This is a genomic window from Haloarcula halobia, assembly GCF_029338255.1.
GTDB classification, from domain to species: domain Archaea; phylum Halobacteriota; class Halobacteria; order Halobacteriales; family Haloarculaceae; genus Haloarcula; species Haloarcula halobia.
Window position 1 is genome coordinate 3,310,539 of the sequence record NZ_CP119787.1, and the last position, 44,116, is coordinate 3,354,654.

38 protein-coding genes and 13 pseudogenes (1 of these 51 running past the window's edge) are annotated in these 44,116 nt (G+C 67.2%); 27 read left to right on the forward strand and 24 right to left on the reverse strand.

Annotated elements, in window-relative coordinates; translation table 11 throughout:
• The 9 genes and pseudogenes from P1K88_RS17385 to tgtA all read left to right on the forward strand — a co-directional run.
• Positions 1-1,102, forward strand: a pseudogene (locus tag P1K88_RS17385) (NAD-dependent epimerase/dehydratase family protein); its annotated part reaches 14 nt to the left of the window's first position; the annotation flags it as partial.
• Entirely contained in the window at positions 1,096-2,211 is a 1,116-nt protein-coding gene (locus tag P1K88_RS17390; RefSeq protein ID WP_276411531.1) for a Gfo/Idh/MocA family protein, read from the forward strand. The pseudogene P1K88_RS17385 and the gene P1K88_RS17390, both read left to right, overlap by 7 nt.
• Before the next feature lie 128 nt (positions 2,212-2,339).
• On the forward strand, positions 2,340-2,936 hold the full coding sequence (gene trmY, locus P1K88_RS17395) for a tRNA (pseudouridine(54)-N(1))-methyltransferase TrmY (RefSeq protein ID WP_276411533.1): 597 nt from the start codon (positions 2,340-2,342) through the stop codon (positions 2,934-2,936).
• Positions 2,937-3,022: 86 nt separating this feature from the next.
• Positions 3,023-3,478, forward strand: a complete 456-nt coding sequence (locus tag P1K88_RS17400) for a VanZ family protein (RefSeq protein WP_276411537.1) — start codon at positions 3,023-3,025, stop codon at positions 3,476-3,478.
• Between the two features lie 130 nt (positions 3,479-3,608).
• The gene (locus P1K88_RS17405) at positions 3,609-5,723 is read left to right on the forward strand and encodes a hypothetical protein (protein ID WP_276411538.1); all 2,115 of its coding nucleotides are present in this window, start codon (positions 3,609-3,611) and stop codon (positions 5,721-5,723) included.
• Between the two features lie 54 nt (positions 5,724-5,777).
• Positions 5,778-6,323 (forward strand): NUDIX hydrolase, encoded by a 546-nt coding sequence (locus P1K88_RS17410; protein ID WP_276411540.1) that lies wholly within the window; start codon positions 5,778-5,780, stop codon positions 6,321-6,323.
• A gap of 43 nt (positions 6,324-6,366) precedes the next feature.
• Positions 6,367-6,642, forward strand: coding sequence for a hypothetical protein (locus tag P1K88_RS17415; protein ID WP_276411541.1), 276 nt, complete (start codon positions 6,367-6,369; stop codon positions 6,640-6,642).
• Entirely contained in the window at positions 6,639-7,118 is a 480-nt protein-coding gene (locus P1K88_RS17420) for a type II toxin-antitoxin system VapC family toxin (protein ID WP_276411543.1), read from the forward strand. Before P1K88_RS17415 ends, P1K88_RS17420 begins: the two co-directional genes overlap by 4 nt.
• Entirely contained in the window at positions 7,115-8,587 is a 1,473-nt protein-coding gene (gene tgtA / locus P1K88_RS17425) for a tRNA guanosine(15) transglycosylase TgtA (RefSeq protein WP_276411545.1), read from the forward strand. Before P1K88_RS17420 ends, tgtA begins: the two co-directional genes overlap by 4 nt.
• 11 nt (positions 8,588-8,598) lie before the next feature.
• Here tgtA and P1K88_RS17430 read toward each other — a convergent pair whose 3' ends face one another.
• The 4 genes and pseudogenes from P1K88_RS17430 to P1K88_RS17445 all read right to left on the reverse strand — a co-directional run bounded on the left by P1K88_RS17430 (position 8,599) and on the right by P1K88_RS17445 (position 13,577).
• Positions 8,599-9,321: a cyclase family protein gene (locus tag P1K88_RS17430; RefSeq protein ID WP_276411547.1), complete on the reverse strand. Its 723-nt coding sequence runs from the start codon at positions 9,319-9,321 to the stop codon at positions 8,599-8,601.
• 123 nt (positions 9,322-9,444) lie between these two features.
• Complete coding sequence (locus P1K88_RS17435; protein WP_276411549.1) at positions 9,445-10,350, reverse strand: ABC transporter permease; 906 nt, start codon at positions 10,348-10,350, stop codon at positions 9,445-9,447.
• A gap of 104 nt (positions 10,351-10,454) precedes the next feature.
• Positions 10,455-12,044, reverse strand: a complete 1,590-nt coding sequence (locus P1K88_RS17440; protein ID WP_276411550.1) for a sugar ABC transporter ATP-binding protein — start codon at positions 12,042-12,044, stop codon at positions 10,455-10,457.
• An 81-nt stretch (positions 12,045-12,125) separates the two neighbouring features.
• Positions 12,126-13,577, reverse strand: a pseudogene (locus P1K88_RS17445) (sugar ABC transporter substrate-binding protein).
• Positions 13,578-14,199: 622 nt separating this feature from the next.
• Here P1K88_RS17445 and P1K88_RS17450 point away from each other — a divergent pair.
• The 3 genes from P1K88_RS17450 (at position 14,200) to P1K88_RS17460 (ending at position 16,338) form a co-directional block, all read left to right on the forward strand.
• Complete coding sequence (locus tag P1K88_RS17450) at positions 14,200-15,420, forward strand: acetamidase/formamidase family protein (RefSeq protein ID WP_276411551.1); 1,221 nt, start codon at positions 14,200-14,202, stop codon at positions 15,418-15,420.
• An 84-nt stretch (positions 15,421-15,504) separates the two neighbouring features.
• On the forward strand, positions 15,505-15,630 hold the full coding sequence (locus P1K88_RS17455; protein ID WP_276411552.1) for a hypothetical protein: 126 nt from the start codon (positions 15,505-15,507) through the stop codon (positions 15,628-15,630).
• Positions 15,631-15,723: 93 nt separating this feature from the next.
• Entirely contained in the window at positions 15,724-16,338 is a 615-nt protein-coding gene (locus P1K88_RS17460; protein ID WP_276411554.1) for a class I SAM-dependent methyltransferase, read from the forward strand.
• Positions 16,339-16,347: 9 nt separating this feature from the next.
• Here P1K88_RS17460 and P1K88_RS17465 read toward each other — a convergent pair whose 3' ends face one another.
• Together P1K88_RS17465 and P1K88_RS17470 are read right to left on the reverse strand one after the other, a co-directional pair.
• A complete protein-coding gene (locus tag P1K88_RS17465) occupies positions 16,348-16,719 on the reverse strand; it encodes a CBS domain-containing protein (protein WP_276411555.1) in 372 nt (123 codons plus the stop codon).
• Between the two features lie 47 nt (positions 16,720-16,766).
• Positions 16,767-17,024, reverse strand: coding sequence for a hypothetical protein (locus P1K88_RS17470; protein WP_276411556.1), 258 nt, complete (start codon positions 17,022-17,024; stop codon positions 16,767-16,769).
• A 133-nt stretch (positions 17,025-17,157) separates the two neighbouring features.
• Between P1K88_RS17470 and arcS the strand changes: the two genes are divergently transcribed.
• Complete coding sequence (gene arcS, locus P1K88_RS17475; RefSeq protein ID WP_276411558.1) at positions 17,158-18,945, forward strand: archaeosine synthase subunit alpha; 1,788 nt, start codon at positions 17,158-17,160, stop codon at positions 18,943-18,945.
• Positions 18,946-18,952: 7 nt separating this feature from the next.
• Here the strand turns inward: arcS and P1K88_RS17480 are convergent, their stop codons facing one another.
• Both P1K88_RS17480 and P1K88_RS17485 read right to left on the reverse strand, forming a co-directional pair.
• Positions 18,953-20,800, reverse strand: coding sequence for an STT3 domain-containing protein (locus P1K88_RS17480; protein WP_276411560.1), 1,848 nt, complete (start codon positions 20,798-20,800; stop codon positions 18,953-18,955).
• Positions 20,767-21,291 carry a hypothetical protein gene (locus P1K88_RS17485; protein WP_276411562.1) on the reverse strand — a complete coding sequence of 175 codons (525 nt, stop codon included), beginning with the start codon at positions 21,289-21,291 and terminating at the stop codon, positions 20,767-20,769. The genes P1K88_RS17480 and P1K88_RS17485 overlap by 34 nt, the downstream gene beginning before the upstream one ends.
• Positions 21,292-21,432: 141 nt before the next feature.
• On the opposite strand from P1K88_RS17485, the gene P1K88_RS17490 reads away from it, so the two are divergent.
• The 3 genes from P1K88_RS17490 to P1K88_RS17500 all read left to right on the forward strand — a co-directional run bounded on the left by P1K88_RS17490 (position 21,433) and on the right by P1K88_RS17500 (position 24,411).
• Entirely contained in the window at positions 21,433-21,816 is a 384-nt protein-coding gene (locus tag P1K88_RS17490) for a VanZ family protein (protein ID WP_276411564.1), read from the forward strand.
• 120 nt (positions 21,817-21,936) lie between these two features.
• Entirely contained in the window at positions 21,937-23,238 is a 1,302-nt protein-coding gene (locus tag P1K88_RS17495; protein ID WP_276411566.1) for an outer membrane protein assembly factor BamB family protein, read from the forward strand.
• 48 nt (positions 23,239-23,286) lie between these two features.
• Positions 23,287-24,411 (forward strand): archaeosine biosynthesis radical SAM protein RaSEA, encoded by a 1,125-nt coding sequence (locus tag P1K88_RS17500; RefSeq protein ID WP_276411568.1) that lies wholly within the window; start codon positions 23,287-23,289, stop codon positions 24,409-24,411.
• A gap of 21 nt (positions 24,412-24,432) precedes the next feature.
• Here the strand turns inward: P1K88_RS17500 and P1K88_RS17505 are convergent, their stop codons facing one another.
• The 6 genes from P1K88_RS17505 to P1K88_RS17530 form a co-directional block, all read right to left on the reverse strand.
• Positions 24,433-24,729, reverse strand: a complete 297-nt coding sequence (locus tag P1K88_RS17505) for a DUF7967 family protein (RefSeq protein ID WP_276411570.1) — start codon at positions 24,727-24,729, stop codon at positions 24,433-24,435.
• A 297-nt stretch (positions 24,730-25,026) separates the two neighbouring features.
• Entirely contained in the window at positions 25,027-25,704 is a 678-nt protein-coding gene (gene purQ, locus P1K88_RS17510) for a phosphoribosylformylglycinamidine synthase I (protein WP_276411571.1), read from the reverse strand.
• Complete coding sequence (purS, locus tag P1K88_RS17515; protein WP_276275443.1) at positions 25,701-25,955, reverse strand: phosphoribosylformylglycinamidine synthase subunit PurS; 255 nt, start codon at positions 25,953-25,955, stop codon at positions 25,701-25,703. The genes purQ and purS overlap by 4 nt, the downstream gene beginning before the upstream one ends.
• Positions 25,956-25,993: 38 nt before the next feature.
• Positions 25,994-26,440, reverse strand: coding sequence for a DUF7504 family protein (locus P1K88_RS17520; RefSeq protein ID WP_419181081.1), 447 nt, complete (start codon positions 26,438-26,440; stop codon positions 25,994-25,996).
• Entirely contained in the window at positions 26,350-26,646 is a 297-nt protein-coding gene (locus P1K88_RS17525; RefSeq protein WP_276411576.1) for a hypothetical protein, read from the reverse strand. The genes P1K88_RS17520 and P1K88_RS17525 overlap by 91 nt, the downstream gene beginning before the upstream one ends.
• Before the next feature lies 1 nt (position 26,647).
• Positions 26,648-27,529: a GAF domain-containing protein gene (locus P1K88_RS17530; RefSeq protein WP_276411578.1), complete on the reverse strand. Its 882-nt coding sequence runs from the start codon at positions 27,527-27,529 to the stop codon at positions 26,648-26,650.
• 121 nt (positions 27,530-27,650) lie between these two features.
• On the opposite strand from P1K88_RS17530, the pseudogene P1K88_RS17535 reads away from it, so the two are divergent.
• The 4 genes and pseudogenes from P1K88_RS17535 (at position 27,651) to P1K88_RS17550 (ending at position 30,967) form a co-directional block, all read left to right on the forward strand.
• Positions 27,651-28,624 (forward strand): annotated as a pseudogene (locus P1K88_RS17535) (formyltetrahydrofolate deformylase).
• A gap of 152 nt (positions 28,625-28,776) precedes the next feature.
• Complete coding sequence (locus P1K88_RS17540) at positions 28,777-29,121, forward strand: hypothetical protein (RefSeq protein WP_276411579.1); 345 nt, start codon at positions 28,777-28,779, stop codon at positions 29,119-29,121.
• 100 nt (positions 29,122-29,221) lie between these two features.
• Positions 29,222-30,014, forward strand: a pseudogene (locus tag P1K88_RS17545) (electron transfer flavoprotein subunit beta/FixA family protein).
• Complete coding sequence (locus P1K88_RS17550; RefSeq protein ID WP_276411581.1) at positions 30,014-30,967, forward strand: electron transfer flavoprotein subunit alpha/FixB family protein; 954 nt, start codon at positions 30,014-30,016, stop codon at positions 30,965-30,967. Before P1K88_RS17545 ends, P1K88_RS17550 begins: the two are co-directional and overlap by 1 nt.
• 576 nt (positions 30,968-31,543) lie before the next feature.
• Here the strand turns inward: P1K88_RS17550 and P1K88_RS17555 are convergent.
• Together P1K88_RS17555 and P1K88_RS17560 are read right to left on the reverse strand one after the other, a co-directional pair.
• On the reverse strand, positions 31,544-31,975 hold the full coding sequence (locus P1K88_RS17555) for a type II toxin-antitoxin system VapC family toxin (RefSeq protein ID WP_276411582.1): 432 nt from the start codon (positions 31,973-31,975) through the stop codon (positions 31,544-31,546).
• Positions 31,975-32,220, reverse strand: coding sequence for an AbrB/MazE/SpoVT family DNA-binding domain-containing protein (locus tag P1K88_RS17560; protein ID WP_276411584.1), 246 nt, complete (start codon positions 32,218-32,220; stop codon positions 31,975-31,977). Before P1K88_RS17560 ends, P1K88_RS17555 begins: the two co-directional genes overlap by 1 nt.
• Before the next feature lie 378 nt (positions 32,221-32,598).
• Here P1K88_RS17560 and P1K88_RS17565 point away from each other — a divergent pair.
• From P1K88_RS17565 to P1K88_RS17585, 5 genes and pseudogenes are all read left to right on the forward strand, one after another.
• Positions 32,599-33,439, forward strand: a pseudogene (locus tag P1K88_RS17565) (polyprenyl synthetase family protein).
• A 32-nt stretch (positions 33,440-33,471) separates the two neighbouring features.
• Entirely contained in the window at positions 33,472-34,032 is a 561-nt protein-coding gene (locus tag P1K88_RS17570; protein ID WP_276411586.1) for an AAA family ATPase, read from the forward strand.
• Positions 34,029-34,447 (forward strand): annotated as a pseudogene (locus P1K88_RS17575) (RNA-binding domain-containing protein). The gene P1K88_RS17570 and the pseudogene P1K88_RS17575 overlap by 4 nt, the downstream one beginning before the upstream one ends.
• Positions 34,444-34,746: pseudogene (locus P1K88_RS17580) on the forward strand (HAD family hydrolase); the annotation flags it as partial. The pseudogenes P1K88_RS17575 and P1K88_RS17580, both read left to right, overlap by 4 nt.
• Before the next feature lie 13 nt (positions 34,747-34,759).
• Positions 34,760-35,110, forward strand: coding sequence for an HAD family hydrolase (locus P1K88_RS17585; protein ID WP_276411589.1), 351 nt, complete (start codon positions 34,760-34,762; stop codon positions 35,108-35,110).
• A gap of 1 nt (position 35,111) precedes the next feature.
• On the opposite strand, the pseudogene P1K88_RS17590 reads toward P1K88_RS17585, so the two are convergent.
• Positions 35,112-36,166: pseudogene (locus tag P1K88_RS17590) on the reverse strand (molybdopterin-dependent oxidoreductase).
• 121 nt (positions 36,167-36,287) lie between these two features.
• On the opposite strand from P1K88_RS17590, the gene P1K88_RS17595 reads away from it, so the two are divergent.
• Entirely contained in the window at positions 36,288-36,506 is a 219-nt protein-coding gene (locus tag P1K88_RS17595; protein WP_276411590.1) for a hypothetical protein, read from the forward strand.
• Between the two features lie 9 nt (positions 36,507-36,515).
• Here P1K88_RS17595 and P1K88_RS17600 read toward each other — a convergent pair.
• Positions 36,516-37,474: pseudogene (locus tag P1K88_RS17600) on the reverse strand (lamin tail domain-containing protein).
• Positions 37,475-37,550: 76 nt separating this feature from the next.
• Here P1K88_RS17600 and P1K88_RS18515 point away from each other — a divergent pair.
• A pseudogene (locus P1K88_RS18515) lies at positions 37,551-38,440 on the forward strand (CBS domain-containing protein).
• On the opposite strand, the pseudogene P1K88_RS17615 reads toward P1K88_RS18515, so the two are convergent.
• The 6 genes and pseudogenes from P1K88_RS17615 to P1K88_RS17645 all read right to left on the reverse strand — a co-directional run.
• Positions 38,441-39,483 (reverse strand): annotated as a pseudogene (locus P1K88_RS17615) (nucleoside recognition protein).
• A gap of 60 nt (positions 39,484-39,543) precedes the next feature.
• Positions 39,544-40,071 carry a magnesium transporter gene (locus P1K88_RS17620; RefSeq protein WP_379786648.1) on the reverse strand — a complete coding sequence of 176 codons (528 nt, stop codon included), beginning with the start codon at positions 40,069-40,071 and terminating at the stop codon, positions 39,544-39,546.
• A gap of 40 nt (positions 40,072-40,111) precedes the next feature.
• A complete protein-coding gene (locus P1K88_RS17625; RefSeq protein ID WP_276411594.1) occupies positions 40,112-40,690 on the reverse strand; it encodes a magnesium transporter in 579 nt (192 codons plus the stop codon).
• Between the two features lie 110 nt (positions 40,691-40,800).
• Positions 40,801-41,203: pseudogene (locus P1K88_RS18520) on the reverse strand (universal stress protein).
• Between the two features lie 44 nt (positions 41,204-41,247).
• On the reverse strand, positions 41,248-43,149 hold the full coding sequence (locus tag P1K88_RS17640; protein ID WP_276411595.1) for a bacteriohemerythrin: 1,902 nt from the start codon (positions 43,147-43,149) through the stop codon (positions 41,248-41,250).
• Between the two features lie 75 nt (positions 43,150-43,224).
• Positions 43,225-44,116 (reverse strand): annotated as a pseudogene (locus P1K88_RS17645) (signal recognition particle protein Srp19); the annotation flags it as partial.

Genomic DNA, 44,116 nt, shown 5'->3' on the forward strand with positions numbered 1-44,116 from the left:
GCGTGACGTGCTCGTCATCGACTCACTCGAAACCGGACGGAACGAATTCGTTCCACAGGCCGCCGAATTCAGCGAACTGGACCTTCGTTCGGATACCCTCGAGACAGCGCTCGAGGGGTTCGACCCACACGAGATCTTCCACCTGGCCGCGATCCACTACGTCCCGTACTGTAACGAGAACCCGGGCGAGGCGTTCGACGTCAACATCATGGGGACGCGAAACCTTTTCGAGTCCGTAAAGGAGATCTCGACGGTCGAGACAGTGGTGAACACGTCGTCCGCAGCGGTCTATCCGTCCAGAGAGCGGGCGCTGTCGGAAGACGTCACTCCCGACCCGATGGACGTCTACGGCAAAACGAAACTGGTCGGTGAGGACCTCGCGAACCGGCTCGGGACCGAGTCGGAGGTGACGACCGTCTCCGCTCGGCTCTTCAACGTCTACGGCCCACAGGAGACGAATCCGCACCTCATCCCCGCGATCTTGGAACAGATCCGCGACGGGAGTGAAACGATCGAGCTCGGGAATCTCTCGCCGAGACGGGATTTCGTCCACGTCGACGACGTCACGCGTGCGCTGATGGCGCTGGCGGACCTCGACGAATCGGCGCCGAGAGCGTTCAACGTCGGCTCCGGGAAGGCGTGGTCGGTGCAGGAGGTCGCCGAAGCCGTCGGCTCGGCCCTCGAGTCCGACATCGAAATCGAACAGGAGGCGTCGCGAGTCCGCGAGAGCGACCGACCCCACCGAGGCCGACATCGACCGCATCGAACGAGAGACCGACTGGTCACCACAGATCGGGCTCCGAAAGGGACTCAGCGACCTGCTCGAACACCAGCAGCCGAAACAGGAGCCGGGACGTGGCGGTGGGACTCGAACGTCGCGTTCGACCTACTTGGAGCAGCGGGCAACGCAGAGCGGCCCGGGGAAGCAGCGTCCAGAGGGCATCCCGAGGACGACACAGTACGAATGACACGCCACGATCTGGGACCTAATACAGCATCCATGACCGATACCACGATACCATTTGCCGGGGACGACGACGCACCGAGTACCGAACGTCCGACTGGCGGCCTGCCCAGCGTCGAGGAGGGACGCCGATGTTGAAAATCGGCGTCATCGGCTGTGGCTACGCCTCGAAGAACTACCACTTCCCGGTCATCGAAGCGATCGACGAGGTCGAGCTGGCCTGGGTGGCGGATGTGGACGCCGACAGCGCCCGTACCATCGGCAGCAAGTACGGCGTCGAGTGGTACACGGACCCAGAGACAGCGGTCGAGGCGACGCCAGACGTGGTCCACGTGAACACACCGCCGTTCACCCACGCGGACCTGACGGTTTCTGCGCTCCGCGCGGGTGCACACGTGCTCGTAGAGAAGCCGATGGCGATGACCGAAGGAGAGTGTGAATCGATGATTAGCGTAGCCGAGGAAACCGGACAGAAACTCAGCGTCGTCCACAACAACCTCTTTTTCGACCCGATGGAGGAAGTATTAGACGACGTCTACGCAGGCGAGTACGGCACCATCCACAGCGTCAGGTCTTTCATCGGCGGCGCCCCGAACCCTGACGACATCCCGGGGAAAGACCGGTCGTGGGTGGACGAGTCGCACGGTGGCCCGATCGGCGACCGACTCCCGCACCCGACGTATCTTGTCACCCACTTCTTCGACGACGTCTCCGATCCCTGTGTGAACGTCGACCTGACCGACGACGGGACACTCATGGGGGCCAGCGTCCAGGTCGCCGACGGGGACCGGTTCGGGAGCATCCACGTGACAGAACGGGCACTCCCCGGGAAGTCGATCATCATCACCGGAAGCGAGAAGATGGCTGTCGTCGACCTGTTCAACTACTCGGCAGTCACGTACGATACACTCGACCGGTCGCCGTTCTCGATGGTCCTCGACAATTTCGGCGCCGCCGGCCAGCTCACGAAAGGGACGGTAGAGAACGCCATCGACTACGCCAGAGACGTCACCTCGGAGGGGAGCAAATACCCCGCACCGGGACACTACAATCTGATTCGCAGGTTCGTGGCGTCGATCGAATCCGATACACCGGTACCGATAGATCCAAGCGAGGGAGTGAAAGTCGTGAGGGTACTCGACCAGATAGACCGACAGGCCAGAGCACAGAGTGAGACAGGACAGAGAGCCGCAGACGAGCCGAGCCAACTCTTGCACACAGCGACGGCGCCACAAATTGTTCTATGAGATAGCAACAGGAGAGTCAGCCCCAGTCCGCAGAGACCTACGGGACGGGAGCAGTGGGCGGTCACCGCGACAAACCACACGGCTCAACCAGTGGATGTATGCGGGGACGGTGCCTTGGTCGGGCAGATATGCGCCAGTTCGTCGTCGTCGGTCACGACGCACCCACCACACCCGACTTCTCGCTGGACGACCTCGCCGGGGCCGCCGGTCGCCTGGACGTGCTCTGTCGCTGTGTCAACAGCGCCTTCTTCCTGAGCCACGACATCCGGAAAGACGTCCGCACCCACCTCGTCCTCGGCGACGAGTACACGGTAACCTTCGACGGGCGCGACCTCCGGCGACTCAATCCCGACGAGCGCTCGACGGCCGCCCTCGTTCGCAACGCCCTCGAAGAGCGTGCAGAGGCCATCGGCCACATGCCGGTCGAGACGTCACCGGGCGTCGCCCTGACGCGCCGTGGGTTCGAGGGGACCATCGAGGACGTCGCCGCCCGTGGGACGGTCGTCCAGCTCCACGAAGACGGCGCCCCCGTGGTCGACATCGAACCGCCCGAGAATCCGGTGTTCGTCCTCTCGGACCACCACGACTTCGAGGCGAGCGAAGCAGACCTGCTCGTAGATTACGCCGACCAACGCGTCTCACTGGGCCCGCGGGCGCTCCACGCCGACCACGCCATCACGGTCGCACACAACTACCTCGATACCGAGGGTTTCAGGGCCTATTGACGGGGTTTCGACCGTTTTCAAGGGCCCTGAGCACGAGTCACAGACTATACATACCCGTTCTGTAAACAACCGGCCATCCACAGAGCATGACGATTCGAGTGCCACTCCTGCCACGTTGGCTCCGCTGGAGTTTCGTCGTCGGCATCGCCGGGTTCATCTTCTACACGTCGATTCTGACGGTGCCGCCGGAGACGGTCATCGACGCTGGCAAACCCGAGCTCCTGCCACTCGACAAGTGGCGCCACTTCGTCGCCTACGCCGTCCTCGCGGGAACCGGCGTCTACGCCACGACGGACTGGAACCAGTCGATGCGACGGCGTGCACTCCTCGTCGTCGGCCTCGTCGTCGTCTACGGCGTCGGCATCGAGTTCGGCCAGTCGCTGATCCCGAACCGGTACTTCTCGCTTGGGGACGCCTACGCTAACGCGCTCGGGGCCGTCCTCGTCACGCCGTGGTACCTCGTCAGGCGACACGTCGAGTTCGTCGAAGTCCGAACCTGGGTGGCGGAGTTCGCGCCCACGGCGGGGACGCGACAGAAGTAGCCACAGTCGGCGTCTCCTGCCGGAAGAACTTTCCCGCACCACTCGTTGCACCTCGTATGGTCGGGCCCCCTAGCAACGCAGACAGTACAGTCGAGCGCCAGTCCTCCGGTCGCTGGCCGGTCGCACACCGATGACGGACCGCGATGCACTGAGCCGGCGGACGGTCCTCGGCGCACTCGCCAGCGCCGGTGCGACCTCGGTCGCGGGCTGTGGCGCACTCCAGGGCGAGAGCGACAGCGAAGCCACGGAGGTCGAGGACGACCGGGCCCATGAGCTCGCAGCGCAGTTCGCCCCCGTACTGTACTTCGACGAGCACGAGCCGTGGTTCCCGACGGACCCGCGACCCTTTACCAGCGAGCAGGACGGCGAGACCGTCGTCACCGGGTTCGACGCCCTCGACGGCTACCACGAGCAGTTCACGGGCGACCAGCCGCCGAACCCGACGGTCTTCTACAACGTCGTCCAGTACGAGGACTCCCCGCTCGCGGCGGTCCAGTTCTGGATGTACTCCGCGTTCGACCAGTTCACCACGAACTTCCACTGGCACGACTGGGAGGTGCTGCACGTCTTTGTCGACACCGACGCCGTGGCGCCACAGCTCTTCGTCGCCAGCTCGCACTCCCGGAAGGTGCCGAACAACGAGTTCCTGGATCCCGACGCCGAGAGCGTCCCGCGCATCCTCTCGGAACTGGGCTCGCACTCGAGTGCGCTCTCGCTCAACGACATCGCCGACCGGTTCCAGCGGTTGCCGACGGGGGACTCCTTCGCCGACATCACGAACCGGCCCATCGAGACGCTCGAAGACATCGCGTCGATTCCGCTGGCCTACGGCCTCCCGCGGGACGAGGGACGGGTGCTGCCGTACGTACTGCCCGAGCTGGACGGCGCGCCCATCTACGAGGACGACCGTCTGCCCTCGGTCGAGCAGTCGGACCTCGTCGACCAGGACCTGACGATCCGGTCGTTCGACGCGCTCTCGTCGCCGCCGACGACGCTGCCAGAGCGCGCGACGGGACTGGTGTTCGACCACGAGGAGCGCGGGGGCGACCCCGACGTGGCGTACTCGCTGGTGCCGACGAGCGAGATCGAGCACATCACCGACTTCACCGGGCCACAGTTGAGTTTCGAGTTCGCCGTCCCGCAGTTCGCCGAGGACGCCATCGCCGGGCACATCACGACCACGGGCGCACCCTGGGGCCAGCCCCGCTATGCGAACCCCGCGGCGGACATCTCGGAGCCGGCCCACCGGGCGGCGCTGGCCGAGCGCTACGACGCCATCGGCGCGCCGTCGTCGGTCAACACCGTCGTCGCGAACGTCACAGAGGCGGTCACCACCGACGACGCGCCCGCCGGCGAGGGGCTGACCACCCAGTCCTCGCCCGTCGAGGCGTTCGTCTTGCTCGAGAGCGAGCCCGAGGCCGCGCCGACGTTCGGTGGCATCGCCGCACTGCGGGACGTTCCGGCCGGTGAGCACCGCCTCACGGTCAACGGTGCTGGCCGTGCACCACACAGCGAGACGGTCGCCGTCGAAGACGGAGGCGACGAAGTGCGCCCGGTGACGGCCGCGGGCGTCGAGGGCGAGATCCCGCTCGTCGCCCGCGAGTCGGCCACGAAACTCGAGGTCGACAGCGAGGGCACCGACAGCGACCTCACCGACCTCGCCGTCGAGGACGACTTCGCCAGCCGGCTGTACGACGCGCCGCTCGTCGGTCCGGACGCCGTCTACGTCCACCGCGGCGGCGCGTACACGACGGAGGTCCGGGACAGCGACGACGAGGTGGGGGCGTTCCGGGTGAATCCCGACCCCGAGGCCGACGACGGCGTCCGCATCGACGAACCGAACACCGGCAAGGCGTCGCTGGCGCGGTTCCTCGCCGACATCAGCGACGAGACCCGGGCCGAGATCGCCGCAGTGGCCGACAGCGACGGCGACGACGAGGACGGGACGTCCGGCGGCGGACAGGGACAGACCGGCGGCGGGCAGTCGAATGCCGTCCGGGGCCTCGCGCAGGCGCTCGGGGCCGTCGCCGAGGCGGCCCGACGCGCGGCCGAACGAGCCGAAAACGGCGAGCGGGGCCGGGCCGACGAGAGCCTCCGGACGGTCGTCGACCGGCTCAACCGCGTCACCGAACGGCTGTCGGAAGCCCGCAGCGATCTCCCGAACGGGCTGGGGAACGCGACGGAGCGACGCCTCGAACAGGCCACCCGCCGTTCCGAGCAGGCCCGGAACGCCGACAAACTCTGACGCCCGTTGGCCGGGACCGGCACGGGTAAGTCCGCGACGCCCCCAGCCACAGCCATGACCGACGATCTCGCGTGGGAGACGCTCGAAAGCGACATCGCCTACACCTGTCCGGGGTTCGACGTCGTCCACGAGGCCGTGCGCCTGTCCGACGGGACCGAGACGGACTTCGACTTCTTCCGCGAGGGCGACAGCGTGGTGGTCCTGCCCTTCACGCCCGACGGCGACGTGGTCGTCATCGAGGAGTGGCGCCAGGCGGTCAAGCGGGTCAACTACGGCCTCCCGGCCGGCAGCGTGGAGTCTCACGACGGCGAACCGGCGGACGCCGTCGGCCGCGAGCTCGCCGAGGAGACCGGCTACGAGGCGGGGTTGGTGGAGTACCTCTACAGCGCCGAACCGGCCAACGGCTTCGCGGACTCGGAGTTTCACTACTTCGTCGCCCGCGACTGCGAACCGACCGCCGAACAGGATCTGGATTTCAACGAGTCGATTCACGTTGCGACGACGGACTTCGAGTCGCTCGTCGAGGGCGTTCGAGACGGTGAACTGCGAGACGGACGCTCTGCGGTCGGGATTCTCTACTACGCGCTGTTCGAGCGGTGAATCGTCCGAACGTTTATTCGGTAACGGAGTCTACCGAGTTACTATGGCGACGGCGGTCAAGGTCGACGAGGACGCGAAAGATCGGCTCGAAGAGCTGCAGGCCGAGATTCGGCTGGAGACGGGGCAGAAAGTCACGCAGCAGGAACTGCTTTCCCGACTCATCGACGACGCGTACGAGTCCCGTGAGGACGTCATCGATTCCTTTCGTCGACCAACGGTTCCACTGAACGAGGAGGAGAAAGCGGCGATGCAACGAGGCCGGTTCAGTTCCGGCGTCGATACCGACGAAGAAGATATCGACGATATCCTCTACGGATGACGGTACTGGTCGATACTGGGGTCCTGTACGCGGATCACGATACTACATCGTCGCGCCACGAAGCGGCCAGCAACGCACTTCAAACCCTCTATGACGGCGAATTCGGCCAACCGTACGTGATCGAATACGTGTACGACGAGGCAGTGACACTAACGCTCAAACGCAGCAACTCGATCGACGCTGCGACACAGATCGGGCACCGTCTTCGCGGAGTCGAACAGTTCCCCGAAGTCTACGAGTTGCTGTACGTTTCGCCAACGTTGTTCTCCGAGGCGATCGAGATCTTCGAACGCGACGACGACCAGCAGTTGAGTTTCACGGACGCGGCGCTCGTCGCACAGTACCGCGACCGAGATATCGACACCCTGCTGGCTTCGACGACGACTTCGACGGCATCGTCGACCGCCTCGACCCCATGGACCTGTAGCCCCGGAACACAACCCTTAGGCGCGCCCCCGCCCGACGACGGACAATGACGAACTTCGAGGTCCGCCAGTACGACGCTGCGGGCCGCCTGGGGACGCTGGAGGTCCCACGCGCCGGCGTCACCGTCGAGACGCCGACCATCCTCCCGGTCGTGAACCCGCACGTCCAGACCATCGACCCGGCGGCGCTGGAGTCCGAGTTCGGGGCCGAGATACTCATCACGAACAGCTACATCCTGCACAAGTCCGACGAACTCCGCGAGCCCGCGCTGGAACAGGGCCTGCACGACCTGCTGGACTTCTCGGGGGCCGTCATGACCGACTCGGGCTCGTTCCAGCTCGCCGAGTACGGCGAGATCACCGTCACGACCGAGGAGATTCTGGCGTTCCAGCGCGACATCGGGAGCGACGTCGGGACGCCGGTCGACATCCCGACGCCGCCGGACGTCGACCGCGAACGGGCCGCGGCGGAGCTGTCGACCACCCAGGACCGACTCGAGCGCGCCGCGACTGTCGACACCGGCGAGATGCTCGTCAGCGCGCCCGTCCAGGGCTCGACGTATCCGGAGCTCCGCGAGCAGGCGGGTCGCCACGCCGTCGAGACCGGCCTGGACGTCTTCCCCCTGGGTGCGGTCGTCCCGCTGATGAACGAGTACCGCTACGCCGACCTCGCGGACGTGGTGGCGGCGTGCAAACGCGGCCTCGGCGAGGTGGGGCCGGTCCACCTGTTCGGCGCGGGCCACCCGATGATGTTCGCGATGGCCGCCGCGCTGGGCTGTGACCTCTTTGACTCCGCCGCGTACGCGCTCTACGCCCGCGACGACCGCTACCTCACGGTGCGGGGGACCCAGCAACTCGACGACCTCGAGTACTTCCCGTGTCACTGTCCGGTCTGTACCGACTACACGCCCGGGGAACTCGACTCGCTCGACGAAGACGTTCGGGAGGATCTGCTGGCCCGGCACAACCTGCAGGTCACCTACGCCGAGATCCGCACGGTCAAGCAGGCCATCCGCAGTGGGAACCTGCTGGAACTGGTCGACTCGCGGGCCCGCGGCCACCCGTCGATGGTCGACGGCTACCGGGCCCTGCTGGACCACGCCGCACAACTCGAACGGTCGGATCCCGCCTCGAAGCACGCCATGTTCTACACCTCACACGAGAGCGCGCGTCGACCCGAAGTGCTGCGCCACCACGACCGCCTCGACCGGTTCGACATCGACGGCGACGAGGTGCTCCTGACCGAGGGCGGGTCGAACGACCGCTACGACGAGACGTGGGGCGTCCTGCCGCCCTTCGGCCCCTATCCTCGGGAGCTCTCCGAGACCTACCCGCTGAACGCCGAGACGCCCGAGCGAGCAGACGGGGCCGCGTGTGAGGCGGCCGCCGACGGCGTGGCGCGGCTGGTGGAGTCCCATCCCGAGGTCTCGTTCACACTGGTCCACGACGACTGGCCGGCGACGGCGCTCGCTCGGGTTCCCGATGGCGTCAGTGTACGGGACCTCCACGAGCGGGAGTGAGATGTGGCCACTCAGTCGACGAGGGCGACAGCTCGGATGGGCGACCCCGATCCCTCCTCGATCTTGAGTGGGAAGGTAAACAGGAGCGATTCCGGCGGCAACTTCTCGAGGTTGGTGAGGTTCTCGATGATGTACGTTTCGTTCCCAAGCAATTCGTAATGGGCGGGGAACTCCTCGGCTCCAGCGGCGTCGATGGCGGCTGTGTCGCAGCCGACGAGCCTCACATCGCTCTCCGTGAGGTAGGCGGCAGCGTCCGCAGCGAGTCCCGGCCAGTCGCTGAGAAATTCGTTCGCATCGTCGTCTGCAGACCAGTACCGATCCCAGCCGAACTGGAAGAGGACACGATCGCCAGGCTCGATGGGTACGTGCTCCGCTTCCCACTCTTCGATGTGCTCGCGGGAGACCGTCTCGCCGGGACCCACGTCAGTCACGTCAATGGTCACAGCCCGTCCCACGAGGCGATGTATCGGGACCGACGCGATGTCGTAATGCGCCGCTCCGTCGGAGATGAAGTGGAGGGGGGCATCGACGTGTGTCCCGGTGTGTTCCCCCATCGAGATCCGGTAGTGACACGCTGGATCCCCCCGGTCGTAGGACTGGTAGAGCGTATGGCCATACCGAGCGTGGCTCGGGACCGACGGGATGCCCTCCTCGAGGGAGTGGGTCAGGTCGACCCACTCGAGCTGGGCGAACAGCTGGACCGCCTCCGAGACAGTGGATTCGCTGTCACTCATGCGTAACTCCTCGTCTCCGGGTCGCTCGTCCGTGCTCGTGACACGTATCGAGAACGTACATTGTGGCTGATAGTATACCGTGCTCCAATTAAATCTAAGGGAAACCGACTTGTTTGTCCGTAGTCACTTGACGATGTCTATCTTGTCTCGATCCATCGACATCGCGACGGCGAAGATGACGACGAATCCGAGGATGATCTCCTGGATGAACGACTGGATGCTCAGCAGGTTCATCCCGTTGGTCAGCACGCCGATGACGAAGACACCGAGAATGGTTCGGTGGGGCCCGCCAACGCCACCGGTCAGTGCAGTGCCACCCATCACGATGGCTGCGATGCTCTGGAGGAGGAGGCCCTCACCCATGCCCGGCGTCGCCGAGGAGATCCGTGCAGTCAAGAGGACGCCGGCCAGCCCACAGAGGGTCCCGGAGACCACGAACGCACCGATCTTGTACCGATCGACGTTGACCCCCGAGAAGTCCGCGACCCGCTCGTTCTCACCCAGTGCGTACGTGTAGCGCCCGAAGGTGGTCTTCCAGGCGAGGAGCGAAACGAGTATGTAGAAGATGATACCCCAGACGACGAGGTTCGGGACCTGCGGGATCGTGTTGCCGATCGCGATCTGTCTGATCCCGGGTGAGTTGAAGGGGATCGAGTACCCGCCAGTCATCAGGAGGGCCGTGCCGCTGAAGACGGACAACGAACCGAGGGTCACGAGGAACGAGGGAATCTTTGCTTTCGCGAACACCACGCCGTTCAGCAGGCCGACGCCCGTCCCCGCAAGTACCCCCAGGAGGAGAGCGAGTAAACCGAGATTGAAGTCGTTGATCAGCATCGCTGTAATGACGCCGCTCAGAGAGACGATAGACGCCACGGACAGATCGATACTCTGTTGCAGGATGGGAAAGGTTCCGGCGAGCGCCACGAACAACAGGATGATGCTGTTCATCATCACGTTCCCGACCAGATTCTCGTAGGTCAGAAACACGTTCGAGGTGGCGGTGAAGATACCCATCAGTATCAACAGCATCAAGAACGGTCCCAGATCCACGAGGATGTCCGTAACCGAGCGGTTGTTCCGATACTCACTAAGCCAATCGAATACTGGGTTTCCACGTGTTTCTCCTGACATTGTTAGATCATCTTCTTGATTATCTCCGATTCGGTTGGTTTGTCGCCGCGCGGTGCATCGATTACGTCGACGAGTTCGCCCTCGTGCATCACGCCGATCCGGTTGCTCATCCCGATCAGTTCGGGGGCGTCGGCGATGAATATCATCCCGACGCCGTCCGTGGCGAGCTGCCTGAGGATCTGGTAGACCTCCTCTTTGGCACCGACGTCGATACCGCGAGTCACGTTATCCATGACGAGGACAGACACCTCCCGCTGGAGGTTCTTCCCGAGCACGACTTTCTGCTGATTCCCACCGCTAAGCTGGATGAGTGGGGACTCGATGCCTGGCGTCTTGACGTTCAGTCGGTCGACGACCTCCTCGGCCATCTCGTCTTCCTTGTCGAAGTCGATGAGCCAGGGCACCGACCCGAGCCCCGGGACGTTGTCTGCGACGAGGTCGGTACCGAGACTCGGGAGCGAGACGTTCACGCGCAGGGGCTGGTAGAGGAGTGTCCCTTCAGACTGGCGTTCCTTGGGGACGTAACCGATCCCCTTCTCGACCATCCTGTGGACCGACCCCGGTTCGACCGATTCCCCTTCGATGGAGATCTCGCCTTCGTCCGGCGTGTCGACGCCGCTCAAGACACGGCCGAGGGCGCTCTTCCCGCTACCCATGACGCCACAGATGCCGAATATCTCACCTGCACGGACGTCGAAGGATACCGAATCGAAGTGGTTCTCTTTGCTCAGGTCCGACACCGAGAGGCAGACCTCGTTGTCCTCGACGCTGCGCTGGTCGGAGACCTGATAGTACTCTTCGGAGACTTCTCTGCCGACCATACTCTGCTGGAGTTTGTCCTCGGTGGCATCCTCCCGGGAAAGATGGTCGACGACTTGGCCATCGCGGAGAACGTAGATGCGGTCGCTGATCTCGAGAACCTCGTCGAGTTCGTGTGAAACGAAGACGAACGAGGCCCGATCACGCAGGTCGTCGATACGGTCGAACAGAAGATCGCGTCCGTCTTCCTCGAGGCCCGCAGTCGGCTCGTCGAGCAGTATGATCGGGTGGTCGGTGTGGACCGTCTCGGTGAACGCTTTCGCGATGCTCAGCATCTGCCGGTCGCTGAACGAGTAAGACGAGACGCGTTTCTCGAGGTCGAGGTCGATTCCGAGCGTGTCGAGAACGTCCTCACCCTCACGTTTGAGCGTGTCTACGTCCAGGACTCCCGCCGTAGAGTAGTCCGGAAACTGCTCTAAGAACAAGTTCTCGTATCCCGAGAGATTTGGAATGACGTTGTGTTCTTGATGGACGATGGCGATGCCGTGGTGAGAGGCCTCGCGGGGGGTCGTGATCGTGACTTCGTCGCCATCGACGAAGATACGCCCCCGGTCCTGTTGGTAGATGCCACTGAGGATGTTCAGGAGGGTGCTCTTTCCCGCACCGTTTTCGCCAACAAGCCCGACGACTTCGCCAGTCTGGAGTTCGAAGTTGACGTCGTCGAGGGCGACGACGTTCGTAAACTCCTTGCGGACGTTCTCGACCCTGAATCTGACGGTCGAATCAGAGTCACCCACGGCCTCGTCTTCTGTAGAATCTGTCTCTACACTCATCGTGAGGGGCGTTGTAATCTGCGTTCGGATGTCGATAATGTGGTGTGCATACTAATTTGAAACAGATCGAAATGGCGGCAGTCAGAGATACGGGTTCATGCCGTTCTCGTTGCGCGTCCTGTAGTCTTCCTCGACCTGATCGAACAGCTGCGTGTCGTCGTACGCGTCCGGGATATCGAGGTTGTTCGGCCTGTTATCCTCGGTCCATTTGAGCTGCTCCCATTCGGATTTTCGGATCGGCACGAGTTCGTGTTGGGGGTCCCAGTCGTCCCCGCTCTCGTGGACCGACATCGCCTTCCAATCGTAGGGCGAGTGACCGTCGCTGTACGCGACGTCCATGTACCGGTCCGGCGTGGCGAACCTCGTCTCGAGGTCGCTGAACTTCGACTGATCGAGCTCCGGGTTGAGGACCGTGAGGGTCCGAACCCACAGCATCCGTTCCGGTGTCTTGGGCCGCCACCCGTGGAGCCAGTCCCACGCCTTGGCGACGGCCCAGCCGCCTTGCCAGAACGGCGGCGCGGCTTGCTCTTGAACCTGGTACGGTTCCCCGGAGTCAGGACCGTTGTTGTTGAGATACTCGATGTTCGAGAGCGCGCCGTCGAATCCGGTGAACGGAATCGCCATGTCGTTCTCCGAGAGGATCGACGCCGCACCCAGGCCGAGGGTACCGTTGTTGCAGTAGACGCCGTCGATGTCGTCGCCGTAGTTCGAGACGAACGCCGACATGACCTGGCGTCCCTTCTTCCGTGTCCACCCACCGGAGTACTGGTGTGCCAGCACGTTGATGTCGGGATATTCCTCGGCCGCCTGCTTGAACCCCTCATAGCGGTACGATCCGATGTGACCCTTGGGCCCGAGGATGACGACGACGTTCCCCGACCCGCCCATCTCTTCGAAGAGGACCTTCGCGGGGATCGCGCCTGCGTGGTAGGTTTCGGGGATCTGGTACTGGACGAATTCCGGCCCGACAGACTCCGGAACCAGCCACTTACCCATCGACCAGTATTCGAAGAACGGCACTCCCTAGGCCACAGCAGTTTCGGCGAGCGATTTCACACCCGAGTCGCTCGGCGCAGTTGCCGCCACCATATCGGCACCGCTGGTGATCGCGCCTTCGATCTGAGAGATCTGTTTGCTCAGCTGACCGCCGTGGTCCTGGGCGCTTGCGGTCATCCCGAAGTCGTTCGCTGCCTCCTTCATCCCATTTCGGAAGGCCTTCCAGAGGTCGATCTTCAGGCTGTCCGGGGACATGAACGCCTTGTCGATCTCCCTGTCGTAGCCACTCTGTTCGGTCGTCTCGTCGCCGCCGCCGTCAGAACCGCCCGACCCGTCAGAACCGCCACCGCCGTCAGAGCTGCCCGACCCGTCAGAACCGCCGGAGCCACCGGAACCGCCATCGCTGCCTCCGCCGCATCCTGCCAGAGACCCCATCATCGACACGCCAACGACTCCCCCGACCTTCTTCAGATACGTGCGTCGTTTCCGTTTTCTGCCAAACGAGGTGGTATCATCCGACATGCGGTTGAGCATCATAATACATGAGTAAAAAAATTTCCGGTATTTCTCATATTCGAATATTAGTGTGCTGACCGCCCAGATCTCTCAGATACTGTTACTATCAAAAAATTTTGAAAGTGTTTGTCAACTTCATACACGCGCTATTGTGTGGTATTCAATGAAGCGGGAAAGATCAGGCCGTGGATTTTGTGGTGCTCTATATACATAACAGCCGCCAGAGCGGGAGTCGGGTGCAGGTCGATGTGGGTATCGTGTAGCACGAGCGGATTTCCAGGCCGATGATGGCACCGGCGATTCAGTCGAACGTTGGGGGCTGTCGCTGTCGAAAGTGCTGAATTACTCGATCGCTGTTGGGTTCCTCGATGTACTGGATATCAGATATGGCCGAAAAGCTGTCACCGATATAGAAACGAAAGACGATCCACAGGCCAGCTCTGTCGGATTCCTCCCACGGATGGATCCGTGGGCTTCCTCCTTGTACATCTGTGAGTACTGAAATCGCAGTAACTGTGCTGACCACCTTTATTTGAGTCGAATGACAAGAATATAGTGGTATGTCACAACAAGTCACGAACGAGCCGAGGTCGACGAGTACACGCTGGGCCTGGTCGGGCCAGAGCAGGAGTGGGCCGGAACGGTGGCCGACGGCGGGACCGTCAGGACACACACGCCGCCGGCCTGCTGGGGCCCGATGATCACACCGGACTTCCGCGGCGGCCACGAGGTCACGAAGCCCATCCGCGTCGACGGTGCTGAGGTCGGCGACGCCATCGCCATCCACATCAACAGCATCGAGATGACGAGCGTCGCGACCAGCACCGGGTCGATGAAAGAGCGGGAGGGGGCCTTCGGCAGCGACCCGTTCGTCGACCACAAGTGCCCTGAGTGTGGCGAACCCTGGCCCGAGAGCGTCGTCGAGGGCACCGGGGAAGACGCTATCCGGTGTGCCGAGTGTGGCGCGAACGCTTCGGCCTTCGGCTTCGAGTACGGCATCACGACGGTCTTCGACCACGAGAACGAGGTGGGCCTCACCGTCGACCAGGAGGCCGCCCACGAACTCGCCGAGAACGCCAGGGAGAACATGGCGCTGCCCGAGAACTGCCGGCAACACCCCATCCTGCTGTACGAGCCCTCGGAGATGCCGGGGACACTCGGGCACCTCCGCCCGTTCATCGGCAACATCGGGACGACGCCACCGATCGAGCTGCCGGACTCCCACAACGCCGGCGACTTCGGGCAGTTCCTCATCGGCGCCGACCACGAGTGGGGCCTCGAGGACGAGACGGCCCTCGCCCAGCGCACCGACGGCCATATGGACATCAACGCCGTCCGCGAGGGTGCGGTGCTGATCTGCCCGGTCAAGGTCGACGGCGGGGGCATCTACGTCGGCGACATGCACGCCAACCAGGGCGACGGGGAACTGGCGCTGCACACCACCGACGTCAGCGGCCACACCGAGTTCGACGTCGAGGTCGTCAAGGACCTCGACATCGACGGGCCAATCCTCCTCCCCAATCAGGCGGACCTCCCGCACATCGCCCAGCCGTACAGCGACGCCGACGTCGCGGCCGGCGAGGCGCTGGGCGAGCAGTACGGCGTCGACGTCGAGACCGACATGGGCCCCATCCAGGTCGTCGGCTCCGGCGCGACGGTCAACGACGCGACCGACAACGCCTTCGACCGCGCCGGGACGCTGCTGGACATGTCCGAGGGCGAGGTCCGGACCCGCTGTACGTTCACCGGCGGCGTCGAGATCGGACGCCTGCCCGGCGTCGTCCAGTTGAACATGCTCGCGCCGATGGATCGCCTCGAGGAACGCGGCCTGGCCCACCTAGTCCGTGACCAGTACGACCTCTGAACGGGGCCACCACGGGGGCGGTTTCGAGACATCAGTTCGTCCGCTGGCGAGGCGAACGACGGCCCCGGTGAGGCCGTCGGCGGCATGACGCCCGGCGGTGCGGAGGCGACGGCCGGCGCCGAGACAGCGACGAACGAGACCGCCCGCGCCGAGCCCGCGGCGAATGCGGCCGACAAGTACACTACCCTGCTGTCGCCCCCACGAGACTGACCTCGGCCCTCCACTCACCGAGTGACGCTGGCTTCTTCACGCCGCCACGGGTGAGCCAGCACCGACTTGTATCGCGCCGCCGTACCGCTGGGCATGAAGAAGTCCCTCGAGGAACACGCCGAGCGCTTCTCCGAACACGCCGCCGACTACGACGAGAGCCAGGACTCCCCCGAGTACCGCGCCTGTGCCGACCTCGTCGTGGCCCACGCCGACCCCCGTTCCGACGACGTGGTGCTGGATCTCGGCACCGGGACGGGCGCTATCGCGCTCGCCGTCGCCGGGGTCGCCGGCGAGGTCATCGGGCGTGACATCAGCAAGGGGATGCTCGAGAGAGCCCGCGAGAAAGCCGCCGACGCTGGCATCGAGAACGTCGCCTTCGGCGATGGGCGCTTCCGCGACCCGCAGGTCCCCGACGGCGTGGACGTCGATATCGTCACCTCGAACTTCGCGATGCACCACCTCGGCGACGACGAGAAGCGCGGGGCCATCGACGTCATCGCCGGCCTCGGACCCCGGAAAATCGTCCTCGGCGACGTGATGTTCTTCGGGCACCCGGACCCCGACGAGCCGTTCTACAGCCCCGAGGTCGACGACCCCGCGACCGTCGGCGTGCTCGCGGACGCCTTGACCGACGCCGGCTACGCCATCACGGCCGTCGAGATGGTCGCCGGGCAGGTCGGCGTGCTGGTGGCCGAACGGCCGGACTGACCGTCGTACTCAGTGCAGCTGCTTCGTGATGTCCGACGAGGAGACCATCCCGATGTAGTCGTCGTCGACGACCGGGAGGTGATTGATGCCGAAGTTGGTCATCATCGCCGCCGTCTCGCCCAGCGGGAGGTCCGGCGGGACGGTCTCTACGTGTTCGGTCATCAAATCCGAGACCAGCAGGTCGTCGGTGTCCATCCCCTCGGCGACGGCGTCCAGGACGTCCGTGCTCGTGATGATGGAGGGCGGCGCGGTCGTCACGAGCAGCGCGCTGATGTCCATGTCGCGCATCACAGCGGCCGCCTCGACGACTTTCGCGTCCGGCGAGATGGTCTCTAACGGCGTGGTCATGATGTCCTTTACCAGAGTACGTTCGTTACCCATGTGAGCAGTAGTCTCGGGCCGGGGATATTGCTTTTTCCACACCGCTGTCACTGCGATGCCGCCGGTTCGAGCCGGCTCCCGTCTCGCGGGCAGTAGTCGTGCTCCTCGACGGTCGACCGGAACCCACAGCGGGGACACTCGCGAACCGGCCGCGTCTCCTCGCGTCCCAGCCCCCTGAACAGGAACGGAACGAACGGTACGAGCAGGAAGACGAGCAGGGTGTCGAAGGACCACCACAGCGCCACCGTGACCGCGAGACTGCCCCCGAGGCCGACGAGTGCCGTCAGCGTCCGTGACCCGACCATGTGTACCCGTTCGGCTGCGACGGCGAAAAGCCCAGGCGTCCGTGTGCCAGGCAGAAGTCCGATAGCCACTCGACCATGCACGGGCAATCGCCGAAGAGCAAGATAGTTACTCGCCCGCGGCCGACGCTACCCCATGACCGACTACTTCGAGGTCCACGAGCGCGACGCCGCCGCGCGACTGGGCGAACTTCGCCTCGCCGAGTCCGTGACGACGCCGGCGCTGGTGGGCGACGTGGACGCGGACACGCCGGATGCCGTCCACACCCTGCTTCGCGACGGTGGGAGTCTCTGGGCCCAGGACAACCCAACGCCGGAGGGCGACGACAGCGCGGTGACGGTGCTCCCCTACCGCGGCCTGCCGGCCGGGACGCCCGACGAGGTGGCCGACGCCTTCGCCGGCGACTACCCCGACATCGAGTTCCCCAGCGCGGCGGTGGTGTCACCACAGACTGCGGGTCAGCACCCGGCCGACGTCACCGTTCTCTCGGGGGCCCCGGGCTACGTCGGCCACGGCGAAGCCTTCGTCGGCGCCGTCACGGCCGTCCGCGAGGCGACGCCCAGCGACACGGCGCTCTACCTGCCCGGCGTCGCCACCCCACGCAACGTCGCGACGCTGGTCTACGCCGGTGTGGACCTGGTGGACCCGGACCGAGCGGTCGTCCGCGGGACCGAGGGACGCTATCTCACCACCGACGAGGCGTACTTCCTCGAGGACCTCGAGGAACTCCCCTGTGCGTGTCCGGCCTGTCAGGTGCCCCGCGACGAGTTCGACCCCCAGGACTGCGTCGAACACAACGTCAACGCGCTGGCTGCGGAACTCCGACGCGTCCGGCGCCGCGTCCGCGACGGCCGCCTCCGCGACTACGTCGAGGGCCAGGCCCGCCAGGACAACTGGCTCACGGCGACTGTCCGCCTGCTCGACCAGCAGTACGGCTACGTCGAGCAGCGCACCCCGCTCATCCGCCGCGCACAGCTCTCGGCGGCCACCGAGGACGCCATCCGCCGGGTCGAGATCCAGCGCTTCGCCGAGCGCGTCACCGAGCGCTACGTCCCCCGGTTCGACGACCGACCGCTCGTGCTCGTCCCCTGTTCGGCGCGCAAGCCCTACAGCGACTCCCAGAGCCACGAGCAGTACCACGACGCCGTCCACTGGCGCGCGCACATGGTGTCGATGACCTCCCCCATCGGTGTCGTCCCGCAGGAGCTCGAACTCACCTACCCCGCACAGCACTACGACTCGGTGGTGACCGGCAACTGGAGCGCAAACGAGATCGAGTTCGTCAGCACCGTCCTGGAGCGGTATCTCGAAGACGCCGACTACCCCGAGATCATCGCGCACGTCCCCGGCGAGGGGTACCGCGACATCTGTGAGCGCGTCGAGGCGTCGCTGGGCCTCGAGTTCACCTACACCGTCGCCGACCACCCGACGACGGCCGACTCGCTGGGGAACCTCGCCGCCGAACTCGAGGGGTGGGACACATACCGGAAGTCCACCCGCGAGGCCAACACCGTCCGCGCCGTCGCGGACTACCAGTTCGGCGAGGGCGCTGGCGACGCGCTCTTCGACGACATCCAGACGGCGGGCCGCTATCCCCAGTTACGGGCCGACAGCCCAGACGGCGAGCAGCTGGCCGCGCTCGCCCAGCAGTACGGCGTCCTCTCGCTGACGGTCGCCGGCGCCCGCCGCTGGATCGAGAGCGACGTTCCCGCGAAGGTCGTCGACATCGAACCGTTCGTGCCCCACGGATCGGTCCTCGCGCCCGGCATCACCGACGCCAGCGACGACATCCGCGTCGGCGACGACGTGATCGTGCGGGGCGACGCCGCCTTCGGCGTCGGCCGCGCCCAGATGAGCGGGCCGGAGATGCGCGACTCGACGCGTGGTATCGCCGTCCAGATGCGCCACGTCGAGGAGCAGTAGTGAACGGCTATCCGACCGTCACGTTCTGGCCGTCGTAGACCGCTGCCTGCGAGACGTCGACCTCGCGGGTCTCGCCGTCCCGAATCGTGACGGTGTAGGTCCCGGGGTTCGCGACGGTCACCGCGAACGCACCCGTCGCGTTCGCCGTCGTCTGGCGCTCGTACTCGAACGACGTCCCGGAGACGCTGACGTCAGTTGTGAGCGTCACCGTGGTGTTCGCCGCGGCGGTCCCGCGAACGGTGGCCCCAGGGACCAGTGCGAACGCCTTGTGGCTCCCGCTCTCGCTGGCGTAGACGGGCTGGAAGTGTCCAAGGCCACTGACCTCGCCGTTTCGACTGCCCATGGCGTTGTGCATCCGGCCGTACATCGTCTCGGCCGGCAGGTCGGGCCCGTCGGTCGTGGCCACGTAGCCGACCCGGCCCGAATGACGGTCGTAGACGCCCGCTGGTGACTGGGAACTGAGAAACTGCGGGTAGTTGCTCCGAGCATAGGCGTAACTTTCCGCTTCGCCGTTCACGAAGTAGTTGTACATGCGGTTTTGCCCCCACCGGCTGAGGACGTAGTTCTGATTGTATTCGAGTTCGCGCTCGGCAGCGTTCGTCTCGATCGCACTCGCCGCCTCGTAGGTGCCGTCCTCGATGACCACCTGGCTCGTCTTGACCGGGACCTGCAACATGCCGAACCCGCCAAACAGCAGGAAGAGGACGACCAGCGCGCCGAGCGTCCGCGTCTCCGGGACGATTACGTCGACGACGTCTCGACCGCCGTCAGTCGAAAGCGGCCGTGCGAGGTCGATCCACGACGCCACCCACACGAACGCGACGCCGGTGAAAAGCGCCGCGAAGGTGGCCAGTTCGCCGACGAAGCGCACCTGAATGGTCGCGAGTCCGAACAAGAACCACGCGTAACTGCTGGCGACGAGCCACCCGAGCGACCCCTCACGTGCTTGCTGGACGCCCCAGCCCATCGCGGGGAGCGAGAGAACGAGCGTGAAGCCAAACAGGAGCAGGAAGCCGAAGGAATCGGCGTTGAAGAGGCCGTACGTCTCGGCGATGGCGTCCGAGCGAAAGAGCGTATCGAGACGACCCTGTACGGTCGCCCACTGTGCCGGGAGACCGAAACGGAGCACGAGGAACCCGACGATACCCAGGCCGACGTCGATTCCGGCCAGTTGTCTCGTGGTGCCGCCCATCTGACGGACGACCGCGGCGGTCAGCGAGACCGCCAGTATACCGACGGTCAACAGTGCCGGCGTCGATGCGACGAGTGTTGTCTGCCACCCAGCAATCGCGTGGACACCCCAGGCGAGGATGGCCCCGAGCGTCGTCCCTGCGAGGACCGGGGCGTTCGTGCGGAGCGACGAGCGGTCGGCCGCGACGTCGAGAATCGTCTTCCCGGTCAGAGCGATACCGACTGGCAGAATCAGTAGCGGCCCGGCCTCCCAGGCGAGGACCTGTCCGGCCAGACCGAGTCCGAGTCCACCGGCTGCGAACCAGCGTCCCGGTGTGCGTAGCGAGTCTCTGTCTACGTCGGCCGTTAGCAAGACCACGAGCGCCAGCGTCGTCAGGCCGAGCCACGGGTAGTCGAAGGCGTGATGGTCGGCGAACCCGAGGCTGGTGCGGAACGCGTGGCCGGGGATGAACGCCAGGAAGAGCACGGAGGCCAGGCCGACACGACGGTCGTTCGTCACCCGAAGCGCGAGGGCGTAGAGCAAGACGGCAGAGACGAGCGCCGAGAGCACCGGGTACCACGCGAGCACGTGTCCGATGGCCTCGGTGCTCCCGCCGAAGAGACTGGCGACCCACCAGAGGGTCGCGACCATCAGCGGTTCGCCCTGGACGAGGCCGCCGGGCATTGCGGAGAGCGCGCCGAAGTCGGCCGCGCTCCCGGCCGGGCGGCGACCTGTTCGACGTGATACCGGTAGAAGTACGGGTCGTTCCCCGAGAGGACGATGTCGCCGCCGCGGTATATCGAGCCGACGACGTAGGCACGGGCCACGGCGACGACGGCCAGCGCGGCCACCAGAAGGCCCACGGCTCGCGACTCGAATTCGAGGTCTGTGAGCGAGGGAAACGAGTCGGAGAGGGCTCGCGACCCGGAACCAGCTTCGGCGGCAGGTTCCCCGTTCAGGACCGCTCGGACTGCCTGCGGGTCGGCGACGCGGTACTGGCCGTGTACCTTCTCGACGACGCCCTCAGAGACGAGTTCGCCGAAGAGCCCCGAGTCGACGGGGACGTCGTCGAAGTCCCAGCCATCGGCCTCCTCGTCGACGACGAGGACCGCCTCCGCAGCGGATTGCAGCTCGGGGCGGTCTTCGAGGACCGCCGCCCCGGACTCGTCGTTCATGTATCGGTTCTTCGCTGTGGAGCGAATAAATCCATCGGGACGTGGAAGTGAGTGGGAACGTCGGCGTCGGGTCCGATGGCTGTCGACACGGCGCGCTCTGCGCACCGCTCCGTTTATTCGGCGCGACGGCCATCCCTCAGTATGGATCGGTCGGCAATTCGCCGGTGGATTCCGGCGGCCGGGTTCGCACTCCTCTTGCTCGTCACTTCGCTGGTGCCGATACCGGCGAATGGTGACACGGCAGTGCCGACGCTGCTGGGCGTCGGTCTGGACAAGTGGGTCCACGCGGTCAGTTACGGCGTTCTCACCGGGTTGCTGGCACGGGGACGACAGAGCCAGGACGTGGCCGGCGTCACCGCGGTCGTCCTCGTCGCCATCGGCTACGGGGCAGGTGTCGAGGTCCTGCAGGGCTTCGTCCCCTCCCGGGGAACCAGCGGCGCGGACGTCCTGGCGAACGCCGTCGGTGCGGTACTCGCGGGGGCCGCGGTGCTGGGGTCGCTCAAAGCGAAACTGAGCCCCCGGTAGCCCCTTTGTGTCGGCGAGGGTAGACGTAGTATGATCTCCCGGCGGCAGTTCCTCGCCATAACAGGTCTCGCGTGCGTGCCGGTAACGGGCTGTCAGACCGACGGCGAGCCGACCGACACTGTGACCGACGAACCGTCGACGTCACCGACCGCGACGGAGCGACCCACCGAATCGGACACCGGCGCACCGACGCCGGACGAAGATCCGACCGAAGCGTCGAGTGGCCTGCGAACGTGGACGCCCGCGTGGTCCTTCGACCCCAGTTTTGGCTCCATCCTGGCGCTGACCGAACACGACGGGGCCCTCTACGCGACGCTCGGAGACGATGACGGTCGATCGGCCGTCGCGCGACTCGACACTGCGGGGCGATCGTTCCACTGGCAGACCCAGTTCCCCGGCGGGGCGCTCACCAGCACCCACCTCCGACAGACGAACGCCCGCGACAAGTGGAGTCTCACGTTCGGCGACGGTTCGCTCTACGTCGTCACGGGCGAGACACAGACCGAAGGCGAGTCGTGGACCAGCCTGCACGCCCTGGACCCGGCGACGGGCGACGAACGCTGGTCGCTCCAGCGCGAGCGGGAACTGGCAGTCGCGGGCGTCCGGGACGGCACCGTCGTCGCCGGTGGCCTCGAGTTCTACCATCCCGACGCCACACACGAGACGCCGGACGAGCCGCTGACGACGGTCGTCTACGGAATCGACGCCGCGAGCGGCGACGTGCGCTGGACGGCGGAGTTCACCACGGTCGAGGCGGCAACCACCGCGGCCGGCGGCGTAGGCGTCGCGTCGGCGTCGGGACTCACGATGCTCGGTCTGGACGGGAACGAGCGCTGGGCGGAATCGACCGGGAGCGCCCGAGCCGTGGTCTCGGTCGGTGAGACAGTCGTCACCGCAGTCGCGGACGGCGACGGGTCGATGCTCCGTGCGTTCGCCCCCGACGGCACCGAACGGTGGCAGAAGCGCCGGCTGGTCGAGGAGTTCCTGGCCGACGGCGACGTGCTGTACGGACTCGGCGAGGAGACGGTCGCTGTCGAGGCAGACGGGACCGTCGCCTGGCACGTCGACGGCTACAGCCAGTGGCCGCTGCTGGCACCCGACGGGGAGACGCTGTACGCACGCGCCGCCGCGATGACCAACGCCGTCGACGCCTTCTCGCTGCCGGAGGGTGGCCGTCGGTTCCGCTACGAGACGCCGTCGAACAACGGCTGGCCGGCCGGCGCGACGGAGCAGATGGTCGTCGCGGAGGCCATCACGCCCGAGAAGGCCGACTTCACGAGCCTGTTCGCCGTCGACGAGCAGTCGGGCGACCCGCTAGCGGTTTACCGGCCGGGGGACAACGTCTTCGACGTCGCGGGGCTCGACGGGGTCGCCTACGCCAGTATCGGCGACCGTCTCCTCGCCTTCGAGCGGCCGGGCTGACGACGGGTAACGAAGCCGATTTACGCGCCCGTCGGCTACCCCTGCCCAATGAGCAAGCCCAGTCCCGACGGCTACGAGCAGGGCAAGGGCATGGACGCCCACAACGCGGTGATGCGCGAGATTCGGTCGCGCAACGACTCGACCTACGACCCCCGGGAGCCGACCCGGGTCTGGCTCGACGAGGACAACACGCCCGACGGGGTGTACCAGAGCCTGACGATCATCCTCAACACCGGCGGCTGCCGGTGGGCCCGCGCCGGCGGGTGTACGATGTGTGGCTACGTCGCCGAGTCCGTCGAGGGCGGCAGCGTCGCCCACGAGGATTTGATGGCCCAGATCCAGCACTGTCTGGACCACGAGGCAGAGAACGCCGACGCCGAGTCGGGCCTCGTCAAGATATACACCTCCGGGTCCTTCCTCGACGAGCGCGAGGTGCCGGCCGAGACCCGGCAGGCCATCGCCGAGACGTTCGCCGACCGCGAGCGCATCGTCGTCGAGTCGCTGCCGGACTTCGTGCAGGCCGACCGCGTCGGCGACTTCGTCGACGTGGGCCTCGAGACCGACGTGGCCGTGGGGCTGGAGACGGCAACGGACCGCGTGCGCCACGACTCGGTGAACAAGTACTTCGACTTCGCCGACTTCGAAGACGCCTGCGAGGCCGCCCGAGAGGCCGGTGCCGGCGTGAAGGCCTATCTCCTGATGAAGCCCCCCTTCCTCACCGAGTCGGAGGCCGTCGCGGACATGAAACGCTCCGTGCGGAAGTGTGCCGCCGTTTCCGGCTGTCACACCGTCTCGATGAACCCCTGCAACGTCCAGCGCTACACGATGGTCGAGGAACTGTACCACGACGGCGGCTACCGCCCGCCGTGGCTCTGGTCGGTCGCCGAGGTGCTGGAATCGACCGCCGACGTCTCCGGGAGCGGAGCGACCGGAGGCTCGTCAGACTCGTCTGACGGTGAGGACGTCATCGTCGTCTCGGATCCCGTCGGCCACGGGAGCGACCGCGGCCCGCACAACTGCGGCGAGTGTGACGACCGTGTCCAGCGAGCCATCAAGGACTTCGACCTGCGGCAGGACGAGACGGTCTTCGAGCAGGTGTCCTGTGAGTGCGAGGCGACGTGGGAGGCCGTGATGGAACGCGAAAAGGGCTACTCGCTGCCGCTGGCGCGCTGAGGACTGGCTTTTCGGCTCGCGTCAGAGCACGTCGTCGAGGTCGTGTTTCTCTTGCATCCGGTCGGCCTCGACGGCGTAGCGCTCGCGCGTCTCGGCGTCGTCGACGACCCCGAGGTTGTCCGGCGAGACGGCCATCGAGACTGGTGTCTCCCGGTGGTCGCCGGTGTAGGAGGTCAGCGCCCGCTCCTTCCGGAAGTCACGCCGGCCGTCCGGCGTCGCGTAGGTGAGGATGATGAGGTTCTGCTCGTCGTCGGAGTAGGTCCGTTCGACCAGCCAGACCCTGACGGACTCCTGTGTGGTCGCGCTATCGGTGTCCATAGGTGACAGTACGCCAACTATCGAAAAGTAAGTGTCGGCGCCGTCGGGCGTTCGAGCGGACCACTTTCACTTTCACTCCGGTTGGATGGCCCTTTTGTGATCAGGGGGTCTACCGTGTCGTAGGGGCCGCCGGGACCGTCACACGCTCCAGATGGCCCCGTTCCCATCCATCTCCCTTTGGATTCCACGCGGTGAGCGACGGCATCGCCGCGCCTCGGGGTTCGAGCGGGACGGAACGACGATGAGCGTTGCTCCCAGGTCGCTCGGTCGCGGGAGAGAACAGCAGCGAGTGGGTCCTTACTCCGCGAAGCCTTCGAGCACGCCCTGCCCGTCGGTGCGCCCCAGGTCTTCGAGAGACGCCCGCTCGGGGTGGGGCATCATGACCGCGACGTGGTCGCCCGCGCCGGTGACGCCCGCGACGGCGTGTTTCGAGCCGTTGGGGTTGGCCTCGGACGTTACCGCACCGTCCGCGTCGCAGTACCGGAAGAGGATGCGGTCCTCGGCCTCCAGGTCCGCGAGGCGCTCGTCGGTGATCTCGTAGCGGCCCTCGCCGTGAGCGATGGGGAGTTCGACCACGTCGCCTTCCTCGTAGTGGTTGGTCCACGGCGTGTCCGCGTTCTCCACGCGCAGGTGGACGTGTTCACACTGGAACCGGGCGCTCTCGTTGGTGGTGAACACGCCAGGGGTCAGCGACGACTCACACCCGATCTGCGCGCCGTTACAGACGCCGAGCACCGGAATGCCGTCCTCGGCAGCGTCCTTGACGTCCTGCATGATGGGCGAGCGAGCGGCCATCGCGCCGGCCCGGAGGTAGTCGCCGTAGGAGAAGCCGCCGGGGAGCATGATACCCTCGACGGAATCTGGCAGCCCGTCCTCGTGCCAGACGAGTTCGGCGTCGAAGCCCAGCGACGCCAGCGCCCGGACCGAGTCGCGGTCGCAGTTCGAGCCGCCGAATTGGATCACTGCGATCGTCATTCGGCCTGGTCGACCTCCACGTCGTAGTCGTGGATGGTCGGGTTCGCGAGCAGGCGTTCGGCCATCTCCGCGGCCCGGTCGGCGGCCTCGTCGGCCGACGCGGCGTCGATGTCGAGCTCGAACTGGTCCGCAGACCGGAGGTCCTCGAGCTCGAAGCCCAGCCGTTCGAGCGAGTGCTGGGTCGTCTCGGCCTCGGGGTCCAGAACGCCCCGTTTGAGTCGGACGGTCACCGTTGCGGTGTAGACGGTCATTACACGCAAGCGGGCGTGGGGCGGAGAAAACGCTTGTGTTATCCCATCGGCGTCCACTCGGTCGGTTGGTCGGGGAGGCCCTGTACCCGGATCTCCGGCCCGTCGTCCCCGCCGCGGACGTCGATCCGACCGTCGAACGACTGGGCGATGCTGCCGACGACCTGGTCGTCGTGTGCCTCGGGGTCGATGACACAGACGCTCAGGCCGTCGGCGGTCCGGACGCGGCTGGTGACGATGTTCACGAACCGGAAGACCGAGCGAACGTCCTCGCTGAACACCAGCAGCGGCGTCAGCGTGTAGATGCCCGTCCTGACGGCGTCGTAGCCCCGGGCGTACATCTCCTCGTACTGCCCGGAGTACTCGATGCCGATACCCGTGAGGTCGGCGGGCGACGTCACCGCCGTGACGGACTCGCCGAGTGCCTCGTCGTCCGCCCGGTTGCAGTCGACGACCCGGACCCGGCCGCCGGAGACGTCACAGCCCAGCGCGTCGAATCCCGCCGGATCTCGCCGGCACTCGTGTCGGCGGCGACGACGACGATGCCGTCGGCCGAGTCGGCCGCGAGCAACCGCAGCGCCGCCTCGCGGGTGCCATCGAGGATCGGCCCGGCGACCAGGATGTTGGTACCTGGGTCGACGGGGTTCAGCGGCGTCCCCGCGAACGTATACCGGCCGTCGTGACGCTGACCCATCTCACGTCACCCCGGCACCGAGTCGGCGGCGCAGCGACAGCTGTTCTTCGACTTCGTCGGCGAATCGCCGGATGTCGGCCCGCTCGGCGGCCGTGTACGAGCGGGGCTCGTCGTCGATACAGCAGACCGCGCCCAGGGCATTGCCCGCCTCGTCGGTTATCCGGGCCCCGGCGTACGAGCGGATGTCGAGGTCGTCGAGTCGGTCGTTGGCGGCAAAGCGAGGGTCCTCGTGCGTGTCGTCGACCACGGTCACCTCATCGGAGAGGATGGTGTGCGTACAGATGGAGTCCTCGCGGGCCAGCGTCCGCCAGTTGGCCCCCTCGCAGGCGACGAACCGCTCCTCGTGTTCGTCGACGAGTCCCACGAAGGCAACGTCGATGTCGAAGTGCGTCGTCATCAGCGCCGTGAGGCGCTCGAACGTCTCCTCGGCGGCGAGCGCCTCGACGTCGTACTCGCGGACGGCCGCGAGGCGATCGGCCTCCCGGTCCGGGACGGGGAACGCGGCGTGGGTCGACTCGGCGGCCGCGAGCGCGACGACGTCGGCGAGTCGCTCGCGGGCAGCGGGAATCGACCGCGGGACGTACTCGACGACCTGGTCCGGCCGGCCCCTGGGCAGATCGGACGGCGACTCGTCGGTAAAGAGGATACAGACACAGTCGTCGTGTGCCAGTCGGACCGCATCGACGACGTCGAAGGCGTCCCCGTCCGGGAACGAAAAGGCCGTGACCACGCAGTCGACTGACTCGTCGACGGCCGCGTCGACATCCGCGACGGTGGCCGCGCCGACGACGTCCAGGTCCGCGCCGGCCAGCGCCTCGAGCGTCGCCGCCCGTGCAGCGTCGTCCGGGTCGGCACAGACCACGGTCGGGTGGTGCTCGCTCACACTGCACGGGAAACACTCGAGCGTAATAGTTGTGCTGCCACTGCAGGAAAACGAAGCCTTTTGCTTGGGGCACGACCAACAGAGCGCCAATGAAACACATCGAGCGCCGGAGGTGGTGGGCGTGACCCGGAACCTGACCGAGATAACCGTCGTCGGCGACGACGACACGGGGCTCATCGCGGAGGTCACCTCCCTCCTGTTCGAACGGGGCATCAACATCGAGGACCTAGACCAGGCCGTCCGGGAGGGCGTCTTCCGGATGACCATGCACGTCGACACCGCCGAGATGGTGACGACGGAGGAGAAACTCCGCGAGGACCTGACCGAGCTCGGGGACGAGCTCGACGTCGACATCCAGGTCCGGTTCCCTGCGGACCGCGAGACCCAGTCCATCGCCGTCCTCGTCACGAAGGAATCCCACTGTCTCGAAGCCCTGTTCGAGTCCTCGGGCCAACGGCGACCTGGGGCCGACATCGAGGTGGTCATCGGCAACCACAGCGACCTCGAACCCCGGCCGCGAAGTACGACGTCCCCTTCCACGACATCGGCGACGAGAAGGGGACCCCCGACGAGGCGGAACTGCTCGAGTTGCTCGCCGAGTACGACGCCGACCTCATCGTGCTGGCCCGCTACATGCGCATCCTCTCGCCGGACGTGGTCTTCCGCTACGAGAGCCGCATCATCAACGTCCATCCCAGTCTGCTGCCGGCGTTCCCCGGTGCCTCCGCCTACATGCAGGCCATCGAGGAGGGCGTCCGCATCGCCGGCGTCACCGCCCACTACGTGACGACGGACTTGGACCAGGGGCCCATCATCACCCAGCGGGCCTTCAACGTCCCCGACGACGCCTCGGAGGAAGAGCTCCAGCAGCTCGGCCAGCCGCTCGAGGCCGACGCGCTGCTCGAGGCGATTCGGCTCCACCTCGACGACGAGGTCACCGTCCACCGCGGCCGGACGAAGCTGCGGGACCCCGAGGAGACGGAGGCCCAGCTGGGCGCGCCGGAGGAACTGGACAGCCTCAATCCCGACCGCCCCATCGACGGCCTCGGGGAGTTCGTGGCCGGCGAGGAGCCGGAGGCCGAAGCGGACGATTAGGCGAGCGAGTGTCCGCAGGACACTCGGTACAGGCGAGCGGTGGAACCGCGAGCCAGTCCGAACCGCTATAGCGTGTTCGGACACGTAAGCGGCCGGTTCGTAGAAGCCGACGATTAGGCTGGCGAGCGTCCGCGGGACAGTCGACGACACTCATGGGGCGAACCGACTCGAGACGCGCCCCCGTCGACGCCACCGGCGGCGCCGACGACCCCGCCCGAGAGCAAGCCCAGGCCGCCGAGCAGACCGCTTCGGACCCGGGTCGCGTTCAGCAACTATCCGGTGGTCGCCCCGCCGAGGCCGACGGCCAGCACGAACGGGCCGGCGAAGGCCCAGGTCTGGAGGCCGGTGCCCACGCTCCGGGCCGTCGCGAGGCCCACTACCGGGAGGGGCGCGAGCGTCACCGCGCCCGGGACGAGCGTGGCGACGACGCCCGCGACGACGCTGCCGGCGGTGTCGAGCGTGCCCGTATCCGGATCCCGACACGCGGTGGCATATAGCAGGGGCTGAGCGGGTACGCGGGGTAGTCACAGCGTAAACGACTCGCCGGTGGTTTCTGGTTCGGAAACGTTTATTCGCCGTCCGGTACCAGGTCGTGGTATGAAAATTCTTGTCACAGTCAAGCAGGTCGCGGTCGTCGACGACGAGTTCGAGATCGACGGACTCGGGATCGACGACCGGTACGTCACACACGACCTCAACGAGTGGGACGAGTACGCCGTCGAGGAGGCCGTCCAGATACAGGAGGCCGCCGACGAGGACGTCGAGGTCGTGACGGTGACGGTGGGCCCCGAGGAGAGCGAGGAGACGATCCGCCAGGCGCTGGCGAAGGGGGCCGACCGCGCGGTGCGGGTCTGGGACGACACGCTGGTCGAGGCCGGATTGCTCGACCCGGCGACCAAGGCCCGCGTCGTCGAGGCCGTCGCCGCCGAGGAGGACCCGGACCTCGTGCTCACGGGCGTGCAGTCGGCCGACGACGGCTTCGGTGCGACCGGGGTGACCCGGCCGAGCGACTGGGCTTCGAGTGGGCCGCCGTCGTCAACGACCTGAGCTGGACCGCGAGGCCGGCGTCGCCGCCGTCCACCGCGAGTTAGAGGGCGGCATCGAGGAGCTGGCCGACGTCCAGTTGCCCGCCGTTCTGACCATCCAGACCGGCATCAACGACCCGCGGTACGCCAGTCTCAGGGGGATTCGTCAGGCCCAGAGCAAGGAACTGGCTGTGAAGTCCCTCGAGGACGTCGGCCTGTCGCCGGCCGACATCGAGAGCCCGCTCGAACAGACGTCGCTGTACGAACCCACCAGCGAGAGCGACGCGACGGTCTTCGAGGGGAGCGCCGAAGAGACGGCCGGCGAACTGGCCGCGGTCCTCCGTGAGGCGGGGGTGGCGAACTGATGACGGTACTGACCGTCGCCGAGCACCGCCGCGGCGAGCTCCGGCCGGTGAGCCTCGAACTGCTCAGCGTCGGCCGCCTGCTCGCCGAGGAGACGGGAGACGAGCACCACACCGTCGTAATCGGCGGCGACGTGGAGACGTTCGGTCGGAAACTCGACCGCGAGGGCGTCGAGACGGTCTACACCGTCGACGAGGGCGAGGAGTTCAACCACGACGTCTACGTCCAGGCGGTGACCCAACTGGCCGAGGCCCTCGACCCGTCGCTGGTGGTGATGCCAAACACGGTCAACGGCCTCGACTACGCCCCCGCTGTCGCCAGCGACCTGGGCCTGCCGCTGGTGACCGACGTGGTCGACGTCGACTACGGCGAGCGACTGACCGCGACCCGCGAGCTGTACGGGTCCAAGACCGAGACGACCATCGACGTCCACGCCGAGGCGGCCGCGCTGACGGTCCGACCCGGCGAGTGGCCCGCCGCGGAGGGCGTCAACGGCTCGTCCGTCGAGCCCTTCGAGGTCGACGTCGACGAGTCGGCGGTCCGCTCGACTGTCACCGGCTTCGAGGAGGTCGGTGGCGGCGACGTCGACATCACCGACGCCGACGTGCTGGTCTCGGTCGGGCGCGGCATCGGCGAGGAGGAGAACCTCGACCTCGTGTTCGACCTGGCCGAGGCGCTGGACGCGACGGTGTCGGCCTCCCGGCCGCTCATCGACAACGGCTGGCTGGAGAAGGACCGCCAGGTCGGCCAGTCGGGGAAGGTGGTCACGCCGGACGTCTACATCGCCGTCGGCATCTCCGGGGCCGTCCAGCACGTCGCCGGGATGAAGGGCGCCGACACCATCGTCGCCATCAACACCGACCCCAACGCGCCCATCTTCGACATCGCCGACTACGGCATCGTCGACGACCTCTTCGACGTGGTGCCGGCGCTCATCGAGGAGTTCGGCGGGTAACTTGAGCATCCGGCGGCTCTGCCGCCGGTTCACCGGTCGCGAGCAACGCGAGCGACCGGCCTTTTTCGCCCACGTTTTTCAACGAGCGGTGCGCGAAGCGCACCCGAGGCCGAAAAAGGTGGTATTGGCATCGTCGACGACCTCTTCGACGTGGTGCCGGCGCTCATCGAGGAGTTCGGCGGGTAACTTGAGCATCCGGCGGCTCTGCCGCCGGTTCACCGGTCGCGAGCAACGCGAGCGACCGGCCTTTTTCGCCCACGTTTTTCAACGAGCGGTGCGCGAAGCGCACCCGAGGCCGAAAAAGGTGGTATTGGCATCGTCGACGACCTCTTCGACGTGGTGCCGGCGCTCATCGAGGAGTTCGGCGGGTAACTTGAGCATCCGGCGGCTCTGCCGCCGGTTCACCGGTCGCGAGCAACGCGAGCGACCGGCCTTTTTCGCCCACGTTTTTCAACGAGCGGTGCGCGAAGCGCACCCGAGGCCGAAAAAGGTGGTATTGGCATCGTCGACGACCTCTTCGACGTGGTGCCGGCGCTCATCGAGGAGTTCGAGGGATAACAACGTAGCACAGGTCCGCTATTGCTCGTACGGATTTTCGGGTGTCGTGAGACGAGTGACTTCGGGGACGCTGTCGAACCCATCGTCGAAACTGTAGAGGTAGTCGACATCTGTTCGGTCCATCGCTGCAACGATGACGGCATCCGTCAGCGAGAGTGATTCGTAGCGTCGGAACACGGAGCGACCAGCGTCGAAGTCGGACTTCGAGGTCTGCTGGAGGGAAAACCCGCTGCTCTCGAGTATCGCATCGAGCGTTTCGGTCGCGACGTCGTGTCCTGCTCTCGCCTGAAGGTAGTTGACGACTTCCTCCAGAACGTCGCTGAGGACGTACGCTATCGGGAGTGTTCCGTGGTCCATCGCCCGCGTGATCGCGTCCCCGCGCTCGTGATTCTGATCGCGGGAGAGTCGGGCCGCGATGAGAACGTTCGCATCCACGGCGACTGCGGCCATCAGTAGTCCCCGGCGACGAGGTCGTGGTCCTCGGCGGCGTCGGTCGGTTCGCCGATGTCGACCGGGTCGAGCCCTGAAAACGCACCGTAGTGTTGCTTGACGAGTTCGACCGAGAGAGTCCCGTCGTCGACGCGCCACCGAATCTTGTCGCCCGCCTCGACGCCGGCCTCTCGCCGTACCGCTGCCGGGACCGTCACCGAATAGCTCTCGTTGACCGTCGTTTCGTCTTCGACCTCGTGGGACATGGAAAGATTTTCGCGACGGATACAAAAATAATTTGCCTCCAAATTTGCCAGATATAGTAGTAGAACGGAGCGATGCTGAAATCGTCCAAAGCTGCTTCGAGGTGATACCGGCACGCCTCGAAGCCATTGGCGGGTTACACCGTTCCAAGCACGGACACCGAGCGGTCGGCCGTGAGCGCGCTCCGTCGCGAGAACACGGGGGGCTGGCCTAGAACAGGCATCCGGCGGCTCTGCCGCCGGTTCACCGGTCGCGAGCGACGCGAGCGACCGGCCTTTTTCGCCCACGTTTTTCAAGGAGTGGTTCGCGCGAAGCGCGAACCCGACGCCGAAAAAGGTGGGTCGTCAGGTACTTTTCGGCCTGGTCCTAACGCCAGGGTGATGGAGTATCTCCACCGGCGTCGTGACCGCGTCGAGGAGCGACTGGAGGCGGTGCTCGACGACGTCGAACCGTCGGCACTCGCCGACCAGGTCCGGCACGTCGCGCTCTCGGGGGGCAAGCGGGTGCGACCGACCGTGACGGTGCTGGTCTGCGAGGCGCTGGGCGGCGACCCGGACGACGCCCTCGACTTCGCCGTCGGCATCGAGCTGGTCCACAACGCGTCGCTGGTCATCGACGACATCATCGACGAGTCCGAACTGCGCCGCGGGACCCTCGGCGTGGTCGGCGTTCGGCCACGGCCCGGCCATCGTCGCCTCGGACGGGCTGCTGGGTGAGGCCTTCGCGCTCTTCTCGGCCGACGAGCGGGCGATGCAGACCGTCAGCGAGGCGATGGTCGAACTCGGCGAGGGCGAGGCGACCGAACTCATCGCCCAGCCCTCGAACGAGGCCGAGTACATGGAACTCGCGCGGCGCAAGACCGGGGCCCTGTTTCGCGCGGCGGCCGAACTCGGTGCCATCGCGGCCGACGCCGACGCCTACACCGTCGAGACCATCGGCCGCTACGCCGAGCGGGTCGGCGTCGCCTTCCAGATGCGCGACGACGTGCTGGACGCGACGGCCGACGCGGAGACGCTGGGCAAGCCCGCGGGGCACGACGCGGCGATGGATCGCCCCTCGATCGTCGAGGTGACCGATCTCACGGCCGACGAGGCCGACCAGCGCGCTCGCGAGGAATCGGAGACGGCCCTGGAGGCGCTCGCGACCATCGACGCGCCAGAGTCCCAGTCGATGGACTACCTGCGGGACCTGGCGGAGTTCGTCGTCGTCCGCGAACGGTAGGGCTTTTGGCCGGCGCTGGCCAACGCACGCCAATGACAGTCATCGGCATCGTCGGACTGCCCGGGAGCGGCAAGAGCGAGGCGGCCAACGTCGCCGTCGACATGGGGGTGCCGGTCGTCACGATGGGCGACGTCATCCGCCAGGAGTGTCGCGACCGGGGGCTGGACCCGGCGACGGACCACGGGACGGTGGCGACGGCGCTCCGCGAGGAGAACGGCCCCGCGGCCATCGCCGAGCGGTCGTTGCCTATCATCGAGGAGCGCCGCGAGGACAGCGACACCGTCGTCGTCGACGGCATCCGCTCGGACGTGGAGGTCGAGGCGTTCCGCGAGGCGTTCGGCGAGTCGTTCCTGCTGGTCGAGGTGGACGCACCCTTCGAGGTCCGCGCCGAGCGCCTGGATCTGCGTGGCCGGGACGCGAGCGCCGAGGAGGGCGGCGAGTCGCTGGCGGACCGCGACGAGCGCGAGCTCGGGTTCGGGATGGGCGAGGCCATGGCGATGGCCGACCTGACCATCGAGAACACCGAGACGCTCGCGGCCTTCCAGCGGACCGTCCGGACGCTCCTGCGAGAGGGGGCGGAGGCCCTGGAATGAGTGCCGTCTACAGCGTCGACGTCCGGTCACCGCGCCGGTCAACGACACCGAGGTGACCGCCCGGGTGGCCGACGCCATCCGCAACCTGTTCCCGGAGGCCGACCCGGAACACAGCCACGGCGAACTCCGCGCCGAGGTCCACTCGATGGACGAGTTCTCGGAGTTGCTCCACCGCCTGGAGATTCTCGACACCGCGCGCTCGGTCTTCTTCGACGCACTCGAGGGCGACACCTTCGCGTTCGACGTGAAGAAGCAGGCGGCCTTCGAGGGGCGTATCAACTTCGCCGTCGGCGAGCCCGCGGAGCTGGGCGACATCCACGTTCGCGTGCGGGTACGCGAACCCGACGCCGAGGCCTACATCGACTACGTCGCCCCGCCGACCGAGGACGGGACGCCGGTCGACTCCGAACCATGACGACCGCGATCTGTTTCGACCTCGACGGGACGCTCGTCCACTGGACGCGTCCGCACGAAGCGGTGCTGCGTGAGACGCTGGCCGACCACGGCATCGACCCCGACGACACACTCGTGGCGACAGTCGAAGAGACGTTCTGGACCGCACACGATACGATGGTGGAATCGCCGTTCGAACAGGCGATGGCGACCGCGCTCGACGAGGCCGACGCGGACGGCGGCGACCCGGCGGCGATGGTCGAGACGTTCCGGGAGCGGACCTACGAGGCGACGACGGTGCCCGACGGCGCCCGCGAGAGTCTGGCGTCGCTCGGTGCCGACGACCCGCTGGCGGTCGTCACAAACGGCGTCCGCGAGTGGCAGGTGGGCAAGCTTCGCCCATCACGACCTGACCGACCACTTCGACGTCGTCGTCGCCTCCTACGAGGCCGGCGCGCACAAACCCGACCCGGCCCCGTTCGACCGCCTGCGCGACAGACTGCCGGCCGACGAGTACGTGATGGTCGGCGACGACTACGAGGCCGACGTCGAGGGCGCGCGAGCGGCCGGGTTCGTGCCCGTTCACTACGAGCACGAGGCGCGAAGCGCCTCGGACGGGGCAAGCGGCGACCAGCCGCGAGACGCGGGGCCCGACCTCTGGGCGACCCTCCGGGCGCTCGTGTAGGTCAGAAGCCGCTGACGAAGATGGCGAGCCACTCGCCCACCTCGCGGCGCTTGGTGACCCGCACCTCCTCGACCCACTTGACCCACTGGAAGCCACGCCGTCCGGGCGCGACCAGGCGCATCGGGAAGCCGTGGCCGTGCGAGAGGCGCTCGCCGTCGACGTGCGTCGCGAGGACGGCATCACGGGCCTCGTCGATGGGGAGGCTCCAGCGGTAGCCCGTGACCGAGCGGAACTGGACCCACGCCGCTGGGTCGTCCGGGTCGGCGGCCGCGAGCAGGTCGCCCACGCGGACGCCCTGCCACGCGTGGTCGGAGTACCACCCGCTCGTGCAGTCGAGCAGACCCTCCCGCGTCGCATCCGCCGAGAGGTCGTCGACCCCGTACTCGGCGGGCGTCGAGACGCGACCCACGACCGACAGCGACCAGTCGGCCGGGTCGACCGGGTCCGGGTCGTCGGCGACCCGCTGGTCACCGGGAAGCGGTTGCCCTCGCCGCTGCCCTCCTCGCGCGACCCCGTGTACCGCCGGTCGGCTCCCGCGGTGTCCAGCAGGTCGTTGACCGGTCGCTGGAACCGCCAGACGAGCGCGCCCGCGGTGACGACGCCGGCGTAGCGGAGGACGTCGCGGCGCCGGCCCACGGTGGCCCGCGTGGGCCGGTGGTAGCGATAGCGCAGGTGTGTTGCCAGGAGGACGGGCACCAGCAGGCCGAGGCCGACGTGGAGGTGAAAGAGCCCCCACGGCCCCAGGTCGAGCGACCCGCCGAACACCCACCAGACGCCGGTCGCCAGGGCCGCCGTCACGTCGGCCGCGAGCAGTAGGGAGAGAACCCGCCGGCCGGTGAGCCGCGCGGGCGAGACCCGGTGGGAGACTCGCCACAGCTTCATCGGCACCAAGGCGACGAGCACCACCCCCGCGATGGCGTGGAGGTCGATGAGCCACGCACCACGCGGCGTCCCGGCCCAGATGGTCGCCACGCCGGTCGCGAGTAGCGTCGTGACGGCGACGAAGAGACTCCAGTCGACGGCGCGTGGCGACGGGACGACCCGGCGAACGTCCATGGCAGTCCTTGGCACCGAACGGCCAAATACTGCCGGGCGTGTTCGACGGTCTGACCGGCACTCGGGAGCGGTAAATACGTCTGACGTGGAAGTTATGATCGCAGGCTACCAACGTGCCACTATGGCCTGCCTACAGACGCGGCTCCTGGGTGTCCAGCTGGTGGCGCTGGCGACGGCGGTCGTCGGCGAGGTGGTCGGGTCGCGAGCCGTGACCACGGTCGGCGTCGTAGCCTTTTCCCTCGTGCTGGCGGCGGCGCTCGTCGCGAGGGCCAGCGAGCGAGTCGCAGGCGTCCTCAACGGCGGACCGGCCGATCCTGCCTCGCGGCGGACCGAGCGCTGAGGCGGGCGCTCACCCGTAGGTTCGCCGGGCGACGACGCGCCCGCTCGCGTCGCGGACCGTGACCGTATCGCCCCCGTTGTTCCAGACCGCCCTGGTACGTCCCCAGTAGCGGTCCGTCTCGGTGTCGGTGCCGGCCCCGGTGTGGAGGGTCACCCGGTCGCCGGGGGCGAGCGTCAGCGCGTCGAACGTGTAGACGTGGTCGGCCGCGTCGGCGACCGTCCACCCGGTCAGGTCCAGCGCCGACTCGCCGCGGTTCTCGAAGACGACGTACTCGTCGTTCAGGTTCTCGTTGTCGTCGCCGGCGGCGTCGGCGTTGATCGTCGCTATCGCCAGGCCGGTCTCGCCGGCCGTGACCGTCCCGCCGTCGGCCACCGGCGTCCCCGTCGTTGCCGGGTCGACACAGCGCCAGAGGCCGCGACCGTTCTCGCGGGCCGCCGTCTCGGCGCTGTAGAACCGGTCCGCCCGCGAGAAGTCGCTGTCGTAGACCCGGCGTGACCGGTGGCGACCAGGCGGTAGTTGAACAGTCGGTCCTCGACGACGACGTACGCGAGCAGGCGGTCGTAGTAGCCCCGCCGGTCGGTCGCCGGGTCGAACGCGAGGCCGACCTCGCGGCCCAACAGGGCGTCTTTCGCGAAGTTCGAGGCGTCGGTGCCCGCCTCACGGAGACACGCCCGTCCCGCGTCGGTGTCGGGGACCCCCTCGAACTCCGCGGGGTCGTTCTCGACGTGGACCTCGGGCGTGTCGACGCCGACGAGTCGCACGGTGTCGACGGTCCCGTTCGGGTACGCGACGCGAATCGTGTCGCCGTCGACGACGGCGGTGACGCTCACCGAAACGGTGTCCTGTGGAATCGGGCCGGCCGACCCGACGGCGGTCGGCGTCGACGCCGACGGGGCGGACGCGGAGAAACCACCACATCCGGCGAGGGCGACCAGCAGCACGAGGGCGACGAGCGAGCGGCGGTCCATCGCCGGAGAGACGGGCGGCGGGCCCACAAACCTGACGGGGGAGATTATGTCGCTGGGAGCGATAGTTCGACGCAGGATGCTCGTCCCACTGCCAGTCCGCGACGTGATGACCGCCCCCGCACGAACCGGCACGAGAGACACGACGATCGTAGCAGTGGCGGGTCGGCTGCGCGACGAGGGCATCGGCTCGCTCGTCGTCGAGGCAGATGGCGAGCCCGTCGGCATCGTCACGGAGAGCGACGTCGTCGCCGTCACGGCCGAGGGGGGCGACGCGACGGCGCTGACCGTCGGCGACGTGATGTCTTCGCCGCTCGTGACGATACGCCCGGACGCGAACATCGAGGCCGCCGTCGAGCGGTTGCGGTCCCACGGCATCAAGAAGCTGCCCGTCGTCGACGACGGCGTCCTGGTCGGCATCGTGACCACGACGGACCTCTCGCACTACATTCCCCAGGCTCGCCCATCCGACGCCGGCGCCGGACCTCCCCACCAGCGCAAGCGGTTCACGCGCCCCGACACCGTCTACGAGGACGACGACTGGACCTTCGAGAGCACGGCGTCGAGGACGGCATCGACGTCGGCGACCACGTCCGCTTCAGCAAGACCCTCACCGAGGAGGACGTCGAGCAGTTCGCCGAGGTCAGCGGCGACACCAACCGCCTCCACGGACGCCGAGTTCGCCGAGGGGACCCGCTTTGGCCGCCGCATCGTCCACGGCACGCTGGTCTCGGGGCTCATCAGCGCCGCGCTCGCCCGCCTGCCGGGGCTCATCATCTACATCTCACAGGAGCCAGCCACCGCGCTCCCGTCGACATCGGCGAGCGTGTCACCGCCCACTGCGAAGTCGTCGAGCGCATCAGGGACGACCGGTTCCGCCTCACGACGGCCGTCGACGGCGCCGACGGCGAGGCCGCCCTCGAGGGCGAGGCCGTCGTCATCTCGGACCCCATCCCCGAGACGCGGTGATCAGAGGCCAAGCAGGACGACGAGTGCGGCGGCGATCCAGACGATCTTCAGGCCGGTGTTCACGACGATGACCTTCGTCCCGAACTCCCGGCCCCAGATGCCGTACTGGAACGGGATGGAGCGCTTGAACGTCGAGACGGCAAAGGAGACGATGCCGCCGACGAGCATCGTCGCGACGGCGGTGCGGGCGGTGAAGGTGCCGTCGGCGATGAGCGGTGCGATGACGGCCGCCCCGAGGTCGTATCCAGTGCGTAGGCGGCGACGACGGGTGCGGCCGCACCGGGCAGGCCGAGCGACCCGGCGAGCGCGTCGGCGGTGGCAGTGACGCTCGCCCCGCCCGGGCCAAGCAGCGCGAGCAGTTCCTCGGAGTAGGCGACCAGCAGCGAGACGACGACGTAGATGGCGACCAGTCGCGGGAGGATGTCCCGGATCCGGTCCAGCGTCTGCCCGTAGGCCTCCCGGACCGCGGCCTCGCGGCTCTCGGGGCCGTCGGTACCCGCATCGGGAGCGTTCCCGTCGTCGGCCCGCCCGCCGTCGGTGCTGGCGTCGAGGTCCGCTGTGCGGCGCGTCGACCCGTCGAGCAAGAGCGCGCCGGCGACGATGCCGGTCAGCGTTATCGCCAGCGCGACCAGCCCCCGTGTCGCGACGTAGAGCACCCCGACCTCGAGGCCGAGGATGGGGATGAGGACCGGCGCGTAGAAGGTCACGATGTGCTGGGCGAAGCCGAAGAAGGTGTTTATCGTCACCGCGACCAGCGTCGCGCGGTCGTCGAGGACGCCCGACTCCCGGAAATCCGCGAGCATGCCGTAGCCCGCGGTGGTCGAGGCCGTCGTGGTCAGGATGGCGGTGCCCACCTCGTCGGGGAGATTCGCCGGGTCGGTGAGGTACCGCGAGACCGCCGCGATGCGCTCGACGAGGCCGAAGGCGACCGCGAGGTTCGCGAGGAAGACCCCCAGCGAGAGAAAGACCACGATGCGAAGCACCCGGTCGGCGACGGTCACGAGGACGTCGGCGAGCGGCGGCGTCGCGAGGACGGGAGCCACGGTCTGCACGGTCGGTAGTGAGGCGGTGACCGGCAAATGTCCGTCGATGGCCGTCCGACCTTAGACGAGCACCCGGACGACGCCAAAGAGCACCAGCACGCCGAGCACGTCGCTGACGTTGGTGACGACCGGGATGACGATGTCGTCGGGATCCAGCTCGAACCGGTAAGCGGCGTAGGCCGTCACCGCCGTGACGACGACCACCAGCGCAGCCAGCACGAGACCACTCGTCGTCGCGACGACGACGACCGTCAGGAATGGGAGCTGGACGGTCCCGAGCAGCGCCTGGAGCGCCCACGCGCCGGCCCCGACCAGCGGGAAGACCGTCAGCGCCAGCGCCACCGTCGCGACGGCGTTGCCCCCGAGCCGGTCGTCCGTGGGGTGAAACGAGACGATGCCGAGGTGGACCGCCGTCGAGAGCCTCGCGGCCAGGATACTTCCGAGGTTGCCCGCCATCCCGATGGTGACGGGGACGAGGACCAGCAGCGTGGGGTACTGCAGCAACACCGACTCGAACGTATCGAGCACGATGCCGCTCCCGAGTTCGATGGACGTCAGCACGACCAGCACGGGGAGCATGCGCCGCATGATGCCCCGGACCGACCACTGGTCGACGTACGTCGACACGTCAGCCACCCCCCAGCGCCAGGACGATGCGGGTCGCGACCAGCAGCGTCGCGACGCCGACCACGTCCCCCGTCGTCGTCACCACCGGCCCCGCGAGCGTGTCGGGGTTCAGGCCCCGCCGGTAGCCGACGAAGACGACCGAGACCACGACGACGGTCAGGATGAGCCCCGAGACGACGCCCGCGAGCAGTGCGATGGCGACCAGCGTCGCCAGCGGCGCCGACGGCCGGCCCAGCGCGGTGAGCAACCCCACCGCGAGCACCGCCGAGAGCATGCTGACGAGCACGCCGTTGGCCAGCGACGCCGCGACGGCCGCGTTGACGCGCTCGTCCGCGAGCGAGAGCGTCGGGTCGACCAGCCCCTGGTGAAGCGCAGACCCGAGCCGGCCACCGAGCGATCCGTAGACGTTCCCGCGGGTCGCAAGCAGCGCGGGCACGAGCACCAGCAGGCCGGCCACCTGCTCGGTTTCCGGCGTCCATCCCCCGAGGACGACGCCCGCAAAGAGGCCACCGACTGCACTGAGGACCAGTACCGGAACGGACTCCCGATAGGCCTCGGTGGCGATCTCGCGGACGGTCATTACCGACAGCATCCGAGCGCAGTCGCAAAAAGGGACCGAAGGCCCGACAGCGGGCCGTGCACCAGCCCGTCGGCTACCGGAGCGACCGTCTGCTGGCGGAGTCGGTGCGCTCAGTCCTCGTCTCGCTCGCTGCTGACGACCAGTACCGAGCGGTCGGTCCCGAGGATGACGTCCTGCGTGACGCTCCCGAACAGCGCCTTGCCGGCGGGCGAGCGCTTGCGGCCGGCGAGGACGATCAGGTCCGCGTCCTGGTCGTCGGCGACGGCGGATGGCCGCCCCGGGATCCCCGCTGGTGCCTTCGAGAGAGACGTCGATTCCGGCGTCCTCGAGCAGTTCCTTCGCCCGACGGACCGACGCGATCTGCGTGACGAACGCCCCTTCGCGGTTCTGTTCGAAGTCGTGTACCAGCGTGACGTGGACCGACTCGGTATCGAGTGGCAGACTCGTGAGTTCGGTGGCCTGTGCTCGCGCGCGTGTCTCGTCACGGTCGATGCCGACGACGATCTCGTACATACCCCACGGTAGTCAGAGCGGGGTCAAAATACTGTGGGCCAGTCTCACGCGATGAGAACGGTGGGGCCGGTCGACGGGGCCGTACAGCCGTGGCGACGCCCGTCTGTGTCGACGACGTTCAGCTTGCCGTCGGCGCGGTGCAGGCGCCCCTCGGCGTCGAACTCGCCGTAGTCGCCGGTCGGATACCACTCGCCTCTGGTCGTGCTCGCCGCGACGTCGCGGGTCTCCCAGTAGCGGTCGGCGACGTGGTCCCCCCGGAACAGGATCTCGCCGTCCTCGCCCAGGGCCATCTCGGTCCCGGGCAGGGGCGACCCTAGCGCCGTCGGGGCCGAGGACCCGTGTGGCGTCACGCACCCGACGCCCGTCAGTTCCGTCGTCCCGTACACTTCGCTCACCGGGACGCCACAGCCCCACAGGAACTGGAGGCGCTCGGCCCCGAGGCCGTCGCCCCCCGAGAGCGCGTACTCGAGGTTCTCCAGGCCGAACGACTCGCGCAGGGGCGCGAAGACGAGGCGTTCGGCCGCGGTATCGGTGAGCGACTCCCCGCCGCCGTCGCGCAGCTGCTGGCCCCGCTCGACCGCCCGGCCGTCGGCGAGGCGCCCCTTGACGCCGCCCAGGTCGTCGATGTGTGCCGCCAGTGCGTCCGCCAGGCGGTCGTAGACCCGCGGGAGGCCGACGAGGACCTCCGGGCTGAGCAGTCGCAGGCCCGCGAGCAGGTCGTCGCTCGGGACGTACGCGGCGGCCGCACCGCTGTCCCACAGGTAGTAGGTCGCGACCCGCTGGAAGACGTGCGACAGCGGGAGCGAACAGGTCCCGGTCCCCCCCGACGGGACGGGGAACTGATCGCCCAGCATCGCCACCGCCGCCAGCAGGTTCTGGTGTGAGAGCCCGACGCCCAGCGGTTCGGCCTCGGTGTCGAGTTCGTGGACGACGGTGGCGACGTCGTCCGGATCGGCCTCGAAGCCCGGCAGCGCGGGTCGGTCGCCCCTGGGGAGGTCGGCGACGTCGAAGACGGTCCCGGCGGCCCCGGCCACCGCCTCGCTCGGGTCGCCGTCGGTCACCAGCGCGTCGATGCCCGCCGTCGTCTCGGTCGCGACAGCCCGCTCCTCGTCGAACCCGGAGTAGATGGGAACGGAGACGACCCCGGCGAGATGACAGGCCAGGTCGGCGACCGACCACTCGTAGCACGGGCGGGTGCGAATCCCGAGGTCGTCCCCGGCTCGACGCCGGCGTCGAGAAAGCCCGCGGCGACGGCCGGCGTCCCGGTAGAGCGTCTCGAAGGTTCGCGTCTCGAACTGGCCGTCCTCGTAGGCGTACGCCGCCGTCCGGTCGCCGTGCCGGTCGGCGAGGCCGCGGATCCAGTCCGCCATCGAGCCGTGTGGAATCGAGACGGCCCCGCCGACGTGGACGTCGCTCCCCAGGCGGACGCTCTCCTCGGACGCGTCGTAGGTCCGGTCGTCGTCGCGGGACTTGTTCAGCTTGCCCGGACTGTAGTCGTAGTCCTCGGGGACCGTCTCCGAGAAGTACTCGCCGTAGTTCTGGTCGACGTCGGCCCCGGCGATGTGGGAGTCCAGCCAGTCTCTCGCGAACTCGAGGACGTCGACGGTGATGGGTTCGCCCGCCTCGTGCTTCTCGCGGAACTCGCGGACGGTCTCGGCGAACTCTGCGTGCATCTCGCGGTGATTGTAGAAGCAGTCCGCACAGTCCATCGCGTACCCGCAGTCCTGCATGAACTCCTCCTCGTCGCCGAAGTGGTACTCGGTGTACCGCTCCAGCTCCCGGAGGATGTCGCCGATCGCCGCCTCCGAGTGGCCCTCGTCGACGGCGACATAGAGGTCGTTCAGCAGACCAAAGAGGTGCTTGTGCTGTTCGTCGAACCTGTCGATGTCGGTGCTGTATCGCTCGTCGACCCACTCGATGAACGTCTCCCCCGGCCCGGATGCCATACGTGTCTTTCAGAAATTCGAATACAAAAAACGCCAAACCGATTCCCAGCGGGTGAAAACCTCCGCTGGCCCGGATCAGTCGCCGAACGGGCCGCCACCGCCGCCGCCCATGCCACCCATGCCGCCCATGCCCCCGCCACCGCCGCCGCCCTGCTGCATCTGTTTCATCATCCGCTCCATGTCGCCGTCGCCCATGCCCTGGAACTGCTTTAACATCTGCTCCATCTGCTTGTGCTGCTGGAGCAGCTCGCGGACGCGTTCCTCGGGTTTGCCCGACCCGCGGGCGATGCGCTCGGTCCGGGACTGGCCGACGACGCGGGGGTTCTCCAGCTCCTCGTCGGTCATCGAGTCCATGATGACCTCGAAGTCGACCATCCGTTCCTGGGTGACGTCCATGGCGTCGTCGGGCAGGCTGGTCCATCAGCCCGCCGCCAAGGCCCGGAATCATGTCCAGCACCTGGTCGAGGGGGCCCATCTTGTTCATCGTCTGCATCTGCTTTCGCATGTCGTTGAGGGTGAAGGGCCCGTCCATCATGTCCTCGGGGTCCCAGTCCTCGTCTTCCTCCTGGGTCTCGGTCATCGCGCGCTCGACGCGCTCGGTGAGTTGCTTCAGGTCGCCCATCCCCAGCAGGCGGGAGATGAACCCCGAGGGCTCGAAGCGCTCGATGTCCTTGACGGTCTCCCCCGACCCGAGGAAGGCGATGGTCGAGTCCGTCTCGTTGACGGCGGCGAGTGCGCCCCCACCTTTCGCCGTCCCGTCGAGCTTGGTGATGACGACGCCGTCGATGCCGATGGCCGACTCGAAGTCGGCGGCCTGGCTCTTGGCGCTCTGCCCCATCGCGGCGTCCAGCACCAGCAGGTTCCGGTCGGGGTTCACCTCGGCCTCGATTCGCTCGATCTGCTCGATGAGCTCCTCGTTGAGCCCGTCCCGACCGGCGGTGTCGACGATGCGGACGTCGGCCTCTTT

What these genes read in the sequence shown, in the direction of transcription:
- P1K88_RS17390 (WP_276411531.1), top strand. Translation starts at nt 1,096, where the DNA reads ATGTTGAAAATCGGCGTCATCGGCTGTGGCTACGCCTCGAAGAACTAC.
- trmY (WP_276411533.1), top strand. Translation starts at nt 2,340, where the DNA reads ATGCGCCAGTTCGTCGTCGTCGGTCACGACGCACCCACCACACCCGAC.
- P1K88_RS17400 (WP_276411537.1), top strand. Translation starts at nt 3,023, where the DNA reads ATGACGATTCGAGTGCCACTCCTGCCACGTTGGCTCCGCTGGAGTTTC.
- P1K88_RS17405 (WP_276411538.1), top strand. Translation starts at nt 3,609, where the DNA reads ATGACGGACCGCGATGCACTGAGCCGGCGGACGGTCCTCGGCGCACTC.
- P1K88_RS17410 (WP_276411540.1), top strand. Translation starts at nt 5,778, where the DNA reads ATGACCGACGATCTCGCGTGGGAGACGCTCGAAAGCGACATCGCCTAC.
- P1K88_RS17415 (WP_276411541.1), top strand. Translation starts at nt 6,367, where the DNA reads ATGGCGACGGCGGTCAAGGTCGACGAGGACGCGAAAGATCGGCTCGAA.
- P1K88_RS17420 (WP_276411543.1), top strand. Translation starts at nt 6,639, where the DNA reads ATGACGGTACTGGTCGATACTGGGGTCCTGTACGCGGATCACGATACT.
- tgtA (WP_276411545.1), top strand. Translation starts at nt 7,115, where the DNA reads ATGACGAACTTCGAGGTCCGCCAGTACGACGCTGCGGGCCGCCTGGGG.
- P1K88_RS17430 (WP_276411547.1), bottom strand. Translation starts at nt 9,321, where the DNA reads ATGAGTGACAGCGAATCCACTGTCTCGGAGGCGGTCCAGCTGTTCGCC.
- P1K88_RS17435 (WP_276411549.1), bottom strand. Translation starts at nt 10,350, where the DNA reads ATGCTGTTGATACTGATGGGTATCTTCACCGCCACCTCGAACGTGTTT.
- P1K88_RS17440 (WP_276411550.1), bottom strand. Translation starts at nt 12,044, where the DNA reads ATGAGTGTAGAGACAGATTCTACAGAAGACGAGGCCGTGGGTGACTCT.
- P1K88_RS17455 (WP_276411552.1), top strand. Translation starts at nt 15,505, where the DNA reads ATGACGCCCGGCGGTGCGGAGGCGACGGCCGGCGCCGAGACAGCGACG.
- P1K88_RS17460 (WP_276411554.1), top strand. Translation starts at nt 15,724, where the DNA reads ATGAAGAAGTCCCTCGAGGAACACGCCGAGCGCTTCTCCGAACACGCC.
- P1K88_RS17465 (WP_276411555.1), bottom strand. Translation starts at nt 16,719, where the DNA reads ATGGGTAACGAACGTACTCTGGTAAAGGACATCATGACCACGCCGTTA.
- P1K88_RS17470 (WP_276411556.1), bottom strand. Translation starts at nt 17,024, where the DNA reads ATGGTCGGGTCACGGACGCTGACGGCACTCGTCGGCCTCGGGGGCAGT.
- arcS (WP_276411558.1), top strand. Translation starts at nt 17,158, where the DNA reads ATGACCGACTACTTCGAGGTCCACGAGCGCGACGCCGCCGCGCGACTG.
- P1K88_RS17480 (WP_276411560.1), bottom strand. Translation starts at nt 20,800, where the DNA reads ATGCCCGGCGGCCTCGTCCAGGGCGAACCGCTGATGGTCGCGACCCTC.
- P1K88_RS17485 (WP_276411562.1), bottom strand. Translation starts at nt 21,291, where the DNA reads ATGAACGACGAGTCCGGGGCGGCGGTCCTCGAAGACCGCCCCGAGCTG.
- P1K88_RS17490 (WP_276411564.1), top strand. Translation starts at nt 21,433, where the DNA reads ATGGATCGGTCGGCAATTCGCCGGTGGATTCCGGCGGCCGGGTTCGCA.
- P1K88_RS17500 (WP_276411568.1), top strand. Translation starts at nt 23,287, where the DNA reads ATGAGCAAGCCCAGTCCCGACGGCTACGAGCAGGGCAAGGGCATGGAC.
- P1K88_RS17505 (WP_276411570.1), bottom strand. Translation starts at nt 24,729, where the DNA reads ATGGACACCGATAGCGCGACCACACAGGAGTCCGTCAGGGTCTGGCTG.
- purQ (WP_276411571.1), bottom strand. Translation starts at nt 25,704, where the DNA reads ATGACGATCGCAGTGATCCAATTCGGCGGCTCGAACTGCGACCGCGAC.
- purS (WP_276275443.1), bottom strand. Translation starts at nt 25,955, where the DNA reads ATGACCGTCTACACCGCAACGGTGACCGTCCGACTCAAACGGGGCGTT.
- P1K88_RS17525 (WP_276411576.1), bottom strand. Translation starts at nt 26,646, where the DNA reads ATGGGTCAGCGTCACGACGGCCGGTATACGTTCGCGGGGACGCCGCTG.
- P1K88_RS17540 (WP_276411579.1), top strand. Translation starts at nt 28,777, where the DNA reads ATGGGGCGAACCGACTCGAGACGCGCCCCCGTCGACGCCACCGGCGGC.
- P1K88_RS17550 (WP_276411581.1), top strand. Translation starts at nt 30,014, where the DNA reads ATGACGGTACTGACCGTCGCCGAGCACCGCCGCGGCGAGCTCCGGCCG.
- P1K88_RS17555 (WP_276411582.1), bottom strand. Translation starts at nt 31,975, where the DNA reads ATGGCCGCAGTCGCCGTGGATGCGAACGTTCTCATCGCGGCCCGACTC.
- P1K88_RS17560 (WP_276411584.1), bottom strand. Translation starts at nt 32,220, where the DNA reads ATGTCCCACGAGGTCGAAGACGAAACGACGGTCAACGAGAGCTATTCG.
- P1K88_RS17570 (WP_276411586.1), top strand. Translation starts at nt 33,472, where the DNA reads ATGACAGTCATCGGCATCGTCGGACTGCCCGGGAGCGGCAAGAGCGAG.
- P1K88_RS17595 (WP_276411590.1), top strand. Translation starts at nt 36,288, where the DNA reads ATGGCCTGCCTACAGACGCGGCTCCTGGGTGTCCAGCTGGTGGCGCTG.
- P1K88_RS17620 (WP_379786648.1), bottom strand. Translation starts at nt 40,071, where the DNA reads ATGCGGCGCATGCTCCCCGTGCTGGTCGTGCTGACGTCCATCGAACTC.
- P1K88_RS17625 (WP_276411594.1), bottom strand. Translation starts at nt 40,690, where the DNA reads ATGACCGTCCGCGAGATCGCCACCGAGGCCTATCGGGAGTCCGTTCCG.
- P1K88_RS17640 (WP_276411595.1), bottom strand. Translation starts at nt 43,149, where the DNA reads ATGGCATCCGGGCCGGGGGAGACGTTCATCGAGTGGGTCGACGAGCGA.